At 39.9% G+C, this 57,671-nt stretch carries 50 protein-coding genes, 1 pseudogene and 1 other annotated feature (2 of these 52 cut by a window edge); of the genes and pseudogenes, 20 read left to right on the top strand and 31 right to left on the bottom strand.

Annotation, left to right across the window (positions count from 1 at the left end):
• The 7 genes and pseudogenes from PSE60_RS06025 to PSE60_RS06060 form a co-directional block, all read right to left on the bottom strand.
• On the bottom strand, positions 1-347 hold the 5' end (the start) of the coding sequence (locus PSE60_RS06025; protein WP_272664826.1) for a ShlB/FhaC/HecB family hemolysin secretion/activation protein. The gene continues 1,330 nt to the left of window position 1, outside the view; the window shows 347 of its 1,677 coding nt (coding positions 1-347); its start codon is at positions 345-347; the stop codon falls past the left edge of the window.
• Positions 348-878: 531 nt separating this feature from the next.
• Positions 879-3,032, bottom strand: a complete 2,154-nt coding sequence (locus PSE60_RS06030) for a two-partner secretion domain-containing protein (RefSeq protein ID WP_272664827.1) — start codon at positions 3,030-3,032, stop codon at positions 879-881.
• Between the two features lie 489 nt (positions 3,033-3,521).
• Positions 3,522-4,328 carry a tryptophan synthase subunit alpha gene (trpA, locus tag PSE60_RS06035; protein WP_272664828.1) on the bottom strand — a complete coding sequence of 269 codons (807 nt, stop codon included), beginning with the start codon at positions 4,326-4,328 and terminating at the stop codon, positions 3,522-3,524.
• Entirely contained in the window at positions 4,328-5,518 is a 1,191-nt protein-coding gene (gene trpB, locus PSE60_RS06040; protein WP_272664829.1) for a tryptophan synthase subunit beta, read from the bottom strand. The genes trpA and trpB overlap by 1 nt, the downstream gene beginning before the upstream one ends.
• Before the next feature lie 63 nt (positions 5,519-5,581).
• Positions 5,582-6,958, bottom strand: coding sequence for a bifunctional indole-3-glycerol-phosphate synthase TrpC/phosphoribosylanthranilate isomerase TrpF (gene trpCF / locus PSE60_RS06045; RefSeq protein ID WP_272664830.1), 1,377 nt, complete (start codon positions 6,956-6,958; stop codon positions 5,582-5,584).
• 1 nt (position 6,959) lies between these two features.
• A pseudogene (gene trpD, locus PSE60_RS20610) lies at positions 6,960-8,594 on the bottom strand (bifunctional anthranilate synthase glutamate amidotransferase component TrpG/anthranilate phosphoribosyltransferase TrpD).
• Entirely contained in the window at positions 8,594-10,168 is a 1,575-nt protein-coding gene (locus PSE60_RS06060; protein ID WP_210839744.1) for an anthranilate synthase component 1, read from the bottom strand. Before PSE60_RS06060 ends, trpD begins: the two are co-directional and overlap by 1 nt.
• 25 nt (positions 10,169-10,193) lie before the next feature.
• Positions 10,194-10,295 (bottom strand) — a sequence feature (Trp leader region).
• A gap of 139 nt (positions 10,296-10,434) precedes the next feature.
• Between PSE60_RS06060 and rnm the strand changes: the two genes are divergently transcribed.
• The 4 genes from rnm (at position 10,435) to aphA (ending at position 14,304) form a co-directional block, all read left to right on the top strand.
• The gene (gene rnm, locus PSE60_RS06065; RefSeq protein ID WP_272664833.1) at positions 10,435-11,331 is read left to right on the top strand and encodes an RNase RNM; all 897 of its coding nucleotides are present in this window, start codon (positions 10,435-10,437) and stop codon (positions 11,329-11,331) included.
• A gap of 150 nt (positions 11,332-11,481) precedes the next feature.
• On the top strand, positions 11,482-12,102 hold the full coding sequence (locus tag PSE60_RS06070) for an L-threonylcarbamoyladenylate synthase (RefSeq protein WP_004911068.1): 621 nt from the start codon (positions 11,482-11,484) through the stop codon (positions 12,100-12,102).
• A 202-nt stretch (positions 12,103-12,304) separates the two neighbouring features.
• Positions 12,305-13,222 carry a 23S rRNA pseudouridine(2605) synthase RluB gene (gene rluB / locus PSE60_RS06075; protein ID WP_210839740.1) on the top strand — a complete coding sequence of 306 codons (918 nt, stop codon included), beginning with the start codon at positions 12,305-12,307 and terminating at the stop codon, positions 13,220-13,222.
• Between the two features lie 368 nt (positions 13,223-13,590).
• Positions 13,591-14,304, top strand: coding sequence for an acid phosphatase AphA (gene aphA, locus PSE60_RS06080; RefSeq protein WP_272664834.1), 714 nt, complete (start codon positions 13,591-13,593; stop codon positions 14,302-14,304).
• Positions 14,305-14,372: 68 nt separating this feature from the next.
• Here aphA and PSE60_RS06085 read toward each other — a convergent pair whose 3' ends face one another.
• From PSE60_RS06085 to PSE60_RS06095, 3 genes are all read right to left on the bottom strand, one after another.
• A complete protein-coding gene (locus PSE60_RS06085) occupies positions 14,373-16,520 on the bottom strand; it encodes a two-partner secretion domain-containing protein (RefSeq protein ID WP_272664835.1) in 2,148 nt (715 codons plus the stop codon).
• A gap of 543 nt (positions 16,521-17,063) precedes the next feature.
• Entirely contained in the window at positions 17,064-17,654 is a 591-nt protein-coding gene (gene cobO, locus PSE60_RS06090; protein WP_210838672.1) for a cob(I)yrinic acid a,c-diamide adenosyltransferase, read from the bottom strand.
• A gap of 5 nt (positions 17,655-17,659) precedes the next feature.
• Entirely contained in the window at positions 17,660-18,424 is a 765-nt protein-coding gene (locus PSE60_RS06095) for a YciK family oxidoreductase (protein ID WP_272664836.1), read from the bottom strand.
• Between the two features lie 177 nt (positions 18,425-18,601).
• On the opposite strand from PSE60_RS06095, the gene sohB reads away from it, so the two are divergent.
• Positions 18,602-19,648, top strand: a complete 1,047-nt coding sequence (gene sohB, locus PSE60_RS06100; RefSeq protein ID WP_272664837.1) for a protease SohB — start codon at positions 18,602-18,604, stop codon at positions 19,646-19,648.
• 96 nt (positions 19,649-19,744) lie between these two features.
• Here the strand turns inward: sohB and PSE60_RS06105 are convergent, their stop codons facing one another.
• On the bottom strand, positions 19,745-20,002 hold the full coding sequence (locus PSE60_RS06105) for a DUF2498 family protein (protein WP_094960535.1): 258 nt from the start codon (positions 20,000-20,002) through the stop codon (positions 19,745-19,747).
• A 290-nt stretch (positions 20,003-20,292) separates the two neighbouring features.
• Here PSE60_RS06105 and topA point away from each other — a divergent pair, with 290 nt between their 5' ends.
• The 4 genes from topA to sodC all read left to right on the top strand — a co-directional run bounded on the left by topA (position 20,293) and on the right by sodC (position 24,488).
• Positions 20,293-22,899 (top strand): type I DNA topoisomerase, encoded by a 2,607-nt coding sequence (gene topA / locus PSE60_RS06110; RefSeq protein WP_004911045.1) that lies wholly within the window; start codon positions 20,293-20,295, stop codon positions 22,897-22,899.
• A 176-nt stretch (positions 22,900-23,075) separates the two neighbouring features.
• Positions 23,076-23,255: a hypothetical protein gene (locus PSE60_RS06115; protein WP_198641116.1), complete on the top strand. Its 180-nt coding sequence runs from the start codon at positions 23,076-23,078 to the stop codon at positions 23,253-23,255.
• Between the two features lie 5 nt (positions 23,256-23,260).
• Positions 23,261-23,743: a type II toxin-antitoxin system death-on-curing family toxin gene (locus PSE60_RS06120; protein ID WP_371031558.1), complete on the top strand. Its 483-nt coding sequence runs from the start codon at positions 23,261-23,263 to the stop codon at positions 23,741-23,743.
• A 220-nt stretch (positions 23,744-23,963) separates the two neighbouring features.
• Positions 23,964-24,488: a superoxide dismutase [Cu-Zn] SodC gene (gene sodC, locus PSE60_RS06125; RefSeq protein WP_272664838.1), complete on the top strand. Its 525-nt coding sequence runs from the start codon at positions 23,964-23,966 to the stop codon at positions 24,486-24,488.
• Between the two features lie 376 nt (positions 24,489-24,864).
• Here the strand turns inward: sodC and PSE60_RS06130 are convergent, their stop codons facing one another.
• Positions 24,865-26,898 (bottom strand): M13 family metallopeptidase, encoded by a 2,034-nt coding sequence (locus PSE60_RS06130; RefSeq protein WP_272664839.1) that lies wholly within the window; start codon positions 26,896-26,898, stop codon positions 24,865-24,867.
• Between the two features lie 310 nt (positions 26,899-27,208).
• Between PSE60_RS06130 and cysB the strand changes: the two genes are divergently transcribed.
• The 3 genes from cysB (at position 27,209) to PSE60_RS06145 (ending at position 31,866) form a co-directional block, all read left to right on the top strand.
• Positions 27,209-28,183: an HTH-type transcriptional regulator CysB gene (cysB, locus tag PSE60_RS06135; protein WP_004911040.1), complete on the top strand. Its 975-nt coding sequence runs from the start codon at positions 27,209-27,211 to the stop codon at positions 28,181-28,183.
• Between the two features lie 269 nt (positions 28,184-28,452).
• Positions 28,453-31,125, top strand: a complete 2,673-nt coding sequence (gene acnA / locus PSE60_RS06140; protein WP_272664840.1) for an aconitate hydratase AcnA — start codon at positions 28,453-28,455, stop codon at positions 31,123-31,125.
• 297 nt (positions 31,126-31,422) lie between these two features.
• Positions 31,423-31,866: a hypothetical protein gene (locus PSE60_RS06145; RefSeq protein ID WP_272664841.1), complete on the top strand. Its 444-nt coding sequence runs from the start codon at positions 31,423-31,425 to the stop codon at positions 31,864-31,866.
• Positions 31,867-31,976: 110 nt separating this feature from the next.
• On the opposite strand, the gene hemB is transcribed toward PSE60_RS06145, so the two are convergent.
• A complete protein-coding gene (gene hemB / locus PSE60_RS06150) occupies positions 31,977-32,954 on the bottom strand; it encodes a porphobilinogen synthase (RefSeq protein WP_110731948.1) in 978 nt (325 codons plus the stop codon).
• A gap of 190 nt (positions 32,955-33,144) precedes the next feature.
• Positions 33,145-33,741, bottom strand: coding sequence for a GTP cyclohydrolase II (ribA, locus tag PSE60_RS06155; protein ID WP_272664842.1), 597 nt, complete (start codon positions 33,739-33,741; stop codon positions 33,145-33,147).
• A 213-nt stretch (positions 33,742-33,954) separates the two neighbouring features.
• On the opposite strand from ribA, the gene PSE60_RS06160 reads away from it, so the two are divergent.
• The 5 genes from PSE60_RS06160 to yciH all read left to right on the top strand — a co-directional run bounded on the left by PSE60_RS06160 (position 33,955) and on the right by yciH (position 37,412).
• Entirely contained in the window at positions 33,955-34,677 is a 723-nt protein-coding gene (locus PSE60_RS06160) for a phosphatase PAP2 family protein (RefSeq protein ID WP_272664843.1), read from the top strand.
• A 145-nt stretch (positions 34,678-34,822) separates the two neighbouring features.
• A complete protein-coding gene (locus PSE60_RS06165) occupies positions 34,823-35,140 on the top strand; it encodes a LapA family protein (RefSeq protein ID WP_004911022.1) in 318 nt (105 codons plus the stop codon).
• Positions 35,141-35,146: 6 nt separating this feature from the next.
• Positions 35,147-36,319 (top strand): lipopolysaccharide assembly protein LapB, encoded by a 1,173-nt coding sequence (gene lapB / locus PSE60_RS06170; RefSeq protein WP_272664844.1) that lies wholly within the window; start codon positions 35,147-35,149, stop codon positions 36,317-36,319.
• A gap of 44 nt (positions 36,320-36,363) precedes the next feature.
• Positions 36,364-37,089 carry an orotidine-5'-phosphate decarboxylase gene (pyrF, locus tag PSE60_RS06175; RefSeq protein ID WP_272664845.1) on the top strand — a complete coding sequence of 242 codons (726 nt, stop codon included), beginning with the start codon at positions 36,364-36,366 and terminating at the stop codon, positions 37,087-37,089.
• Positions 37,086-37,412 (top strand): stress response translation initiation inhibitor YciH, encoded by a 327-nt coding sequence (gene yciH, locus PSE60_RS06180; RefSeq protein ID WP_109912264.1) that lies wholly within the window; start codon positions 37,086-37,088, stop codon positions 37,410-37,412. Before pyrF ends, yciH begins: the two co-directional genes overlap by 4 nt.
• Positions 37,413-37,484: 72 nt before the next feature.
• Here yciH and nadS read toward each other — a convergent pair whose 3' ends face one another.
• From nadS to PSE60_RS06240, 12 genes are all read right to left on the bottom strand, one after another.
• Entirely contained in the window at positions 37,485-37,769 is a 285-nt protein-coding gene (gene nadS / locus PSE60_RS06185; RefSeq protein WP_004911011.1) for a NadS family protein, read from the bottom strand.
• A gap of 1 nt (position 37,770) precedes the next feature.
• Entirely contained in the window at positions 37,771-38,103 is a 333-nt protein-coding gene (locus tag PSE60_RS06190; protein ID WP_272664846.1) for a type II toxin-antitoxin system RelE/ParE family toxin, read from the bottom strand.
• A gap of 151 nt (positions 38,104-38,254) precedes the next feature.
• On the bottom strand, positions 38,255-38,473 hold the full coding sequence (gene osmB / locus PSE60_RS06195; RefSeq protein WP_004911006.1) for an osmotically-inducible lipoprotein OsmB: 219 nt from the start codon (positions 38,471-38,473) through the stop codon (positions 38,255-38,257).
• Between the two features lie 201 nt (positions 38,474-38,674).
• Complete coding sequence (locus tag PSE60_RS06200) at positions 38,675-40,618, bottom strand: exoribonuclease II (RefSeq protein ID WP_272664847.1); 1,944 nt, start codon at positions 40,616-40,618, stop codon at positions 38,675-38,677.
• A gap of 138 nt (positions 40,619-40,756) precedes the next feature.
• On the bottom strand, positions 40,757-41,398 hold the full coding sequence (gene nth / locus PSE60_RS06205; protein ID WP_272664848.1) for an endonuclease III: 642 nt from the start codon (positions 41,396-41,398) through the stop codon (positions 40,757-40,759).
• Positions 41,399-41,417: 19 nt separating this feature from the next.
• A complete protein-coding gene (locus PSE60_RS06210) occupies positions 41,418-42,134 on the bottom strand; it encodes an electron transport complex subunit E (RefSeq protein WP_004910994.1) in 717 nt (238 codons plus the stop codon).
• A complete protein-coding gene (gene rsxG / locus PSE60_RS06215) occupies positions 42,134-42,763 on the bottom strand; it encodes an electron transport complex subunit RsxG (RefSeq protein ID WP_272664849.1) in 630 nt (209 codons plus the stop codon). Before rsxG ends, PSE60_RS06210 begins: the two co-directional genes overlap by 1 nt.
• Before the next feature lie 10 nt (positions 42,764-42,773).
• Positions 42,774-43,859 carry an electron transport complex subunit RsxD gene (gene rsxD, locus PSE60_RS06220; RefSeq protein WP_272664850.1) on the bottom strand — a complete coding sequence of 362 codons (1,086 nt, stop codon included), beginning with the start codon at positions 43,857-43,859 and terminating at the stop codon, positions 42,774-42,776.
• 11 nt (positions 43,860-43,870) lie between these two features.
• A complete protein-coding gene (gene rsxC / locus PSE60_RS06225; RefSeq protein WP_272664851.1) occupies positions 43,871-46,102 on the bottom strand; it encodes an electron transport complex subunit RsxC in 2,232 nt (743 codons plus the stop codon).
• Entirely contained in the window at positions 46,095-46,709 is a 615-nt protein-coding gene (gene rsxB, locus PSE60_RS06230; RefSeq protein WP_004910986.1) for an electron transport complex subunit RsxB, read from the bottom strand. The genes rsxC and rsxB overlap by 8 nt, the downstream gene beginning before the upstream one ends.
• Positions 46,709-47,290, bottom strand: coding sequence for an electron transport complex subunit RsxA (gene rsxA, locus PSE60_RS06235; RefSeq protein ID WP_004910983.1), 582 nt, complete (start codon positions 47,288-47,290; stop codon positions 46,709-46,711). Before rsxA ends, rsxB begins: the two co-directional genes overlap by 1 nt.
• Before the next feature lie 84 nt (positions 47,291-47,374).
• Positions 47,375-47,815: a DUF2569 domain-containing protein gene (locus tag PSE60_RS06240; RefSeq protein ID WP_272664852.1), complete on the bottom strand. Its 441-nt coding sequence runs from the start codon at positions 47,813-47,815 to the stop codon at positions 47,375-47,377.
• A gap of 128 nt (positions 47,816-47,943) precedes the next feature.
• On the opposite strand from PSE60_RS06240, the gene PSE60_RS06245 reads away from it, so the two are divergent.
• On the top strand, positions 47,944-48,987 hold the full coding sequence (locus PSE60_RS06245; protein WP_272664853.1) for an oxidoreductase: 1,044 nt from the start codon (positions 47,944-47,946) through the stop codon (positions 48,985-48,987).
• Between the two features lie 60 nt (positions 48,988-49,047).
• Entirely contained in the window at positions 49,048-50,022 is a 975-nt protein-coding gene (locus tag PSE60_RS06250) for a bile acid:sodium symporter family protein (RefSeq protein ID WP_272664854.1), read from the top strand.
• A 259-nt stretch (positions 50,023-50,281) separates the two neighbouring features.
• On the opposite strand, the gene add is transcribed toward PSE60_RS06250, so the two are convergent.
• The 3 genes from add to manA form a co-directional block, all read right to left on the bottom strand.
• Positions 50,282-51,283 carry an adenosine deaminase gene (gene add, locus PSE60_RS06255; protein ID WP_272664855.1) on the bottom strand — a complete coding sequence of 334 codons (1,002 nt, stop codon included), beginning with the start codon at positions 51,281-51,283 and terminating at the stop codon, positions 50,282-50,284.
• A gap of 194 nt (positions 51,284-51,477) precedes the next feature.
• Positions 51,478-53,124: a YdgA family protein gene (locus PSE60_RS06260; RefSeq protein WP_247605337.1), complete on the bottom strand. Its 1,647-nt coding sequence runs from the start codon at positions 53,122-53,124 to the stop codon at positions 51,478-51,480.
• A 106-nt stretch (positions 53,125-53,230) separates the two neighbouring features.
• A complete protein-coding gene (manA, locus tag PSE60_RS06265; RefSeq protein WP_272664856.1) occupies positions 53,231-54,406 on the bottom strand; it encodes a mannose-6-phosphate isomerase in 1,176 nt (391 codons plus the stop codon).
• A 179-nt stretch (positions 54,407-54,585) separates the two neighbouring features.
• Between manA and fumC the strand changes: the two genes are divergently transcribed.
• A complete protein-coding gene (fumC, locus tag PSE60_RS06270; protein ID WP_210837318.1) occupies positions 54,586-55,983 on the top strand; it encodes a class II fumarate hydratase in 1,398 nt (465 codons plus the stop codon).
• Positions 55,984-56,043: 60 nt separating this feature from the next.
• Here fumC and tus read toward each other — a convergent pair whose 3' ends face one another.
• A complete protein-coding gene (gene tus, locus PSE60_RS06275; protein ID WP_272664857.1) occupies positions 56,044-56,961 on the bottom strand; it encodes a DNA replication terminus site-binding protein in 918 nt (305 codons plus the stop codon).
• A gap of 134 nt (positions 56,962-57,095) precedes the next feature.
• On the bottom strand, positions 57,096-57,671 hold the 3' portion of the coding sequence (locus PSE60_RS06280) for a lytic polysaccharide monooxygenase (protein ID WP_272664858.1). Its footprint extends 3 nt past the window's final position; only the last 576 of its 579 coding nucleotides appear in the window; the start codon falls outside the window, past its right edge; it ends in the stop codon at positions 57,096-57,098.

Genomic DNA, 57,671 nt, shown 5'->3' on the forward strand with positions numbered 1-57,671 from the left:
TCTTGTAAGCCTTTTGCTAAGGTTTCAACTCCATTGATACCGATACAAACTCCGACAACTTGGCTTGCATAAGCTTCTAAAGGTCTCATTGAGGGGAGTTTAGGTTCTGAAAGTAAGACTACTTGTTTCATTTCAAAACAATCTTTCTCATCATCAAAAATTAAAATATTATTTGAGGGTTCTCTGGTTTTACCTAAGGCATCTTTAGCTTCAAGTTGAGTCTGTTGTTGGCGAGAGCGATCTTGGCTAGCTTGATTATTGATTTGTTGGTCAATAATTTGTGCGGTATTAGCTGATACAGCTAAAGGTAATAGCGTTGACAATAAAAAAATAAATCGAAAATTCATGTGCACCACATTAATTTTTAAAAATATTAAAGTTATTTTTATGTTAGGAAATATAATAAAGAAAATTGCTAATGAACAATATTTTATCAGAACTATCTTATTAACTTGCCATCAGGGCTTTATTTTGAAAAGGTTTTCATTTATATCCCTATAATAAAAATATTATTAAGTTGTTTTTTCTTTTCGTATTTTTAATTATGCTTTAAATGCATTGAAAATAAAAATTAATTAAATTGATTGAGTTAGTGTAAATACTTTTGGAGATTGTTACTGGAAATGCAAATAATACGATTTATTCTATGGGTGTTTTATTTATCCCCAATAAAATCAATGGGTAATGAATACTCTATATTAGATTAAATAGGTTTTTTTACTTAGGCTTGGAACGATTCTATTTACTGTTAATATGAGTAATAATTAGAGGGGCTTAAGGGACATTTATGGTGCTAAAATAATTTTATTTATTATATTGTTAATACTCTGGCTTGGAGTAAATAATAAGGAGGCAAATAGCCTCCTTGTTTTACCTAATTAGTAATAATTAGGTGTATTTAAAATAATCATTGAACCTAGAATTTGTCCATAAGGGCTATTATAAATTACAGGACTGGTAATTTTAGTCGTTCCCATTGAACTTAAACGACCATTATTATTATCTACACGAGTAAAGGCATCGATAGTTAAATCTTTACCAGCGTCAACAGTACCAGAGTAAGTATTATTTAACTTATTTACATCTAATGTGACATTATTTGCACCTTGGATTTTACCATAACGGTTATCTAGGTCATTTCTTAATTTTATATCAATGTTACCTTTGGTTGGCGCTTTTTGTGCTTGGTTAGCAGCAATAACACCCGAGTAGTTATTCAAGCTGTCGGCTTTGATGGTCACTGAACCATCTTTTGCATAGATCCCACCTGTTTGGCCAGCAACACCAAATTTACTCGCGTAACTATTAAACCCGCTGGCGTAGCTATTATCAGCACTTGTTGCATTAATAACCACATTTGAATCTGCAGTGATTAAGCCTCTCCCATTACCTAAATGGGTGGTTTTAATGTCTAAATTATTTGCTTTGATAAATCCATACTGATTATTAAGAGAATAAATATCAAATTTTGATTTGCCCGCACCAGAAACGAGTGAACCTTGGTTGTAAATGATGTTAGCTTTGATATTCAATGCCTTTCCACTATCGATTGCAGCATAACCGTTATTTATTAGGTTACTTGATAGGGTGATATTGGTCTGTCCATTAGTGGATTTAATCAGTGAGTTATTGTTTTGTAACGTAACAGAATCGATATCGATTTTTCTTTTAGCTAGAATCTGCGAGCTATTATCATTCGCGGCAGTATTACGGGCATTTATTGTGATATCACGGCCTGATAACGTAGAGTTATTATTTGCAAGTGTTGTCGTATCAATTGATAAATCACCGCCTGCTCGAATTCCTCGTTCGTCTACATTAATGACGTTATTACGTAGGGTATAGTTATTATCAATCTTACCTGTCGCACGAATTGCAATATTTCCACGATTAGTTTTAATTGAACCGTTAGTGTTAACAATATTTGCAGTCGCGATGTTCATGTCTTGCTGAGCATGAATAATACCACTTCGGTTATCAACACTCGTAGCTGAAGCCAGTTTGAGATTGCCACCATTAGACTTAATCTGTCCATTCACATTACTCAGAACTGAGTTTTGTGCATTAATATCAACATCACCATTCGCTACAATAGTCGCTGTATTATATAACCCATTGGATTTTATATTGATATTACCATTTGCATTCATTTTTCCAACTTGGTTATACACTAAGCCAGTTGAGTCAATGTTAATTCCACCAGTTCCCGCAATTAAGTTTCCGTTATTAGAAACACCAGTTCCACTTTCCGTGGAAACTAGCGTAATTTTATCGGCATACATCCCCCCCATAGCCGCGACATCAACACCAATTCGCGTGGCAGACCCAACGCCTTGTACCTTAGTAATGTAATTACCTTTTGCATCAACAAAGTTATTGCCTGCTACAACATTAATTTCTTTGGCGTGAATGTCTCCACGGATCACTGCAGAGCGAGCGATAATATCAGTAGGGGAATCTGACTGTAAGCGGCTATTAATAATAATCTGACCTTTTTCAACGTTATAGCCAAGAACTTCACCACCAGCAACAATTGGCTTACCTGTTGTTAAAGTCACCCGATCGGTATTAATAAAACCACAGTTATTACATGTGATGCCTGATGCGTTAGCAACAATAACTTGCGCTTTATCACCAGCGACTTCAATCATACCGCCTAAAGTACTTGCTTTATTTGAATTAACTTCATTTAAAATAACTTTTGCAGGGCCATTACCATTATTTAAATTTAAGTTGCCATTAATTTGTCCCCCTAAAGTGGTATTCGTGTTGGTTGTACTGTTATTTAAAATAACCCCTTTTTGGTCAACATCAAATTGGCTATAAATGTTGTGTGAAACACCTTTGTCACTTGCGCCTTTAATATGAACGATAGTAGGACCATTACTTTGATTTATTACGCCAGCACCATTGGTATTAACAACTGCACCGTGAGCAATAGATATCGATCCTAAAATAACAGACACACTTAAAAAGAGTGGCTTAACTCTCATCATAGGATGAGTGATAGAATGATTGGTAGAAAGTTTCATAAATATCCCTAAAATAGACTATAGATAAAATTAAAAATAGCTAATTAAAATTCCATTAAAGCATAAGGATTATGCGTTATATTAATTTTCATTAAAATTTAATTGTATTTAAGTTGAGTCAAAGAAATATAGGGAGAGTAATACTCCCATATTATACTATAAATAGTGTTTTATATATTTAGCGCGTAAAATGCTAATGCAATCAAATGGTAACACTTACTCTGCTACGGATATGATAAGAGAAAATACTAGTGTAATAACACGTATCTGTTAATTTTAATATTGGTGGTTTATATTAATAAATATTATGATTAGTTATTTTGAACTATTTGAGGGATTTTAAACTGAAAAATACTGAATATATTTAAATAATATTTCTAAAAATAACCTTAAAAGGATTAAAAATCGCCCAGACAAAATTTAATTATATGATTTAAGTAATCAAGCCAATAAACTTAAGTATGACTTGATTACTATTTATTGTTTAGCCTATTTCTGTGTTGCTGCTTTCATTTTTGCAACAAACTCAGTTAATGATGTAAGCATAACATCAGGGCGATTTAAGTTGTTTTCGATGATTTTAACCACGGCTGAACCAGAAATTGCACCTGCTGCACCATTTTTAATCGCTTCTTTGACTTGCTCAGGTTCAGATATCCCAAAACCTTGTAGGGCAGGAGCCGCGTTATACTGATTTAATTGACTCAATAAATGAGCTAATGGCGTTTCAGCGCGTTTTTCTGTGCCTGTTACGCCTGCACGTGATAACAAATAAGTATAACCTTGGCTATATTTCCCAATTTGTTGTAGTAATTCATCATTGGCATTGGGCGGGCAAATAAAAATGGGAGCAATGTTGTGTGCCAATGCAGCTTCACGAAATGGCTTTGATTCGGACATCGGAACATCTGCAACTAATACGGAATCAACACCTGCTTTTTCGCAGCGAATATAAAAATTTTCAATACCATTGGTAAAGACTAAATTTGCATACACTAATAAACCAATCGGAATAGTAGGGTGTTTTTCTCTAATACGACTTAGTAACTCGAAACAAATTGTCGGGGTGATTTCACTTTTAAATGCGCGTAAATTCGCATTTTGGATAGTCGGGCCATCGGCCAATGGGTCAGAAAATGGAATACCAATTTCTAATGCATCAGCGCCACCAGCAATTAAGGCATCAACAATGTTCAATGATAATTCAGCATCAGGGTCACCTAATGTGACAAATGGAACAAATGCCCCTTGGTTATCGTGAGTTAAACGTTTAAAAAGTTGGGTATAACGTTCCATTAAATTTCTCCTCTGCTGGCTAAAATATCATGCACTGTAAAAATATCTTTATCACCACGGCCAGACAAATTGACGATTAATAATTGTTCTTTATTGGGTTCTTGCTCTGCCATTTTTAATGCATAAGCGAGGGCATGAGAAGATTCTAATGCTGGAATAATCCCTTCTTTACGTGATAACAATTTAAAAGCATTCAAGGCTTCGTCATCGGTAATTGAAACATATTCTGCGCGACCAATACTATTTAAGTGAGCATGTTGAGGCCCGACAGAAGGAAAATCTAATCCTGCAGAGATGGAATATGACTCTTCAATTTGGCCTTCACTGGTTTGCATCATCGGTGATTTCATACCGAAATAAATTCCAACACGACCATGCTTTAATGGCGCACCATGTTGGCCTGATTCAATACCTAACCCAGCAGGTTCAACACCAATTAGTTTCACATTTTCTTCTGGAATAAAAGAGGCAAATAAACCGATTGCATTTGAACCACCACCAATACAGGCAACGACAGCATCGGGTAAACGACCTTCTTTTTCAAGAACTTGTTGTTTGGCTTCATCACCAATCATACGTTGGAATTCACGTACAATTGTTGGATAAGGATGTGGACCCGCCGCAGTTCCTAATAAATAGTGGGCTTTATCATAACTGCCAGACCAGTCCCTTAATGCTTCATTACACGCGTCTTTCAAGGTTGCCGAACCGCTATGAACAGGAATAACTTCAGCACCCATTAATTTCATACGAAATACATTGGGAGACTGTCGTTCAACATCTTTAGCGCCCATATAGATACGGCATTTCATATTCAATAATGCGCAAGCCAGTGCGGTAGCAACTCCATGTTGCCCAGCACCTGTTTCTGCAATAATTTCGTTTTTTCCCATTCGCTTAGCCAGTAGCGCTTGGCCTAATACTTGGTTGGTTTTATGTGCGCCGCCGTGCAGTAAATCTTCACGTTTCAAATAGAGTTTTGTTTTTGTACCGGCAGTTAAGTTTTTACATAATGTTAGTGCAGTAGGGCGACCTGCATAGTTTTTTAGTAAGTCGTGAAATTCACGAATAAATTCAGCATCATTTTGTGCGTCGATAAACGCGTCTTCTAATTGATTTAATGCAGGGATCAGAATTTCTGGGACATATTGCCCACCAAACTCGCCAAAATACGGATCTAATTTACTCATTATTTATTGTCCATTTTAACAGTTACATTAATTGGTGTTGGAGTTTTATCTTTTCGTTGTGTATTAGTGAGCCGTTGATTCGGCTAACAACGCTGACAACACCAAATTTATTTTTTGTTCACTTTTTATACCAGGTTCAATTTCAACCCCTGAATTAAAGTCTAATCCGTTGCACAGTAACTTTGCAGCGTCTAGGCAGTTATCAGGTGTAAGTCCCCCCGCAATCATTATTTTTTGTGTGGCAGATGAAGGGATTTCTGACCAATTGAAGGTTTTACCTGTGCCACCTTGTCCGTTATCCAGTAGTAACACATCAATGTCTTGTGTGTCATAGTCATTTAAAGTTGTTCTTGACATATCAAGCGCTTTCCAAACTTCACAGTAGTTTGGTAAAAATGTTTTTAACATATTGATATAAGAAGGATCTTCTTCACCATGTAGTTGCACCGCAGATAACGCAAGCTGTTTGGCAATATGGGCAACAAAATCGGCGGACTGATTGCGAAAAACACCGACATATTTTAACGGCGCAGCATGGATGATAGTTTGCGCCTGTGACAACGTCACTTTTCTCGGGGAGGTTTCAGCAAAAATTAATCCACCGTAGTGTGCTCCTGCTTTAAATGCAGCTTTTGCATCTTGTTCGCGGGTTAAACCACAGACTTTATGTTCCCCAACTAACAGGCTGCGAATGGCTTTATCTAAGTCAGCTTGCTCCATTAGTGCACTACCAATTAAAAAACCATTTGCAAACTGTCTCAGTGACTGAATATGTTGATGTTGATGAATGCCTGACTCGCTGATCACTATCGTTTCTTCTGCTAAGCGAGGCGCGAGCTCACGAGTCCGATTTAAATCAATAGAAAGGTCGCGTAAATCTCGGTTATTGATGCCAACCACTTTGGCTTTTAACCGAATTGCTCGCTCTAATTCTTCTTCATTGCTGACTTCCGTTAATATCCCCATACTCAGTTGATGAGCAACTTCAGCCAACGCGATATATTCATCATCATTTAAGACAGATAACATCAATAAAATGGCATCCGCTTGGTAGTAACGTGCAAGGTAGATTTGGTATGGGTCAATGATAAAATCTTTGCATAATACAGGTTGCTTTACGGTGTTACTGACTATCGTTAAGTAATCCATATTACCTTGAAAATATTTTTCATCAGTGAGAACGGAAATAGCACTCGCATATGGTGCATATGTCTTGGCTATCATTGCAGGGTCGAAGTCAGCACGGATCAAGCCCTTTGAAGGAGACGCTTTTTTGCACTCCAAAATAAAAACAGGGCGTTTGGCGCTTAGTGCGTTATAGAAACTACGCTGGCTAGGCTGAACCTCAGCAATAAAGCTTTCTAACGGTTGCTGGGCTTTGCGTTCAATTAAATAGTCAACTTTATCATCAACAATTTTTTGTAAGACTGTCGCTTTCATTTTATTGGTTCCTTGCCGCGAGTGCTGTAACGCGGTCAAATGCTTTACCGCTACGAATAATTGCAAGTGCGTGTTCGCTGTTTTGTTTTAAATCTTCATGGCCATTAATACGCATCAGCATGGCAACATTGGCCGCTACAGCCGCTTCGTGAGCCGCTTGGCCATGGCCTTGAAGTAAATGGCTAAGCAATACGCGGTTTTCATCAGGTGTACCGCCTTCTAAGTCGCGTAATTGATATGGCGCCAGTCCAAAATCATCAGCAGTTAATTGATAATGTTGTACTTTGCCATCTTTTAATTCAGCAACTTGAGTGACCGCATGTAATGAAACTTCATCCATCCCCCCACTGTGTACCACAGCTGCACGGGTAAAACCAAGCATCTGCAGTGTTTCAGATACCGGTTTTACCAATGATTCTTGGTAAACACCGATAAGGGCAATCGGTGGGCGAGCCGGATTAATTAATGGCCCCAATACATTAAATAACGTTCGAGTTTTTAGTTGTGTACGTACAGGGGCGGCATGGCGAAACCCACTGTGGTACTGCGGTGCAAATAAAAAACAAACACCAAGCTCATCTAATGCGTCACGAGCACTTTGCGCACTGAGGTCTAAGGCGATACCAAAGGCGGCAAGTAAATCCGAAGAACCTGAACGGCTCGAAACACTGCGATTACCGTGTTTAGCCACTTTAATCCCACATTCAGCAGCAACGAATGCGCTTGCTGTGGAAATATTGATACTATTTGCACCATCTCCCCCGGTGCCAACGATGTCGCTGAATGGGTAGTCAGGGCGGGGAAATGGCTGTGCATTCTCCAAACAAGCCAACGCGGCTCCAGCAATTTCTTGTGGTTGTTCACCTCGCATTTTCATACTGATTAACACAGCAGCTAATTGAGGTTCTGTTAATTCGCCTTGAATAATGGCATTAAACAAGTACTGGCTTTCTTGTTGAGTCAGTGGTTGCGCTTTAAATAACTTATCATAAATATTTTGCATAATTGGCTCTTTAGTATTCCGTTAGTGCGAATGAGTAGGTTCGGTTGCATTGGGAGTAGAAAGAGCCCATGCCACAGTGTTTTCTAGCAACTGTTTACCTTGCGTTGTTAAAATGGATTCGGGATGAAATTGGAATCCACAAACTCTATCGCTATCATTACGTACAGCCATGACCATGCCATTTGATTGGGCACAAATGGTTAAGCTTTCCGGAATTTGGCTACCAACAAGAGAGTGGTAACGCGCCACTGATATTGGGTTTTCAAGATGATTAAACATAGCTAAACCATCATGTGTGGCAATCGAAGATTTACCATGCAAAATTTCACCTGCTGCTGAAACCGTTCCGCCATAAGCTTCAACGATGGCTTGGTGACCTAAGCAAATACCAATAACAGGGATTTTGCCTTTTACTCGCATTAATACTTCTGGCATTGAACCTGCTTCGCTTGGTTTACCGGGGCCGGGTGATAAGACTAATATCGGTGAAATCATTTGATTTAATACAGATAAAATATGTTCTACATTGACTGTATTGCGATAAATAACCACGTTATGGCCACCTGCACGCAGTTGGTCTACTAGGTTATAAGTAAAGGAGTCAACGTTATCGAGTAGTAAAATGTTCGCCATTAGAATAACTCCTTAACTTGATGTGCTTGGGCAATTGCACGGATCACTGCACGTGCCTTATTACGGGTTTCATCGGCTTCAGCTTGAGGTACGGAATCTAGAACGACACCACCTCCCGCTTGTACAGTGGCAATGCCATTTTCTACGTATGCAGAACGGATAACGATGCAGGTATCAAAATCACCATTTCCTTGGAAATACCCTACAGCTCCCCCGTATGAACCTCGGCGCTCTTGCTCATATTGGGCAATCAGTTGCATGGCTTTTACCTTTGGTGCACCCGTTAAAGTCCCCATATTCATGCAAGCTTGGTATGCATGAAAAACATCTAAATCTTGGCGCAATGTTCCCACAACATGAGAAACTAAGTGCATCACGAAAGAGTAGCGGTCAACCTTAGTTAGGTTGGCAACATAACGGCTACCCGCTTCACAAATACGGGCTAAATCGTTGCGCGCTAAGTCAACTAGCATGATGTGTTCAGCGAGTTCTTTTTCATCTGAGCGCATGGAAAGTTCAATTCGGCTGTCTAAGTCGAGATCTAATTCACCCTGTGCGTTACGGCCACGAGGGCGGGTCCCCGCGATTGGATAAATTTCCACTTTACGATTTGCTGTTGCATATTTGAGTGCGCTTTCAGGCGACGCACCAAAGAGAGTGAATGCTTCATCTTGCATGTAGAACATATAAGGGCTTGGGTTTTGTGCTTTGAGCTTTTGATATGCAATTAAAGGATGTGAGCACGGCATCGTAAATTTACGAGAAGGCACAACCTGAAAAATATCACCACGGTATATGGCTTCTTTTAATGAGGTGACAATTTCCCCATATTGCTGGTCATTTTTGTTTATCGAAACCGCAAAATCAGGTGCTGTTGCTAAAGGAAGTGCGGGTAAGAATGGGCGGCACGAAGCGATAATTTGTGCGTGACGTTGTGTCACCGTTTCAGCATCTTGCGCATTTTGCGTAAATAGGCAACTTTTGAGCCGAGCAGCCTGATTTTGGTGGTCGATCACTAAATAATGTTCAGCCACAAAAAAACAATAGTCAGGGCAGTGATTAACGGTATTCACATTGGGTAAATCTTCAAAACTGGCGACTAAATCATAAGCAAACAAACCACCCACAAACAGGTTTTCAGGTTTTGTTGAATAGGCTTGCGCGAGAGCCGGCAGAGCACGTAAAACGTCTAAACAAGATGCGGCCTTCAGACGACTGTCTTCGTCTAAATCTTTTGCCGGCGAGCTGAACGTTACCGTTAAGCTATTTTCTTGCATGCTATGATGTGTGATTAAATGGGTTAACTGTGCTAACAGCTTTGGTAATAATGCTTGGCCATTTGGCGTCAACGCTTCTATTTCAACTTGTTGACCAAAAGCACGAATACGTAGCGCGCTGTTGACAACCAGCAAGCTTTGTAAGTTGGCCTTATTATTAATTTCAGCAGATTCCAACAACATTGTTGATGGAACTTGATGGCACAGATGATTAAATAATAATGTAGGATCAGGCTGATAATTAATTGGGCTATCCAGATACTTAAAATGTGCTAATGTGGTGTTTTGTTCGTTCATTATGTTGCCTTACGCTAATTTTTGACATAAAAAACCCGCCGATGAAGGGCGGGTTTGGCACTGAGACATACAATAACTATGCGTGTGCGGCTTCCGCCCAATTTGGGAAGTCACGCCACCAACGATTTGATAAGTTAAATAAATTCATTGTATGCCTCACTGGATAAACTGATGATTTTTAGCCTTAGCTATCTTGTGTACTAGTTAACTGGATCGCGTTGTTTATGTCAAGAACTTTGTTACTTTATTAGGAAATATAGTTGTACATGGAAATTAGAGAAGATATCAATTTGTCGACTGCCTCGCCGCCATTAGTGACTCGCTACGACTTACATAGCCATACAAATGCTTCGGATGGTGATCTTACTCCAGCAGAGTTAATCGAACGTGCGATTGAAAAAGGGGTTAATATTTTAGCGATCACCGATCACGATACCTGTGAAGGTGTATTTGAGGCTCGTCGCTATCTTACTGAAAATGAAAGGCCAATTGAGTTAGTCAATGGTGTTGAAATTTCGACACTGTGGGAAAACATTGAAATACATATTGTGGGGTTAAATTTTTCGCCTTCACACCCCGCTATGGCTCAATTGTTGAAAGCACAATCTGAACGTCGCTTCGAGCGTGGTATTGAGATGGGCAGGCGATTACAAAAATCGGGGATTGATGACGCATGGGAAAATGCGCAACATATTTCTGGTGGTGGGCAGGTAACGCGGGCTCATTTTGCACAGTATATTGTGAAAATAGGTAAAGAAAAAACCATTAATAACGTATTTAAGCGTTATTTATCAAAAGGAAAAATAGGATACGTTCCTGCGAAGTGGTGCTCAATTAAGGATTCTATCGACGCAATCCATGCGGCCGGTGGTATTGCGGTATTAGCTCATCCTGCGAAATATCAATTATCCAATAAATGGTTAAAACGGTTGGTTGCGTATTTTAAACAGTGTGAAGGTGATGCCATGGAAGTTTCTCATTGCCAGCAGCCGCCACATGAAAAGCAGTATTTAGCAGAATTAGCCAATAATGCAAATTTACATACATCGGTGGGTTCAGATTTTCATCGGCCATGTTCTTGGATAGAGCTTGGCCGAAATTTATGGTTACCTAATGATGATAATGCAGTCTGGACGCTTTGGAATGCGGTAAAAAGCAGCTAATTAATTGATGTATTAATAATGCGGTGTAAAATAATTATTATAAGTGATGATTTATTTCTGAGTAGGTCATCTCATGGAATTAAGAGATAGTAGCATTTATAGGTATTTTTGCCGGGTGATGCTGTCGATACCCAAAAATTAGAGGTATGTATGAGCCAGTTTTTTTATGTCCATCCGGATAATCCTCAAGCAAGACTTATTAGCCAGAGTGTTGAAATTCTAAATAAAGGCGGTGTCATTGTTTACCCTACGGATTCAGGGTACGCCATTGGATGTCGTTTAGAAGAAAAAGATGCTTTGCAACGTATTTGTCGTATCCGTCAGCTTGATGCTAACCATAATTTCACTTTAATGTGTCGAGATCTCTCTGAGCTATCGAATTACGCGCATGTTGATAACACCGTTTTCCGTTTAATAAAAAACAATACGCCAGGTAATTACACCTTTATTTTACGGGCAACGAAAGAAGTTCCACGGCGTTTAATGAATGAAAAACGTAAAACCATTGGCTTACGTGTGCCATCAAACCCGATTGCTCGAGATTTACTCGAAGCTGTTGGTGAACCTTTGATGTCAACGAGTTTGATTATGCCTGGTGATGATTTCACTCAATCAGATCCTGAAGAAATTCGCGACTTACTTGATAAACAAGTCGATTTAGTCATACACGGTGGTTATATCGGGCAAAAACCAACAACTGTGATTGACTTTACTGATGATACACCTGTTGTGGCACGTGTCGGAACAGGGGACCCAACGCCTTTTGAATAAATGCAAATACCTAAAAGCCTAAGATTTAGCGCAAAATTAAATAAAATCGTATTGAAAGTGCGATATTCAGATAAGTTATAGGGGTTCAGGACAAACCTGTGTATAATGCGCGGGTTTTCAAATTCATTACTTTTTGGTACGGCAACAAGATGACGCGCCAAAAAGATATTTGACGCCTGTGAAGGCGACAGCAGAGGGTTACATGAGCGTAAAACCGCAAAAAACTGAAAAATTACAGAAAATCCTTGCTCGTTCAGGGCATGGTTCTCGTCGAGAAATCGAAACATTCCTGCAAGCGGGTCGTATTAGTGTTGATGGCAAAATTGCGACACTCGGAGACCGTGTTGAAGTCACACCTGCAACAAAAATTCGTTTAGATGGTCGTTTATTAGCTACCAAAGAACCTGAAAAGGAAATTTGCCGTGTAATGGCTTATTACAAGCCAGAAGGTGAATTATGTACACGCCATGATCCAGAAGGGCGCCCAACTGTTTTTAACCGTTTACCACGTTTAACGGGAGCGCGATGGATTGCTGTTGGCCGCTTAGATGTTAACACCAGCGGTTTATTGTTATTTACGACTGATGGTGAGCTAGCTAATCGTTTAATGCACCCAAGCCGTGAAGTTGAGCGTGAATATGCTGTACGTGTGTTTGGTGAAATCAATGAAGCAAAAATTCGTCAATTAACACAAGGCGTACAGTTGGAAGATGGTCCAGCTTCTTTTAAAACGGTTTCTTACCGTGGCGGAGAAGGGATGAATCAATGGTTTAACGTCACTTTAACTGAAGGGCGTAACCGCGAGGTCCGTCGCCTTTGGGAATCGGTTGGTGTTCAAGTAAGCCGTTTAATCCGTGTGCGTTATGGTGATATTGATTTACCAAAAGGTTTACCACGTGGAGGATGGACGGAATTGGGTTTAGAACAAACCAATTATCTCCGTGAGCTGGTCGAATTACCAGTAGAAACTGAAAGCAAAGTTGCCGTTGAGCGTGACCAACGTCGTATTAAAGCAAACCAAATTCGCCGTGCGGTAAAACGCCATACGCAAGTTGCATCACGTCCTGCATCAAAACGTCAATCTTCAAGACCAACGGCGAAACGTCGTACTCGCATCTAGATTAATTGCAATTCTCGAATAGTAAAAAAGCTGAGGCTCCACCCTCAGCTTTTTTTGATGTATGGAAGTGATTCTCATATATCAACGTAATGATTTTATTGAATATAACCTTGTTAATAATAAGAAAATTAATGTTCTAGTTCACATTATTATGAAAGCTATCAGTAAGAGATGATATTTATGAGATATCCATCTCATTTTAATGTAATTAAAAGTCTTAGTATGACCCTTCTTGTGGGATGTATCTCACAAAATATTGGGTTGCTACTGATAATAAAGACAAATTTACAGATAAACCTATTACTTACCCAGTTTATCCAGATAAATAAAGAATGGTTTAAGTGGATAAACCTGAATAAGGACAAAACATGAAAAAAATAACACTGACTTTGAGTGCGATTGCATTGGTATTAAGTTTTACAGCAACGTCTCAAGCAAAAATTCCAATGCCAGAAACCGTAAGCCCTGGGGTTACCGTTGTTGAACTTGCTCAACAACAGCCTATTCATTGGGTTTCCATCGAACAAATTAAACAAAGCCTAGAAGGCAAAGCGCCAATGGCTGTTGGGTTTGATATCGATGATACGGTGTTATTTTCGAGTCCAGGTTTTTACCGTGGCAAACTAGAGTTCTCACCTAACGATTTTAGCTACCTAAAAAATCAACAATTTTGGGAAAAAATGAATAATGAGTGGGACAAATTCAGTATGCCAAAACAAGTGGGTATTGATTTAGTCAAAATGCACTTAGATCGCGGTGATACTGTCTATTTCATTACAGGCCGTACGAAAACGAAAACAGAAACAGTGACTAAATACGTTCAAGAAGGCTTAGCAATACCTGCAGATAAAATGCAACCTGTTATTTTTGCAGGCGATGAACCAGGGCAAAATAATAAAGTGAGCTGGATGCATGATCACAAATTAACCATCTATTATGGTGATGCTGATGCAGATATCGCGGCAGCCCATGAGTTAGGTATTCGTGGTGTCCGTATTTTACGTGCAGCTAATTCATCTTATCAACCATTACCAAAGGCAGGGCGTTTTGGTGAAGAGGTGGTGATTAATTCAGAATATTAATTCTGTAATGAGCCATAATAAAAAGGCAGTCATTTAAAAATGACCGCCTTTTTTGAACGTAAACTAGTTTAGTTAGTTACAACAGCATCAATAATCACACGATTACCTGAGATGCTTCCTGTTGTTCCATTAGTGACGATAGGGCTGGTGATCTTAGTGGTATTAGTCGAACGTAAAGCCCCATATTGATTATTAACTCGATTTTTGGAATCAATAGTTAGGTTTTTCCCAGCAGTCACTTTTCCTGCGTAGTTTTCTAATGTGCCGACATCAAGTCTTTGGTTATTAACAGTGGTAATTTGTCCATAATTATTATTGAGTGTCGCTTTGAGCTTAATATCAATATCGTTACGTGCAGCGACATTATTATCTACATTAGCAGTAATTGAACCATACAAGTTACTCAGAGTATCTCCTTTAACTTTAATCGTACCATTATTGGTTTGTAGGCCGCCATTTTGGTCCGTTAGCCCAAATTTGGTATTAACGAGTTTAAAATCACTACTGTAATTGTTGTTCAAATGACTGGTTTCAATCTCAAGACTATTTTCTGCATTAATTAAGCCTGATTGGTTATCAATATTATGGGCTTTGATTGTAAGGTTTTTCCCTTTGATATAACCAGAACGGTTGTTCATTGAATTCGTATTAATGACGGATTTACCGTTATTTGAAATAATCGCACCGGAGTTAATGAGTTGGTTTGTGTTGATATTCATCACGCGGCCACTATGAATGGTGGATGATCCCGCATTGGTGAGTGATACTGATGCATCCAAATCCATACGGCCATTAGCGGCATTTATTTCAGAATTAGATTGCGTCAAGTACATCGTACTGATATCTGTATGGCGTTGTGCAATGATTTTGCTATTGGATGTATTTTCAATACTAGATTGCGCGCTGATCTTGCTATCTCGTCCCGCAGTGATATTGGAATTTTCATTCACAACACGAACGGCATTGATAGTTAAATCACGTCCGGCATTGAACCCTTTTCCTGGGTCATTTGGGTTAGCGAGATTGTCTCGGTTATAAATTGTATTCATAGAATGAACATCTATGTCACCTTTAGTAGATTGAACTATACCATTATCATTTATAAAGGAATCAGAGAGTGTACTGACATTCTGTTGGGCAACAATTGAACCTCGGTTGTTACTCAGTGTTCCTAACGTGGTTAAGTTAATATCATTGTTATAAGAGGTGATAATCCCATTATCATTATTAATCGCCCCAGTACCTGCAACTGCGATATTGACCTGTTTATTACCTGCAATACGACCATTATTCGTAATACCCGCAGCATTAATCTTAATGTCACCAGCTGCATTCATATTGCCATTGGTATTGTTCACTGTTCCTGCTGTATCAATGGAAATAGCGCCATTATGTGTGCCAATATCCCCTAAATTACTTACGCCAACACCTGTTTCAGTGGCAATTAATGAAATTTTATTGGCATACATACCGCCAATTGAAGAAACATCAATCCCGACAATAGGTTTTGTGCCGATTGCAGTAGCAGTGCCCGTCACATTCCCTGCCGAATTGACATGATTGTTTCCAGCTACCACATTGAGACGCTGAGCTTCAACAACGCCATTGATGGCAATAGAACGGGCAATTAAATCTGTTGGCGAATTTGAATCTAATCTTCCATTGACGGCAATTTTACCTTGCTGCACATTATAGTTAGCAATAGAACCATCATTGGCTAACTCTACTTTACCCGTCGTTAACGTTGTGCGGCTGGTATTGATAAAACCACAGTTGTTACATGTAATACCCGAAGCGTTAGCAACAATGACTTGTGCTTTACCGCCTGCGACTTCAACCATGCCATTTAAGGTTGTTGCCGTATTTGAGTTTATTTCATTTAAAATAATTTTTGCTCGCCCACCAGCAACGTTGGTATTTCCACCAATTTTACCACCAATAACCGTATTAGTATTACCTGCGCTGTTATTTAATATCACACCTTTTTGGTCAACATCGAATTGACTATAGGTATTATGGGAAACACCGGCTTGGCTTGGTTTATTAATATAAACGACAGTAGGGCCATTACTTTGATTCAATACGCCTGCACCGTTGGTTGGCGTAATTGCAGCTTGGGCAACGGTGGTTGTACCAACGATTATTGAAACACATAAAAAGAGTGGGTTAAATTTTAATGTGGTAAAATTTAAATGAGTATTTAAAACATTTTTCATATATATCCCTTTAAATAAAATAGAAGAATCTAAAATAACTAACAATCCATTATTGCTATTTAATTATGCTTAAATAGCAAATTAAATAAAATTAATAATGTTAACATGGATAAATACATTGTTATTAGTTGATAAATAACCAAAACTGCTTAAAAGCGGGTTAATATCAGTTGTTTTAAAATAATTTATTATTTATCAAATGGTTGCATTTTTATGTTTTTGTCTAACAAGGAGGATTTTACTGACGTAGCTATACGTATCCAGTTTAATGGAAAAGATGAATAACAACGAATAGCATTAATTATTTTTATGTTTTATTTTAATTGTTATAAATTAATTGTGATATTTGATGTGCTGAAGTTATTAAAAGTAATTTATATTATCTGAAATATTTTTTATTTTTAAACTCACACTAAATTGGTGTGATAAACGAATAAGAATAAATGACTTTTTTATAGATTGACTGATGGAGTAGTTAGATAAAAATAGATTAAAAGTGCAATAATTGAAAAAATCGTATTATTGCACTTTCTTAGTGGTTAATTACCAATCAATCCCTTTTTGAGCTTTAATTCCAACATCAAATGCATGTTTCACTGGGCGCATTTCTGTTACCGTATCAGCTAATTCGATCAAATCTCGGTGGCAACCTCTACCCGTGATCACGACAGACTGATTGGCAGGACGGCTTTGTAATGCTTGAACCACCTCTGCTAATTCGAGGTAATGATAACTCACCATATAAGTGAGCTCATCTAAAATGACTAAATCGTACTGTGGGTCACTTAATAATTGTTTGGCGTACTGCCAAGTTTCCATACAAGCAAGGGTATCGGTCTCTTTATTTTGAGTTTCCCACGTGAAGCCTGTTGACATAACATAGAAGGGAACGCCTTGTGGTTCAAGTAGTTCGCGTTCGCCATTATCCCAACCCCCTTTAATAAATTGAACAACAGCAGCTTTCTTACCATGACCTACTGTACGGCATACAGTTCCAAATGCAGCTGTGGTTTTGCCTTTCCCATTTCCAGTAAAGACAATAACGATCCCTCGTTCAATTTGTGCAGCTTCAATACGCGCATCTACCTTTTCTTTTAGACGCTGTTGACGTTCTTCGTGTCGACTTTGAGACATCGTTTTTACTCCGCAGCACCAGGTTTACGTCCAGGTTGTGCATCATAACTACTCCCCGTTTTACGCAGGCTATCATCACCCATCAAATAGATATATATAGGCATGATATCAGCAGGGGTTTTTAATTTAAGTGGATTTTCATCAGGAAATGCACTTGCTCGCATTGAGGTTCGAGTGCCGCCTGGGTTAATACAATTTACCCGAAGATTGCTCTGCTTATATTCTTCGGCTAGCACTTGCATTAAACCTTCAGTCGCAAATTTGGAGACAGAATAGGCACCCCAACCGGCGCGACCTTGTTTACCTACGCTTGAACTGGTAAAAATTAACGAGGCATTAGGTGCTTTGAGTAATAGAGGAAGTAAAGCTTGAGTTAGCATAAACGTGGCATTGACATTGACTTGCATGACATCATGCCATAGGTCGCTGGGTTGCTCAGAGATAGGGGCAACGACACCAAGTATTCCTGCATTGTGTAATACGCCATCTAAATAAGGAGTTATGGAGGCGATTTGTGTGGCAAGCGTATAACAGTCATCAATAGTTGCAGTTAATAAGTCTAATATAAAGCAAGGTGAATTATTTCCACCTAAAGCGGCAATTTCATCACTAACTGATTGTAATTTATGCTGTGTTCTACCAACAAGGATAAGGGATGCACCATAGCGCGCGTAAGTGAGAGCGGCTTCACGGCCAATGCCATCACCGGCACCGGTTACAAGAATCGTTTTACCTTTCAATAGGTCTTGTCTAGGTTGATATTGGAGCATATTCTTTCCTACTATTGTGATTAGCATGTACGGTTATCATCGCACTGATTATGATAATTGGCTAATCTAACATAGTTATTAACGAAGTTTGTGTGCTAACTCTGTTTTTTTCTGGTTGTTTGCACGTAATCGTGAGATTATTTTTGTATTGAAGATAAACATCAAAAGGATCAGATTGTGGAGTATTTCTCATTGTATGGGCTATTTTTAGCAAAAGTCGTTACTATTTTGGTGGCGGTGGTTTTGCTAGCTGTCTTTGTGTTTGGCGTAGGTATGCGCCGGCAAGGGGCTAAAGGTGCTTTAAAAATCACAGATTTAGGTGAAAGTTATCGTGAGCGCCAACGCCAAATGCAACAAATTAAAATGAATGAACCAGAACATAAAGCGTGGTTGAAAGCATTTAAAAAGCAGCAAAAAGCGAAATCAAAAAGTGAGAAAACAGGGGCGAAATTAGGCCAAACAGGGGTTAAAAAACCTTGTTTATATGTCGTAGACTTTAAAGGTAGCATGGATGCCCGTGAAGTTGCCTCTTTACGTGAAGAGATCAGTGCAATTCTTGCTGTTGCCGACCAACAAGATGAAGTTTTGCTAAGACTTGAAAGCCCTGGAGGAATGGTTCATGGTTACGGTTTAGCAGCTTCACAATTATTAAGAATCAAAGAAAAAAATATCCCACTTACCATTGCGGTTGATAAAGTTGCAGCGAGTGGCGGATACATGATGGCATGCATTGCAGATAAAATTATTGCTGCACCATTTGCCATTATTGGTTCGATTGGTGTGGTTGCTCAAATTCCAAATATTCATCGGTTATTAAAAAAGCATGATGTTGATGTTGAACTTCATACCGCAGGTGAATACAAGCGTACATTGACCATGTTAGGTGAAAACACAGAACAAGGTCGTAAGAAATTTGTTGAAGATTTAAATTCAACCCATGAATTGTTTAAACAATTTGTTCATCAAAATCGCCCATCTTTAGATATTGACGCAGTTGCGACAGGGGAGTATTGGTATGGCTCACAGGCACTTGATAAAGGGCTAGTGGATAATATTGGTGTAAGTGACGATTTTATTATTAATGCGATTGATACTAAGGAAATAGTTAGTATTCGTTATGTGTTAAGTAAAAAAATGATGGATAAGTTTATGGGAAGCGCGGCAAAGAGCGTGGATAACTTATTATTGCGCTGGTGGCAACGCGGACAAAAGCCACTTTTGTAATTTTGAATTTCGCCTAGCGAATAAGCGTTTTTAAATCTACTATTAATTTACCGGCGTTAAAGCCGGTAAATTTTATACAAAAAGCATACGTGTTAATTAGTTATTATCACTTAATTGGTATTGTTCTGACAGTACATGAGCGAGGTGTTTGTACATATTAAAAGCAGCTGTACTTTTTAAAGTAGGGATATTGTTCTCATCTAAGAAGAACTCCCCTTTAAATACCAATGTACCCCGATGCTGCTCAACGGTGTCAACAAACATACCATGAATATAATCATCATGTTTCTTTATGATATCATTAGCTTTTTCAAGTAACTCTTTTTTTGTGATGAACGGTAAATTATCTTGCATAGCTTGGCTTCCTTGAAAAAATAATTGGTTGCTTCTAGCATTTTATCAGGTAGAGTGTGTGGTTTTCAATTGTGACTAAACATCTTTATGTGGTTAAAATCAGTCAACTAGAAGACACTTTGTGCTTTTTAGAATAACGTGATTGAGTTTATAAGTTTTGTTTCAACACAAATAATTGTTTAAAAATATATTGATATATTGTGATTGTGTCGCAATATAAAAAAGAGATTCTCATTTTGCGCATTTTAATGTAGAAATGCGCCATTGTTGATATTTAGGTAAAGGTAAATATGGGTAAAGCTCTTGTTATAGTGGAGTCCCCGGCAAAGGCCAAAACGATTAATAAGTATCTTGGCAGTGGCTACGTTGTAAAAAGCAGCGTTGGCCACATTCGTGATCTGCCGAAAAGCGGCTCTGGTTCACAAACCGGCTCACAAAAGAGTACAGGCTCATCTACCGACAAAACAAAGAAAGTAAAAAAAGATCCGCGTGATGCGTTAGTTAAGCGCATGGGGATCGACCCTTACCATGGTTGGAAAGCGAATTATCAAATTCTACCGGGTAAAGAAAAAGTGGTTTCTGAACTTAAATCACTGGCGGAGGATGCCGAACACATCTACCTCGCAACGGACTTGGACCGTGAAGGGGAAGCTATTGCGTGGCATTTACGCGAAGTGATTGGTGGAGACGATTCTCGTTTTAGTCGTGTTGTATTTAATGAGATCACCAAAAATGCGATCACTCAGGCATTTGATAGCCCTGGGGAATTAAACATAGATAGAGTTAACGCACAACAAGCGCGTCGTTTTATGGACCGAGTTGTGGGTTATATGGTTTCTCCGCTGCTGTGGAAAAAAGTCGCTCGTGGCTTATCGGCTGGTCGTGTTCAGTCAGTTGCAGTGAAACTCATTGTTGAACGTGAGCGAGAAATTAAAGCTTTCGTCCCTGAAGAATATTGGGAACTGCATGCCGATTTAGCCGATAAAGATATCGCTAACTTGCGTATGGAAGTCACTTCACAGGGTGGTAAGGCATTTAAGCCAGTCAATAAAGCGCAAACAGAGGCAGCAGTTAAGCTGCTTGAAAAAGCCCGTTTTGCAGTTGTTGATCGTGAAGATAGGCCGACATCAAGTAAGCCGAGCGCACCGTATATCACGTCAACGTTGCAACAAGCTGCCAGTACCCGCTTAGGTTTTGGCGTGAAAAAAACCATGATGATGGCTCAGCGTCTTTATGAAGCAGGGTATATCACCTATATGCGTACTGACTCAACAAACTTGAGCCAAGATGCATTGGATATGGTTCGTGGCTACATTAATGATAATTTTGGCGCTAAATACCTGCCAAAAGATGCGAATGTTTATAGCAGTAAAGATAATTCGCAAGAGGCGCACGAAGCCATTCGTCCTTCTAGTGTCGATGTTTTACCTGAATCACTAAAAGACATGGAGAACGATGCGAAAAGGTTGTATCAATTAATTTGGAATCAGTTTGTGGCCTGTCAAATGACGCCAGCTAAATATGATTCAACAACCTTGACAGTCAAAGCAGGGGATTTTGAACTAAAAGCCAAAGGGCGTACGTTACGTTTTGATGGTTGGACGAAAGTCATGCCTGCACTGCGTAAAAATGATGAAGATAAAACATTGCCACCAATACAAGTTGGTGCTGAGTTATCTTTAATTGAGCTATTACCTAGCCAGCACTTTACGAAGCCACCAGCTCGTTTTAGTGAAGCATCTTTAGTTAAAGAACTCGAAAAACGTGGTATTGGTCGCCCTTCGACGTATGCAGCGATTATTTCGACGATCCAAGACAGAGGTTATGTCAAAGTTGAAAATCGTCGTTTCTATGCAGAGAAAATGGGTGAAATTGTCACGGATCGTTTAGAGGAAAACTTTAACGACCTGATGAACTACGATTTTACTGCGCGTATGGAAGACCAACTGGACCATGTTGCAAACCATGATGCTGAGTGGAAAGCCGTATTAGATGAATTCTTCTCTGACTTTAGTAAGCAACTAGATGTTGCTGAAAAAGAACCAGAGGAAGGGGGAATGCGCACTAACCCAATGGTGATCACCTCAATCATTTGCCCTGATTGTGAACGCCATATGGGGATCCGTACCGCATCAACCGGGGTATTTTTAGGTTGTTCTGGTTACGCACTACCACCAAAAGAACGTTGTAAGAAAACAATAAACCTTATCCCTGAAGACGAAGTCTTGAATGTGCTTGAAGGGGATGATGCGGAAACTAATGCGTTAAGAGCAAAACGTCGTTGTCCAAAATGTGGCACCGCGATGGACAGCTATTTGATTGATAATGGCCGTAAATTACATGTATGTGGTAATAACCCTGCATGCGAAGGTTATGAAATCGAAGAAGGCGAATTTCGTATTAAGGGTTATGACGGCCCAGTCATTGAATGTGACAAGTGTGGATCAGAAATGCACCTGAAAATGGGGCGTTTTGGTAAGTACATGGGTTGTACTAACGAAGAGTGTAAAAATACGCGTAAAATCTTACGAAGTGGTGAAGTCGCACCACCGAAAGAAGACCCGGTTCCATTACCGGAACTTCCATGTGAAAAATCTGATGCGTATTTTGTGTTACGTGATGGAGCTGCTGGGGTTTTCCTTGCGGCAAATACATTCCCAAAATCACGAGAAACGCGTGCACCATTAGTTGCTGAATTACAGCGCTTTAAAGACCGTTTACCTGAAAAACTGGCTTATTTGGCTGAAGCACCAGCTGAAGATGGCGAAGGTAATCCAACTGTCGTCCGTTTTAGTCGTAAAACAAAGCAGCAATATGTTTCTTCAGAAAAAAATGGTAAAGCGACGGGTTGGAGTGCGTTCTACGTTGATGGTAAATGGGAAGTGAAAGAGAAATAATAGTTCTCTTTTATTTTCAAGCAAAAAAGCCAATCATTTAATTTGATTGGCTTTTTTATTAACTAGTAAAATACGCTGTAATGAAATAAGTTGACTTAGTATGAGTTACCTTACATTATGTTCTGATAGTATTATCTTTGTTTTTATAGTGAATTGATTTAATAGAGGTTATAAAAATGGGTCACGCATTACAAAAGCCTAATCGCTTATTGATACCTGCTCGTGACAAAAGTAAAATTGCTGCGCCTAAACCAGCAATTAGCGAGCAATGTTCACATGAAGTCCAAGTCAAAAATGCTTTTGATTTTGGTTTCATTCGCTATGAAAAAGCAATGGAAAAACTTGCTAAGGTATAGTGAGAGTGATACGCATCCAAGGGGAGTTTGTTGAAGGTATTAATTATTTATCTGTTGATGATTTGGTAAATATTAATAGGGTATTGATAGAACGACAAACTCCTAATGAGCCTATAGAAATCCTCAATTTTAATAATCTCAATTCCTCCCAGTCTAGACCCAGCCAAGTTAGGTACTATCAACAGACTGATGATATGTTTGTTTTATCTTCTGTGTTAATTGAAAGTCTTATCCAAAACCATTCTTTTGCAAATGCGAATAAACGGACAGCAATGATGGCAGGTTATATTTTTTTATTATTAAATGGGTATGAATTAACCGCACCAGAAGATGATATTGTAAACATGGCTTCGGGTTTAGCGATAAAAGATTATTCACTTGAAGATCTTGAAAATTGGCTATGTTATTGGTCGAGAGAGTTTGATTCAAGGCAACTGTGTCAACCCAACGGACTTGTCAATTTCATATCAATGCCTATCGGTGAATAACCCGCTGTTATATTGTCATTTCCTTTATTTCTTATCGCTCACTGTGATATAGCTGCCAATTTTTAACTAAACTCAAATGTAGCACCAAAGTGATAACTAATTTGTGTTAACTTAAGATAGAGTCTTTGTCGTTATCAATAGATAGTAATAGTTCTTACCTTGTTAAGGTCTTTAGGTAAGTCGATGGAATGATAGATAAAAGTTATCCACCGGAGGCAAAATGAAGTTAAAAATGTGTTTACTGGCTGCATTATTGACAGCGGGGACAGCATACGCTGCTCAATCTACTGTTGTACTAAAAGAAGCAACCCCAACAGGTGATGGTAAAGCAATAGGTGAGGTTGTTATCTCAGAAACAGAATATGGATTACTATTTACGCCTAAATTAACGGGCCTACAAGCAGGCATTCATGGGTTTCATGTTCATGAGAACCCAAGCTGCGAACCCGCAGAGAAAGATGGCAAATCGGTACCTGCATTAAAAGCCGGTGGCCATTTAGACCCCGCTAAAACAGGTGTCCACAAAGGCCCTTATGATAACACAGGGCATTTAGGTGATTTACCCGGCCTAGTTGCTGATAGCCAAGGTAACGCTGATTATGCGGTACTAGCACCACGATTAAAATCACTAAAAGATGTTCAAGACCGTGCATTGATGGTGCATGTGGGTGGTGATAACTATTCTGATAATCCAGAAGCGTTAGGCGGTGGTGGGGCTAGAATGGCCTGCGGCGTCATCAAATAATACGCGTCATATTTCAAGCTGTGGCGTTGTTAGCTGCGCTTGCTAACCCTAGTCACATACTGATGTATGCTCCTAGGGCTTAGCGCCGCTTGCTGCCTAGCCACAACTTGAACTATTTAGCGTATTGTACTGATTATAAAGTAATTTAAACGACAGTATTGCATTAATTAGAAAGTGATTTAAACAACAGAATTGTTATTTGAGCTTACTGATTTTAGTTACATACTGATGTATGCTCCTAGGGCTTAGCGCCGCTTGCTGCCTAGCTATAACGTGAACTATTTAGCGTATTGGATTGATTTGAAAACAATTTAATTTTGCTAGTCATAAAAAGAAGGCTCAAGTTAAATCTCGAGCCTTCTTTTTTCATTATAAACTACCAAATACGAATACGTTGCTCCGGCGCCAAATACAGTGTGTTATTTTTATCAACACCAAATGTTTGGTACCAGTCATCAATATTGCGTACCACGCCATTAGCACGGAATTGGTTAGGGCTATGAGGGTCTGTCATAATCTTATTCCGCTCAGATTCTTTATTTGACAGTTCTTGCCAAGTACGAGCCCAAGCAATGAAGAAACGTTGTAACCCAGTTGTTCCGTCAATAATTGGGGGCTCACCATTTGGATAATTTTCTTTGGCAAATTGTTTATAAGCACTCAAGGCGATATTTAACCCACCGAGATCACCAATGTTTTCACCTAATGTAAGCTCACCATTCACATTTAAACCATCAACAGCAAATGCGTTATACTGCTCGACAAGCTTGGCTGTTTTCTCTTTAAAGTGAGTTTTCGCACTCTCACTCCACCAGTTACGTAATTGCCCCGTACCATCGTATAAACTACCTTGGTCATCAAAGCCATGTCCCATTTCGTGGCCAATTACAGCACCAATTGCACCATAGTTATAGGCTGGGTCAACATTAGGATCAAAGAAAGGTGCTTGTAAAATTGCTGCTGGGAACACAATTTCGTTTTGAACAGGATTGAAATAAGCATTGACTGTTTGTGGCGTCATGCCCCATTCCCATTGACGGACAGGTTGGCCAATTTTGCCAATCATATCATCATATGACCAGGCTAAAACTTGCTTATAATTATCTAACAATGAGTCAGGTTTGAGGTTAATCGTACTAAAGTCATTCCATTGATCTGGATACCCCACTTTAACAGTGAATTGTTCTAATTTTTTAAGGGCTTCTTGGCGAGTCGGCTCATCCATCCAGTCATTGACTTTTAGGCGTGAATTAAATGTACCTCTCACATAACTGACCAAGTCTTTAATTTTTTCTTTAGCTTGAGGGTCGAAGTATTGTTCGACATAAATTTGCCCTAATGGCTCACCTTGGAGTGAATTAACTGTCTGCAATGCACGTTCTTGGCGAGTGCGTTGCTTTTCAATTCCATTGAGTTTTTTCGAATAAAAATCAAATTGAGCATCTGCGATAGTTTGGTTTAAATAACGTGCGTGTTCACTAATATATTGGAAGGTTAGGTAATCTTTTAGTGTCGAAACAGGGGTATCAGCAAAAATTTTTGCGGTTTGTTCCACTGCGCTATCTGTTTCAACGATGATTTTCTCAAGTTGTTTATCTGTTAGTTTACGACTGGTAATAAAACTAGTCCAATCAAAACCTTGAGTATAATTTTTCATTTCAGCTAGGGACATTGCATGGTAATTTTTGATAGTGTCACGGCGTGCTTCTGGGCTCCAATGCACCGTTGCAATCGCTTTTTCCAAATCAAAAATTTTCTGTGCTTTTGGTTGTACATCTTTTTCACCCGCCAGTTCTAGCATGGTAGCGATATAAGCGATATAACTTTTTCGAATATCTTCCATTTGAGGGGTGTCATCGAGGTAATAAGTACGGTTCGGTAGCCCTAAACCACCTTGACCGATATAAAGCACATAGGTATCAGGTTCTTTGGCATCTAAATCTACCCAATAAGAAATCAGCGATTTATAGTCAGGCTGTGTCATTAACTGGCTAATATCATGATGATTTTTAGCTTTTGCAATGGCATCTAAATCGGATTTTATTGGGCTAATACCAGCTTGCTCGATAGCTTCTTCATTCAGGTAGCTGAGATATAAATTTCGAATATTTCGTTGGTTATGCGTGAGCTTGTTTTCAGGGCTCTGTTGTAGTTGGTCAATAATCGATTGAATGTGTTTTTCTGTGTTTAAGTATAATTCCACAAAAGAGTTAATGCGTGGCATACCGGTGGGGATTTTCGCTTTATTTATCCAATCTTCATTAACATAACGGTAAAAATCATTTCCGGGTTCAATCGTGTCAGACAAAACAATTTTTTGTTGTCCATAAGCCACTTCTTTCGCCAAGAGCGCAGGGGCAAAAGAAATCGTCGACATACCAATAATTAAAGCCAAAACATTTAAACGCATGTAACCACCTCTCTTCGTTGAGAATTTTGATATCCAATCTGATACGTTAAATTTTACAGTGAGGATCCTGCAAAATTCATTTTACTTATTGAACCACATAATGAAATAAAGTTAATCCGTCTTTGCACTATCTTACGGCCTTTCATCAGTGTAGTGGTATTTAGATGAAATTTTATCATCATACTGTTTATTCTTCTGTGAATGATGTTATATTGGTTATATCAAATAAGTTCATTATAACTTTTGGTTATATTTAATATTTTTTAGCTATACCAAAAGCACATTATTCATGTATGAGGTAGACTGAAATATGAAATTGCAGCAATTACGTTATATTGTTGAAGTGGTTAACCATGACTTGAATGTCTCCTCAACCGCAGAGGGGCTTTTTACTTCACAGCCCGGTATCAGTAAACAAGTGCGGATGCTTGAAGATGAGCTTGGGATCCAAATTTTTGCACGTAGTGGTAAACACTTAACGCATGTTACCCCTGCAGGGGAAGAAGTTGTGCGGATCTCCCGAGAAGTGCTATCAAAAATTGAAGCGATCCGTTCGGTTGCTGGGGAGCACACTTATCCGGATCGAGGGAGCTTAAGTATTGCGACGACACACACACAAGCTCGTTATGCTTTACCTCCGACCATAAAAGGCTTTATTGAACGTTACCCTCATGTTTCATTGCACATGCAGCAAGGGTCACCAACACAAATAGCTGAAGAAGTTTGCAAAGGTAATAGTGACTTTGCGATAGCAACAGAAGCACTACACCTGTATAACGATTTGATTATGTTGCCATGCTACCATTGGAACCGCTGTGTCGTTGTGCAGAAAGACCATCCGCTCGCGACGAAAAAAAATGTCACTATTGAAGATATCGCGGAATATCAAATTGTAACTTATACCCATGGGTTTACTGGTCGTTCAGAATTAGATGTGGCATTTCAGAAGATTGGCCTTGAGCCCAAAATTATTTTTACCGCAACCGATGCAGACGTGATCAAAACCTACGTCAGATTAGGGTTAGGGATCGGTATCATCGCGAGTATGGCAGTTGACCCAGTGAGTGATAGCGATTTAGTTGTAATTGATATGCGTGATAAGTTCAGCTATAGCACAACTAAGATTGGTTTTAAGCGCACCAGTTTCTTACGTAGCTATATGTACGATTTTATGTGGCGCTTCGCACCGCATCTAACTCGTGATGTAGTCGATAAAGCGGTAGCTATTCGTAATAATGAAGAAATTGAAGAATTTTTTAAAGATATGAAATTGCCTATCATTTAATTTCTTTATATTTCTGTACTACCCAATAAAAACCCTAGTGACTGTATTTCTAGGGTTTTTATTATCAATACTTCGCCGGTGTACCAAGCTATTTTCTGACTTATTTCCCTTCTTATCTTAAATTTCCTATTATTAATAAAGAAACATTCAATATTTGGCACAAAATCTATAAATCAAATTTCTAGAGCAACTATGATTACAATTGGTTAACAAAAAATAATGGCGGTAAATACACATATTGCCATAGCCATAAAAACCAAGGAGGAGTTATGTCGTTGAGTCTAAAAACAACGAGTGCCTCGACACTCAATGTTGGAAACAAGCAGTATAATTACTTCAGTTTAGCGCTAGCTGAAAAAAAGCTCGGTGAGGGGACTAAATTACCTAAGTCATTAAAAGTTTTACTCGAAAATTTATTACGTCATATTGATGGCACCTCAGTTGTCGAACAAGATTTACAAGCAATAATTGACTGGCAAAAAAATGCGCATGCAGATAGAGAAATTGCTTATCGCCCAGCGCGTGTTCTCATGCAAGATTTCACGGGTGTTCCTGCTGTTGTTGACCTTGCCGCGATGCGTGAAGCAGTTAAATCCCTTGGCGGCAATGTTGAGCAAGTAAACCCGTTGTCACCTGTTGATTTAGTGATTGACCACTCAGTGATGGTGGATGAGTTTGCAACCGAATCAGCATTTGGCGATAACGTTGAAATTGAAATGGCGCGTAACCATGAACGTTATTTATTTCTACGTTGGGGGCAAAAAGCATTTAACCGTTTTCAAGTGGTACCGCCTGGTACGGGTATCTGCCATCAAGTCAATTTAGAATACCTTGGTAAGGCGGTATGGTATGAAGAAATTGACGGTAAATTATATGCTTATCCAGATACTTTAGTGGGCACTGACTCCCATACAACAATGATCAATGGGTTAGGCGTATTAGGTTGGGGGGTTGGTGGTATTGAAGCGGAAGCTGCGATGTTAGGCCAACCGGTATCAATGCTAATCCCTGATGTTGTTGGTTTTAAATTAACGGGTAAATTATCTGAAGGGATCACGGCAACTGACCTTGTGTTGACGGTAACACAAATGCTACGTCAACATGGTGTAGTGGGTAAGTTTGTTGAATTCTATGGTGACGGCTTGGCCGATTTACCATTAGCAGACCGAGCAACAATTGCGAATATGTCCCCTGAATATGGCGCAACGTGTGGCTTTTTCCCTGTTGATGAAGTAACACTGTCTTATATGCGCTTAACTGGGCGCAGTGATGATGAAATTGCACTGGTGGAAGCTTATAGTAAAGAGCAGGGTTTATGGCGTTATGCGGGCGATGAACCGATTTTTACCAGTACACTTGAGTTAGACATGTCGACAGTCGAATCCAGTTTAGCGGGGCCTAAACGTCCACAAGACAGAGTTGAACTTAGCCAAGTACCAAAAGCATTTCGTGGCGCAGTCGAGTTAGAAGTCAATAAAAAGATCCAATCGAGCTATCCTTCTGTTAAATATCAAAATAAAACCTTTGAGTTAACCGATGGCGCGGTCGTTATTGCGGCAATTACCTCTTGTACAAACACCTCGAACCCAAGTGTATTAATGGCGGCAGGGCTATTAGCGAAAAAAGCCGTCGAAAAAGGGTTAGTTCGCCAACCGTGGGTTAAATCATCATTAGCACCGGGTTCTAAAGTGGTGACAGATTATCTTGCCGTTGCGGGTTTAACACCGTATTTAGATAAGCTTGGATTTAACCTTGTTGGGTATGGATGTACAACCTGTATTGGTAACTCAGGGCCATTACCAGAACCAATAGAAGAAGCGATTAAACAAACGGATCTTACCGTTGGTGCCGTGCTGTCAGGTAACCGTAACTTTGAAGGGCGAATTCACCCACTGGTGAAAACCAACTGGTTAGCTTCTCCGCCGCTTGTTGTTGCCTATGCACTGGCGGGCAATATGAATATCAACTTGAAAACCGATCCTATCGGGGTTGATAAATCAGGTAATGATGTTTATTTGAAAGATATTTGGCCATCAAGTGCTGAAATTGCGCAAGCTGTACAGCAAGTTAAAACAGATATGTTCCGTAAGGAATATAACGCGGTCTTTGAAGGTGATGATGCTTGGAGAGCATTAAAAGTTGAAAGCTCTTCAACTTATCACTGGCAAGCAGACTCGACCTATATCCGCCATCCACCTTTCTTTGAAGGAATGCAATCTCAGCCAGTACCTGTTAAAGATATTCATGGCGCAAATATTTTAGCGATCCTCGGTGACTCCGTTACCACTGACCATATTTCTCCAGCGGGAAATATCAAAAAAGAGAGCCCAGCAGGGCGATATCTGCAAGAACATGGTGTTGCAGTCGCAGATTTCAACTCTTATGGTTCACGTCGTGGTAACCATGAAGTGATGATGCGAGGGACATTTGCAAATATTCGTATTCGTAATGAAATGGTGCCAGGTGTGGAGGGCGGTTATACCTTACATATACCGACAGGTAAACAAATGGCGATTTATGATGCAGCGATGCTGTATCAACAAGAAAATCGCCCATTGGCCATCATCGCGGGTAAAGAATATGGTTCAGGTTCTAGCCGAGATTGGGCTGCGAAAGGCACGAATTTATTAGGTGTGAGGGTCGTCATTACTGAGTCATATGAGCGTATTCACCGTTCCAATTTGATTGGTATGGGGGTTATACCTTTAGAGTTTAAAGATGGGGTATCCCGTAAAACACTCGGTTTAAAAGGCGATGAACGCATTGATGTCACCGGGTTACAGTCAATTACTCCTGGGCAGGATATTACAGTGAAAATCACGTATGGTAATGGTGATATAAAGGAAATCATAACCCGCTGTCGTATTGATACTGCAACGGAGATGGATTATTACCGCCATGGTGGTATTTTACATTATGTTATAAGACAGATGCTGCATTAATCATTCAATTGTGTTACTGAAACGCCTGTAAGATTGTTATCCTACGGGCGTTTTTATTTTTTAATATTTAATCTTATTTATCAATTTTGTTTTTTCTCAATATTTTTGATGGCAATCTACGTTATGGTGTTAAATAGACGGTAGATTAAAGGAGAAAATAGTCGCTACTAGGCTAAATGAAAATAGGGTGAAGTTCGCCATAAATAAGTTTCTTTGTGCAAATTAATTGAATGTAATAGCTTTAGCACAGGTCACCATATAACTGAGCTTATCGAAAACACTATAAAGGAAATGAGTATGGCAGATATCAATGAAACCGATTTCTATAAAGGGGCATTGTGGGCAGCAGATATCTTATTAACCACATCCCATTTTGATGGTGCGAACGAAGAGGTTCGTGACATTTTGGAGCACATACCTAACTTATATTCTATTGTGATGAGAACACCTGAAACGGAAGTCCATGATTTGCGTTTATATGCAGACAAAGAATTTCCACTCGGCTTAAATGCAGATTACACCACCATTACCATTGCACCATTACAAGACTATTTTGATATTTTGCCTATGCCCGATCAAAACCCTGAGAGTATTACGGTTGAAGTTGATTACTGGGGAGTGGTTGCAACAACATCTGAGGGTAAACAAGATTTATTAATTGCCGGTTTAGCAACGGCAGAGCAAGCACAGCATTATGTGCAAACATTAACTCAACAACTTGAATTGCAAAGAGCAAAATAGCGAAGTGGCGATAAATTAGGCGATTTGAGTACCATTATTCAACAAAAATGGCAAAAAACCGCAATACTGTATTTATGTACAGTGATGCGGTTTTTTTTAACTGAATGAGATTATAACGCGTTGGCTTCGGCTAACTGTAAAGCAAAATAAGTGAAAATAAGGTCAGCGCCTGCGCGTTTAATTGACCCTAGTGTTTCAAGAGCTACACGCGTTTCATCAATTGCACCCGCTTGAGCAGCAAATTTAATTTGTGCATATTCGCCACTGACTTGATAAGCACCGATAGGTAATTGGGTATGCTCGCGTAAATCACGAATAATATCCAAATAAGCCCCAGCAGGTTTAATCATTAGTGCGTCAGCACCTTCACGTTCATCAATTAGTGATTCATGTAGTGCTTCACGGCGGTTCATTGGGTTCATCTGATAGGTTTTTCTATCCCCTTTAAGGCATGAACCCGCTGCATCTCGGAATGGGCCATACAGTGCGGATGCAAATTTTGTGGAGTAAGACATAATAGCGGTGTCTGTAAAACCAGCTTCATCAAGTGCATGACGAATTGCGGCAACTTGGCCATCCATTGCGGCAGAAGGGGCAATGAAATCAGCGCCTGCACGTGCCGCGGCAACTGCTTGTAAACCTAGGTTATGGATAGTTGCATCGTTGTCAACGACATGACCGTGCATAACGCCACAGTGACCATGCGAGGTGTATTCACAGAAACAGGTGTCAGACATCACTATCATTTCAGGAACGGTTTCTTTGCAGATACGTGACATGCGTGCCACTAAACCATTTTCTTGCCATGCATCACTACCATTATCATCAAGATGATGGGAAACCCCAAAGGTCATCACTGATTTTATTCCTGCATTTGCGATACGCTCAATTTCATAGGCAAGGCGTTTTTCAGGAATACGCATAACACCCGGCATGCTATTGATTGGCATATAGTCGTCGAGTTCTTCTTCAACAAAAATTGGCAAGCAAAGGTCATTAACGGAAAGATGGGTTTCTTGGAATAAAGTGCGGAGTTTTTCGGTCTTACGCAATCTTCTCATGCGTTGAATGGAATGCAGGTTGTTCACAGTATCTCCTGGTAGTATGCGGAATAAACCTCAAAAACTCAGTTTATTCGTCAGGGTAATCAGATGGCTAACAGTATAAACCTTATAGAAAGAAAGTGAATATAGCCGCGGATAAATGGCACACTTTGAATGATGATAATCAGACTGGGAAAAAGAAAGGGAAGAGCAGAACGCTCTTCCTTTGGTGAGATCACTGATGCTTAAATAGCATGTGTCCCATTTTTTCTGCTTTAACGTCAAGGTAATGTTCGTTACTTGGGTTACGGCCGACAATCAGTGGAACACGCTCTACCACGTTAATTCCAGCTTCACGCATGATGTCTATTTTTTTCGGGTTATTTGTCAATAAGCGGACTTCATTAATCCCCAATAATTTATACATATCAGAGCATAAGGTAAAATCACGTTCATCGGCTTTGAATCCGAGTTTGATGTTGGCTTCAACCGTATCAAGGCCTTGATCTTGCAATGCATAAGCACGGATTTTATTCAGCAAGCCTATGTTTCGGCCTTCTTGGCGATGATAAAGTAATACCCCTCGGCCTTCTTTACTAATCTGAGAGAGCGCGGCTTCTAATTGAAAACCACAATCGCAACGTAGACTAAATAACGCATCTCCTGTTAAACATTCGGAGTGGATCCGGCTGAGTACCGGTTCATTTCCTGAGATATCGCCAAAAATTAACGCTACATGATCACGACCGGTTGCGATTTCTTCAAAACCCACCATTAAAAACTCACCGAAAGGTGTTGGGAGTTTTGCTTCGGCAACGCGTTTTAGCTGCATATTTTCTTTCATTAGTTAAAGTAACTCTTGCTTAATTAATAACTTTTATCGATATAAAGTAGCTTAACTATAATACATCGACGCTATATGACGTTTAGCATATAGAGGTTGGTATTCTTTGCACACGACCAACGCTGTATTACTATAACAGAGTTAATAATAGGTGAATGGAATATTTGTATATTTAATAGAACTTTATTTGGAACACATTGAATGAAAAAAACTGTTTTGGTCGTTTGTGCTTTTGCATTGTTATTAATCATACCACCCATAGTGATGATAGTTACAGGGTGGCATTGGTCACCAGAAATCCAGTTTAACTCAATGAAATGGCTTCTTTGGCTGACAGACACTGCGGGAGCGCCTTATAGTATTTTAACGTCTTTGTTATTTCTTGGAGCCGTTATATTCGTTTTCCGTTCAGAAAAGAAACAGCGACTGAAAATTTTGTTTGTTCTGGTCAGCGTGGTATTACTGCAACAAGGTTTGAAGAGCGCATTAAAAAGCACATTTAAAGAACCACGTCCTTATGTGGAATGGCTGGCAACTCAATATCAAATTCCGTCATCAGAGTTTTATGAGTTAAAACGTAGTGAACGTGCGAAATTAATTAAAAATACGGTTAAACAAGATGAAAATATAGCTAAATGGCAGCGTAAACATTGGCAAGCAGAAACGGGGTATTCTTTTCCTTCGGGTCATATGTTATTTGCGGCAGGCTGGGCATTGTTTTTAATTGTGCTTTTTTGGCAACAGCGTTTATATGCTTTATCGATAGGGCTTGCTATTTGGGCAGAAGGTATTGCGTTTAGTCGGATGTTGTTGGGAATGCATTGGCCTATAGATATAATAACCTCAGTGATCATCAGTGCTTGTTTTACCCTATTTGGTTATTATATTTTACGGGTATGGGGACTATTTAGTAAAGCCGATTAATCTTTCATCAAGTGAACCATTATTAAGGGAGATCTAACTTAAATCTCTCATTGTATAAAATAAATTGCTTTGTCTGAATGCGCTGGAAATGCTACCTTAACAGGTAGATATTATTGGATGAATAGAACTGATAACGGGAATAAATGTGAAATATTTTCTGATTTTATTACTAGCGGTCGCTTTTTTTATTGTTTCGATTACGCTAGGTTCAAGCAATGATCAGGTTATTACATTTAACTACCTGATTGCAAAAGGGGATTTTTCATTATCGACCCTTCTTGCATCACTTTTTGGTGTCGGTTTTGTGCTAGGTTGGCTAGTCTGTGCCGTGTTTTATTTACGAGTCATTGTTAGCCTGAAAAATGCACGTCGTAAAATTAGACGTTTAGAATCACAATTAGGTGCTGGAGAAAGTAATATTTCCGACTCAACCTCATTAGTGACGACTCAGAACAAGGAATAATCCTGTATGTTCGAGTTGCTGTTTCTGCTGCTACCGGTTGCTGCTGCTTACGGTTGGTACATGGGGCGCAGAAGTGCTCAACAAGATAAGCAACAACATGCGAATCGCTTGTCACGTGATTATGTAACAGGCGTTAACTTCCTATTATCTAATCAACAAGATAAAGCTGTCGACCTATTCCTCGACATGCTGAAAAATGAAGACAGCTCCGCTTTTGAGGCTCATCTCACGCTGGGAAATTTATTTCGCTCTCGCGGGGAAGTTGAACGTGCTATTCGCATTCACCAATCGCTGGTGGAAAGTGCCGCATTATCATTTGAACAACGCTTATTAGCGACCCAACAACTTGGCCGAGATTACATGGCTGCGGGGGTTTATGACCGCGCAGAAAACATGTTTCAACAATTGACGGATGAAGTCGATTTCAAACAAAGTGCCTTACAATCCCTCTTAAATATTTATCAACTCACCAGTGACTGGACAAAAGCCATTGAAATAGCAGGGAAACTGGTTAAATTAGGGCATCCCGAGTTACGTGAGCAAATTGCGCATTTTTATTGTGAATTAGCGACCCAACAACTCGCTAGCGATGATCTTGAAGATGCACTGACATTATTAAATAAAGCAGAGCAAGCCGACAACCACTGCGCTCGAGTTTCAATTATGAAAGGTCGGTTGTTTATCGAACAAGGTAATTACGACAAAGCGATTCATGTCTTAAAACAAGTCTATCAACAAGATAGAGAACTCGTCGCTGAAACATTACCTTTACTGTTTGATTGCTATCAACATACTGGCCAAGCAGATGAGTGGGAAGATTACCTTCGTCAGTGTGTTGCAGGTAATTCAGGGGCTATCGCAGAACTTTATTTAGCCGATATTATTGTTGAAAAACAAAATCATGAAGCGGCTGCGAATTACATTAACGACCAAATTCAACGTCATCCTACCATGCGTTTATTTTATCGTTTAATGGATTACCATCTTGAAGAAGCGGAAGATGGAAGGGCAAAAGAAAGTTTGATTTTGCTGCGTAAAATGGTAGGGGAACAAATTCGTACAAAACCCGATTACCGCTGTCATAAATGTGGGTTTACATCGCGTGCATTATATTGGCATTGTCCATCTTGTCGCTCTTGGGACACCATTAAACCTATTCGCGGGTTAGATGGTCAGTGACAGCGTCACTTTTTAAATAATAACGACTCTTTAAAGGCTAAGAAATGATTCCCTCAACTGAGAACCACACACATTCACCAATTATTGTGGCACTTGATTATGAAGATGCTAATGAAGCTTTGGCTTTTGTGGATCGCATTGACCCACGTGATTGTCGCTTAAAAGTTGGCAAAGAAATGTTTACTTTTAATGGTCCTCAATTTGTTAAGTCACTCCATGAACGTGGTTTTGATATTTTCTTAGATTTGAAATTTCATGATATTCCAAATACTGTCGCTCGTGCGATTGCGGCTGCAGCTGAAATGGGGGTATGGATGGTTAATGTTCATGCTGGTGGTGGGGCTCGCATGATGGATGCAGCTCGCCAATCTCTTGAGCCTTATGGCAAAGAAGCACCATTACTCACTGCGGTAACAGTATTAACGAGTATGGATGAATCAGACCTCTCAGGTGTTGGAATTAACACTTCACCTGCAGCTCATGCAGAGCGTTTGGCCTTATTGACTAAGCAATGTGGGTTGGACGGTGTTGTTTGCTCTGCGCATGAAGCTCTACGTTTAAAACAGTTATGTGGTGCTGATTTCAAATTAGTTACCCCAGGTATTCGCCCTACAGGTAGTGATGTCGGGGACCAACGTCGCATTATGACACCACAAGATGCAGTGAAAGCAGGTGTCGATTATATGGTGATTGGGCGTCCGATTACACGTAGTGAAAACCCAACTGTCACATTACAACAAATCAATCAATCTATTGAAGGTTTGCTATGAGTGATACAAATAGTCGTCTTGTTTACAGCACAGAGACAGGACGTATTGCTGACGAAAAACCCAAAGTTGAAAGGCCTAAAGGCGATGGTATTGTGCGAATTCGCCGTGAGACATCAGGACGTAAAGGGAAAGGGGTTTGTGTTGTTACAGGTCTTGACCTTGAAGATAGCGAATTAGCAAAACTAGCGGCTGACCTTAAAAAGAAATGTGGCTGTGGCGGGGCTGTCAAAGACGGTAATGTTGAAATTCAAGGCGACAAACGTGATGTTATCAAACAGTACCTTGAGGCGAAAGGTTTTCAAGTCAAGTTAGCTGGTGGCTGATTGTCTCGACAATTTTGCTGTTTTTCATGAGTGGCGACTGAGAGAGCCACTCATTTTATAATGAAGAAGTGGTTAAATTGCTGCTAACTCGGCAAATAAAGCAGGATTACGCTTAATGGCGATGAGTATTTTAGCCGCTAATCCTGTTGGGTTACGTCGTTTAAGCTCCCAACTTTTAATGGTGTCGATACTCGTCCCTAGCGCATGAGCTAATTCGCTTTGTGAAACATTAAGTTGTTCTCGAATTGCTTTGACGTCAGTAATTTCGTAACGAGTGACATTAGCGGCTTTTTGGTGACCGTGTTTAATGTCAACAGCTTCTTCTAAAGAGGCTTTTAATTCGTTGAATATACTCATTTTATACCTCATTTTTTAGTAATTTCGTTAGTTTCTTTAATTCTGCTTTTTCTAAGTCATTTAGCGTATCTTTGACATTCTTTGGGTAAGCCATTATAAAATAAATGATTTCTGCTGTAGCTAGGAAATAAATAACCCGTACACTTACACTTTTTCCTTTATTACCCGTTGCCATCCTAATTTTGCGAAGACCACCTGTTCCTTGGATGATATCGCCTTTATCTGGCAATGCGATAAGTTCATTTTGTAATATCCTAAGCTCTTCTTGTGTTGCTATCGATTGGATTTGTTTGGTAAAAAAGCTGGTTTCAATAAATTCAATTGCGTGACTCACAGGGTTCCCTCCCTTTGCATTAATTATAAGTGTACTTTGTACACTTTTTTCCGTCAATAGTTTAATAGATTATCGGATATGGAAAATAAAATAGCGTTCATGATGAACGCTATTTTAGATTAAGGAGAGAAAATAAAGGATGTAATGAGATTTATTTACCGACTTGGTGACCAATAATTCCGCCAATAGCAGCACCGCCAACGGTTCCTACAGAGCTTCCGCCTGTCAATACGGCACCGCCAACAGCACCGACACCAGCACCAATTGCTGTGTTTTTATCGCGTTTAGACATATTTGAACAGGCACTGACACTGATAGCGACTGTGGCTATCACCATGAATGATAAAATACGTTTGCTTACTGTGTTCATTTTAGTGATCCTTAGTACAGATTTAACAGTTAACAAAATATCATGATAGGTAATTATACGAATAAGAATAATCAGGAAAAGATCTGGAAAAGTGCTCGCTGTTTAACGTTTAATGCGAATATGATGTTAAAAAACAATTTATAGAAAAATAAAAGACCATAGATATCAAACTATGGTCTTTTAAGAATAGCAGAAAAGTTGTTATTCGGCTGGTCTAGCAACGATATTACGCGTTTCCATACGAACTTCATTAATGGTGACATTAATAATATCGTTAAGTTGGTAAGCTATTTCACCTTTAACAAGCACATTGCCTGTTTCTTGGCTACATTGAATCTCATCACGAACGCTATGAATAAAGGGGGCAGGGACAAATGCAACGGCACCATTGTCGACTAAGCGAACTCGCACTCCACCACGGGTAATATCGATAATTTCAGCTGGAAATTTAGTATCTGTACCCTCAAAAGGCTTTAAGTAACGCGAATAGAGCCAATCACCAACATCACGTTCAGCCATACGATTTGCACGACGACGTTCAGCTAATTTGATTGATAATTCTTCGGAGGGTTTATCCGTAGAAGGTTTGCCGGCAATAATAGACTTTATTAAGCGATGATTGACGATATCGGTATATTTACGAATTGGTGAAGTCCAAGTCGCATAAGCATCAAACCCTAAACCAAAATGTGGACCGGGCTCAGCTTTGACTTCCGCAAAAGTTTGGTAACGACGAATTCGGCTATCAAGGAATTGAGTCGGCTGTGCATCTAATTGACGGCGTAGTTGACGGAAACCTTCTAGTGATAACAACGATTCAGCCGTTGTTTCAATGCCGTTATCTTTTAGTGTTTGCACGACTTGGTCAATTTGCAGAGGTTCAAACCCCATATGCACATTAAACACCCCAAACCCTAATTTTTCTTTTAGTACCGCAGCAGCGCAGAGGTTAGAGGTGATCATAGCTTCTTCAACAATGCGATTAGAGCTACGGCGACGTTCAGTTACGATGTCAACCACATTGCCTTTGTCATCTAATACAAAGCGGTAATCGGGGCGGTCTTTGAAGACGAGGGCATTGTTTTCACGCCATTGTAAACGTCTATCTGACATTTCTTTAAGCAGTAAAATTTGCTGTTTATCAGTATCATTTGCTGGCTGCCAACTGCCTGTATTTTCAAGCCAATCAGAGACTTCGTCATAAACTAATTTAGATTTTGATTCAACCCAAGCACTGAAAAACTCAATGTTATCGTCAATACGACCATCTTCTTTGATTAGCGCAATGCAAACTAAAGCAGGGCGGCGTTCATTTGGGCGTAAAGAGCACAGGTCGTCAGATAATTTGCGCGGTAACATTGGAATATTGAAACCAGGCAAATAGTTGGTATAGCCACGGGCTAATGCCAGTTTATCCAGTTCGCTGCCTTCGGGTATATAACTTGTTGGGTCAGCGATAGCGATATACAGCTTTAAGTCGCCATTATCGGTTCTTTCAACATAGAGCGCGTCATCAATGTCTTCAGTACTAGCATTGTCTATCGTCGTGAAATGCAAGTGAGTTAAATCAACGCGTTCTATTCCTTGATCGTCACGTTCACTATCAACCATTTTAGGTTCATCACGGTCTAATTGGTGACGGCGTAACGTTACCCACCAAGGGGCAAAATGGTCATCACCATCGGTGATAAATTCAGTTATTTCAGCATAGAAGGTTTTATCGCCCTTTAATGGGTGGCGACGCATTTGTGCAACAACCCAATCATCTTGTTTGAATTCGTGATTGATGCCATTAACAGGACGGCAAGAAATCATATCTTTCAGTAATGGGTGATCGGGAATGACAAATAAGCGGTTATCATTGTCTTTTTTTTGTATTTTCCCAACAAACCTATCTAAAAAAGGTTCTACCAGTTCTTCTGGCTCTGCAAATTCACGGTCTTTATCTGTACGAACTGCAGCAATAACCCGATCGCCATGCATGACTTTTTTCATTTGAGGCGGTGGAATGAAATAGCTTTTTTGGCCATCAACTTCGAGGAAGCCAAAACCTTTTTCTGTGCTTTTTACCAGCCCTTCGACACGTGGAGTCTGGGCATGTAGTTTTTGTTTAAGTTGTGCGAGCAGTGGGTTGTCTTGGAACATACTTACCGTTTTATTGATATTGGGTTTGGCTCTATTGTTACGTAAGACAAAGTCTTAGAGCAAGGAAAAAATGCGTTACTGACTAGATTCATCATTAAAAATACCGTTTATTGGTAATGTATAAAAATAGCATTTTGATCAATCTTTTGGGTATATTTTATCTTTAAATTCGCATAAATCTTCGATAATACATGAGCCACAGCGGGGTTTGCGGGCAATACAAGTATAACGTCCATGCAAAATAAACCAATGGTGGCAATCTACTTTAAACTCTGCGGGGACAACTTTAAGAAGTTTTTCTTCTACTTCAATAACATTTTTACCCGGAGCAAAGTTAGTACGATTGCAGACACGAAAAATATGCGTGTCAACAGCGATAGTCGGCCAGCCAAAGGCGGTATTAAGAACCACATTTGCAGTTTTACGGCCAACACCGGGTAAGGCTTCTAAAGCCTCTCGGTTTTCAGGAACCTGACTGTTGTGTTTTTCGATTAAAATTTTGCAGGTTTTATAGACACTTTCAGCTTTGGTATTAAATAAGCCAATGGTTTTAATGTACTCTTTTATCCCATCCACACCCAGTGCCATAATAGCTTCAGGTGTATTAGCAACAGGATAGAGCTTTGCTGTCGCTTTATTGACACTCACATCAGTCGCTTGAGCTGACAATAAAACGGCGATTAATAGCTCAAAAGGGGAATTAAATTCTAACTCTGTTGTAGGGTGCGGGTTGTTATCCCGTAGACGAGTTAGAATTTCAATGCGTTTTGATTTATTCATTGCTCACAAAATATCGTTGTTAAGAAATATGGCTACCGCAACCTTGCTGTTTTTCATATTCACGCTCGGGTTGAATACTGGATTGTCGTGCGGCTCTTTTTTTCATTTTTTCATCAATTAAGTACTTCGCTGCTAATAGTAACGCTAGTCCAATGAAGGCACCAGGCGGTAGCATAGCGAGTAAAAATGGCGAATCAAGATGTAATACTTCAATACGAAGGGAGGTGGCCCAAGAACCAAGTAGCAAGTCAGCTCCATCAAACAAGGTACCATTCCCTAAAATTTCACGAATTGACCCTAGAACAAGCAAGGTCGCCGTTGCGCCTAAGCCCATGGCAAACCCATCTAGAGCAGATAACCCAACAGGATTACGAGATGCATAGGCTTCTGCTCGTCCAATAACAATACAGTTGGTGACGATTAATGGAATAAAGATCCCAAGAGATTCATATAAACCAAAAGCATATGCGTTGATTAGCATTTGTACGGCACTAACAACAGAGGCAATAATCATCACATAGATAGGGATACGAATTTCAGATGGTACCCAACGACGTAAAGCAGAAACAGCAACATTAGTACAAACTAAGACTAATGTTGTCGCTAAGCCTAGCCCTAATGCATTTGTTGCTGTTGATGAAACAGCAAGAAGCGGACAAAGCCCTAATAGTTGAACCAATGCAGAGTTGTTTTTCCACAAACCTTGCATTAATAAGTCTTTAGATGTATCGCTCATTATTCGTCCCCACAGCGTGGATAATTCGATAATTGTTGTGGAATTTGTTGCATAAATACAGCAGTACGTTTAGTCGCATTGACGACTGCTCTGGGCGTAATTGTTGCTCCAGTAAACTGATCAAATTCACCACCGTCTTTTTTAACTGCCCATTTAGGGTCATTGTCAGAGGCTATTTTCTTACCGCTAAAATAAGTAATCCAATCAGATATTCGTGTCTCAATCTTGTCACCAAGCCCGGGTGTTTCATGATGTTCTGTAACACGAGCTCCCAGTACAGTGCCGTTAAAATCGGCTCCAACTAATAAATGTATCGCGCCAGAGTAGCCGTCTAATGCCGTTGTTTCTAATGCCGCAGCAACGGGTTCGCCATTTTTACGGGCTAGATACAAACGCCTAGGTTGTTTGTTACCAAGTATGGCTTCATTAGTGACTAAATAACACTCTTTTGCGAGGTCGTTGTCATATAAATCACTTGGTATAACTTGGTCGAGTAATTTTTTCTGAACAATAGCGGCTTGTTCAGCAATAGTCTCTTTAGTTAACGTGTACACTGCAGCACTAAGCGCGGTCGTGCCTGCCGCAAAGATTGCTAACGTTACACCATGGCGTTTCATCGTGTTTAACATACGGTTATCCTTACTTATGCCCATGGCCGTACGCACGAGGTTGCGTATAGTAATCAATTAATGGAACGGTAATATTGGCGAGTAACACGGCAAATGCGACAGCGTCAGGGTAACCACCGTAAACACGGATCACCCAAACAAGGAAACCAATGATCACACCAAAAATAATTCGTCCCTTAGGTGTTGTCGATGCGGTAACAGGGTCAGTGGCAATAAAAAATGCCCCTAGCATAGTGGCGCCAGACAATAGATGAACCCATGGTGATGCATGCTGGCTATCATCAATTAAGTGGCTAACAATAGCTAAGATTGCCAACGTACCTAAGAACGACACTGGGATGTGCCAGCTAATAATACGGCGCTGTAATAAGAACAAACCGCCAACTAAATAGCCAATATTTACCCATTGCCAACCAATACCGGCTAAGGAACCTTGCAAAATAGGTTGTTGTAATACTTCAGAAATAGAATGAGTCAGTAGGCCCGTTTTAAAGCTATCAAGCGGGGTTGCTTGGCTCATACCATCAATTCCCGTTCGTAGCTGCTCGAGAGTAATACCTGTTGGTGTATGGCCACTGAGAATAATTGATAGGCTATCAAGGGCTGAAACCGACATATTCTGTAATTCATGCGGGGGTAGCCAGTTTGTCATATGAACAGGGAATGATATCAGCAAAACAACATAACCCACCATCGCGGGGTTAAAAGGGTTTTGTCCCAATCCACCATAACATTGTTTAGCCATCGTAATAGCAAAAAATGTCCCTAATACGATTAACCACCAAGGTGAGAGCGGTGGTAGGCTGATGGCTAATAATAAAGCAGTTACAATGGCTGAATTATCTTTTAGTACAGGAACTACAGGTTGTTGGCGTAAACGAATAGAAACCGCTTCTGTGATAACGGCTGTTAGCATCGCTAAAATAATTTGATATAAGGTGCCAACGCCAAAGAAATAAATTTGAGCCGCAATACCGGGTATTGCAGCTAAAAGTACCCAAAGCATGACTAAACTGGTGCTTTGTTTATTATGAGTAAATGGCGCGCTAGCAATTTTTAAACGGCGATTTTTCGCATCAATTGGCCTGAATTTCATCTCGTTATCACTTACTCTGTAGTCGTTTGTTCATGTTGTTTTTGTGCTTGCTTAGCTTTTACTCGCGCGATCGCAGCAGCAACGGCAATTTTTCGAGGGTCGGTTTCCTCGTCAATGGGTCGTTCGGCAGCAGGAGTGAGCTCTTCTTGTGCGAGTTGTTCTGCTTGCGCGGCTTTTTTGGCTTTCGCTCTTGCAATAGCCGCAGCGACAGCCGCTTTACGTGGGTCAACTTCGGTATCCGCTACCGCATCAGCGACTGGCGGAGTGGCAGGTTGCTCTTGAGCTGTTTTTTTAGCTTTCGCTCTTGCAATAGCCGCAGCGACAGCCGCTTTACGTGGGTCAACTTCGGTATCCACTACCACATCAGCGACTGGCGGAGTGGCAGGTTGCTCTTGAGCCGCTTTTTTAGCTTTCGCACGTGCAATAGCCGCAGCGACAGCCGCTTTACGTGGGTCAATTTCGGTATCCGCTACCGCATCAGCGACTGGCGGCGTGGCAGGTTGCTCTTGAGCAGCTTTTTTAGCTTTTGCACGCGCAATCGCTGCAGCGACGGCATCTTTACGGGGATCATCCGTTGCTGCTATATCAACAGTTTCTGTTTGTGCATTGGCCAGCTTTTCAGCTTGTTTAGCTCGAGCTTGGGCTTTACGGGCTTCGCGAGCAGCGATTACTGCACTATTGTCTGGGAGTTCACCGGAAACAATCTTAATGGGTTCCGCTGTTACCGTTTGTTTGGCTTTAACTCGTGCTAAAGCGGCATTAACGGCATCTTTATCTGTACTATCGACTTGCACAGCCGCTTTTTTATGGCGTTCTTCTCGTGCTTGTTTATCACGTTCCATACGCAACTGTTTTGCTTCAAAACGTAATTTTGCTTCAGCGGCACGGCGCTCTTCTTGAGCAATTTCACGAATTTCTGCTTTTTCTTGACGGTAATATTGTACTAACGGAATATTACTCGGGCACACATAAGCACATGCACCACACTCTATGCAGTCAAATAAATTATGTTTTTGCGCTTTTTCGTGTTCATCTCCTTTACTGAACCAGTAAAGTTGCTGAGGTAGTAGCGCAGCAGGGCAGGCTTCAACACACAACCCACAACGAATACACGCTTCTTCTAGTGCTTTAGGCCCCATTTCTTCCATGGTAGGAACCAGTAAACAGTTACAAATTTTCACGACAGGAACATTTAAGTCGGGCAGGGTAAAGCCCATCAAAGGCCCTCCCATAATCACCATTTGTTCGGGTTCAGGGTTAAAACCTGATTGCTGTAATAGATGTTTAACTGGAGTCCCTAAACGAGCCCAAAAATTACCCGGTTTGCTGATTGCTTCGCCTGTGACCGTGACTACTCGTTCGATTAATGGCTGGCCATCGATAACCGCACGTTTGATAGCAACCACAGTACCGACGTTTTGCATTAACACGCCAATTTGAGAAGAACGTGCACCGGATGGTACTTCTTTTCCCGTTAAAATTTTTGTCAGCTGTTTAGCACCACCTGATGGGTACTTGGTTGGTATAACCCGAATGAATATTTGTTTCTCTTGCGAGGTGATTGCATCTTTAAGTGCACGGATAGCCTCGGGTTTATTGTCTTCAATACCAATTAGTACCTGGTCTGGGTTTAATAAATGCTGTAAAACACGGCAGCCTTCAATAACTTCCTGTGCATGTTCTTGCATTAACCTATCATCTGCCGTGATATAAGGCTCACATTCAGCTGCATTAATGATTAATGTTTTAATCGCATCTTTACCACCAGCCAATTTTGATGCGGTTGGAAAACCGGCACCTCCGAGACCCGCAATACCCGCTTGTTCAATTTTCTGTAGTAATTCAGCGCGGGTTAATTGAACGTAGTTAGGCTCTGGGTACAAAGTACACCATGTATCTTGGCCATCGGATGCAATGCGTACACATAACTCTTTTAAGCCAGAAGGGTGCGCCGTCACCATGGGCTCAATCGCAGTGATAACACCTGAAGTTGATGCATGAACAGGCACTGTACGTCCAAGGCCTTTAGTTAAAGGCTGGCCTTTTAAAACGAAGTCACCGACTTGAACAATCAGCTCGCCTTCAGGGCCTAAATGCTGTTGTAATGGGATAACCAGTTCATCAGGTATTGATGCAATACGCATCGGTGTCTGGCTTGATTGTAGCTTCATTTCAGGCGGATGGATCCCGCCTTTGAAATCCCAAATATTATCTTTTTTCAACCAATTAAAGAGCTTAAGCATGAGTTTCACCCCTTGCTTTAGTTACAAATGGTTCATTGGGTTCAACATTGATATTTTTGACTGGGATGGTGTTTAAATCCCATTTCCAATTGGCTGTGGTGGTTTTCACGGGAACAAGCTCAATACAATCGGTAGGGCAAGGGGCTACACACAGGTCACATCCTGTGCACAAATCTTCAATGACGGTATGCATGGCGCGGGTTGCACCCACAATAGCATCAACAGGGCAGGCTTGAATGCATTTAGTACACCCGATGCAGTTTTCTTCGTCGATAATCGCAACTTTACGAACCGGATTTTGCGCGGCTTCATCACCATCGATTGGTTGAGGGTCAACATTAAGCAATTCAGCGATTTTTAGCATGACTTGCTCACCACCAGGGGCGCATTTGTTGATCATTTCCCCATTATTTGCAACCGCTTCGGCGTAAGGGCGGCAGCCAGGGTAACTGCATTGGCCGCACTGGCTTTGAGGTAATATCGCTTCAACTTGTTCGACAATAGGGTCCGCCTCAACTTTGAAGCGTAATGAGGCATACCCTAAAATCAGCCCAAAAATAAGGCCAAAAACGGCTAATATACCGATAGCAATCCATACAGACATCATTAGAATTTCACCAAACCACTAAAGCCCATAAACGCGAGAGACATCAAGCCAGCGGTAATTAACCCAATTGACGAGCCCTTAAAAGGGGCCGGAACATTGGCAACAGCTAAGCGTTCGCGAATAGCGGCAAATAATACCATGACTAATGAGAAACCCACTGCAGCGCCAAAACCATACACGGCAGACTGCATAAAAGTATGAGACATATTAATATTTAATAAGGCAACACCAAGAACCGCGCAGTTGGTGGTAATTAAAGGCAGAAAAATACCGAGTAAACGGTAAAGCGTTGGGCTTGTTTTCCTCACCACCATTTCAGTAAATTGTACAACTACAGCAATCGCTAAAATAAAACTTAGCGTTCGCAAATAGATGAGATCGAGAGGAATGAGGATGAGTGTGTCAATCAACCAAGAACTGATTGACGCTAATGTCATAACAAACGTCGTTGCTAAGCCCATTCCAATGGCCGGTTCGAGTTTTTTTGAGACGCCCATAAAAGGGCATAAGCCTAGGAATTTAACGAGAACGAAGTTGTTAACCAGTACTGTTCCAACAAAGAGTAATAGATAATCAGTCATGCTATTGCCTGAAATGAAAAAAGAACAAAAACTGGCCGAAGCCAGTTAAACTATCATTATGATATCAAGCAATTTATGTGATGCTTATCGATCTTGTGTGAAAGTCATTTTTACACGTTGGGATCGTTTTAAATAAGGGACAAAGAAACCTGCCCCAATTAAAGGCCAAGCCAAGACTTGCAAAGCAGTTTCATCATCAATCGGTGAAAATGCGAAGGTTTTTATACCTAACAATAATAAAATCATTAACCAAATAATAAAGCGGCGAGGGAAATGTTTTGAACGTGAAAACATGAGTTGCAGCACATGGATACTGAAAATAGTCATCCCAATAGCAATTGCGAATGACAGATACCATGCGGCAGGAATAAAGCTTGTCCAATGGTCAACAGTCGTGACAATCTCATAAAATTTAATGCAGTACATGACAGTCATACTGCAAACAGCTAAAAAGGTTAATAACAAATAGATGGCTGGAACTAATAACCAGCCAGTGATGCGGTTAGCGTCATAAACTGAAGTCATAATCAATAAAACTCATTTTGGCGAAGTCGCTGGACAATTTACAATCCTATCATAGATTTATTTGCCATTTCATTCCTTCTGATGGTACTTTTTATCTTCACCTGTGTTTATCGTTGTATGAGGTCTAAATGTCTAAACCAATTAAAGTTGCGATCGTCGGATATGGCTATGCGAGCAAAACATTTCATGCTCCCTTCCTTGGCATTTTAGAAGGGTATGATTTAACAACGATTTCTAGCAGTGACCCGAGTAAGGTTAAGGCTGATTGGCCAAATGTTCATGTTGCCGCCTCTCCGGAAGCTATTTTTGCTGATAAAGATATCGAACTCGTCGTTATTCCTACACCTAATGATACTCACTTTCCTCTCGCGCAAGCGGCATTAGCAGCGGGAAAACACGTGGTTGTTGATAAACCATTTACATTAGATGTCTCACAAGCTGAACAATTGAAACAACAAGCGGAGCAAGCTGGAAAATTACTGTCGGTTTATCATAACCGCCGTTGGGATTCCGGCTTTTTAACCGTTAAAAAAATCTTAGAAGAAGGTAAGCTCGGGGATATTAAATACTATGAATCACATTTTGATCGTTATCGTCCTCTAGTTAGGCAACGCTGGCGTGAAGCGAATATTCCTGGAGCCGGTATTTGGTACGATTTAGGGCCGCATTTGTTGGATCAAGTCCTGCAATATTTTGGTAGGCCGTTAGGGATCAACGTTGATCTTGCCATGATCCGTCCTAATGCACAGGCAGTGGATTACTTTCATGCCGTTTTGCAATATGCTGATAAAAAAGTGGTATTACATGCTACAACATTAGCCGCTGCACCAACACCGATATATGTTATTCATGGTATGAATGGTAGCTATGTTAAATATGGTTTAGACACCCAAGAAGACAGCTTAAAGAGCGGCCAACGTCCAGAAGGGGCTGATTGGGGAATTGATACCAATATGGGTAATGTGACGCTGTCACAAGGTGATGAGCTTATAACTCAATCTTGGCCAAACCAACGCGGAAATTATGGTGGTTATTATCAAGGGATATATGATGCGATTCGCCATGGTAAACCAAATCCTGTCACCCCGAGTGAAGCGATAGATATTATGAAACTTATTGAAGCAGGTATACGTTCGGCAAAAGAAAAACGGACTATCGAAGAAATATTTTAACGTCATCAACGCTCACTATAAGGCCAGTTAACATAACTGGCTTTTATTATGGATAATCGAATGAATTTGCTAGCTAAACTGAGAATAGACCCATTTTTACTTATCATGATTGGTGTTGTCATTCTAGCCAGTCTTTTTCCTTGTGAAGGTGACATAAAAACGGGGTTTCAATATTTAACTACTGCTGCAATTGCATTGCTGTTCTTCATGCATGGAGCCAAGTTATCTCGTGAATCAATCATGGCGGGGATAGGGCACTGGCGTCTACATTTCCTGGTATTTGCGAGTACATTTATTGTATTTCCTATTGTAGGATTAGGACTCGCGGTGATTGTACCTAAATGGATGTCACCGACGGTATATATGGGCTTTTTATACCTATGTGCTTTACCTGCAACCGTACAATCAGCAATTGCGTTCACATCAGTGGCCGGTGGGAATATTGCCGCAGCTATTTGTAGTGCATCGGCGTCGAGTATTCTTGGGGTTTTTCTTTCGCCAATCTTAGTTGGCTTATTGATGGATGCTGATGGTAGCCAAGCCATGGATACACTCAATGCGATAGGCTCCATCTTAATGCAATTAATGCTACCCTTTGTCGTGGGGCATTTATCTCGACCATTGATTGCCAATTGGATTAACCGTAATCGTAAGTTAGTGAATATGACTGACCGGTCTTCAATATTGTTAGTGGTTTACGTGGCATTTAGTGAAGCCGTTGTTGAGGGGATTTGGCAGAAAATAGATGCATTTTCACTCTTGATGATAGTGGTTGTTACATGCGTTATTTTATTTATTGTCATTGTATTTAATACGTTAGCTGCACGGCTGTTAGGTTTTAGCAAAGAAGATGAAATTACCATCGTTTTCTGTGGCTCGAAAAAGAGTTTAGCGAATGGAGTACCCATGGCGAACGTGTTGTTTCCTGCTGCGACAGTGGGGGTTATTTTATTGCCATTGATGATCTTTCACCAAATACAACTGATGGTCAGCGCTGTACTTGCTCAGCGTTATGCTAAGCGATTATCAACCTAAGATTGAGAGAGGGGGGATTTACCCCCTATGTTTGTCATATTGATTTATAGGTCACCTTTAGTTTAGTTACAACATACAATATGATTAATAATGTATACATTAACAATTGTGTATCTAAGTTAAGTTGGCCAACTAGAGGAAGGGGGAGGTTGATTAACGGTGCCAGTCTATTAGTTTACAGCGTAGAACTAGCTATATGGAGTAACTTGAGTGTTAAATTTAAGAGGGCATTAAAACTAATGCCCTTAATATATCTAAATTAGCGGGTAGCGACTTTATCTAAGAGCATTTTTTTCTCACTATCCGATAAAAATGCCATACTCAGACCATTTCGTTGTGCTTGTTCTATTTCTGCTGCTGTTAAACCAGCTTGTGGGGCAGCCACTTCATATTCATGGCGTAACTCAATCCCTTGAACTGCAGGGTCATCTGTATTAATTGAAGCCAGAACACCTTGTTGTAAAAAGTTTTTTAATGGGTGTTGAGCTAAAGATGGAACTGTACTTGTTTGAATATTTGACGTTAAACAGCTTTCCATGCCAATTTGATGTTTTACTAAATACTCAATTAGAGTAGGATCTTCTATTGCTTTAACGCCATGACCAATTCGTTGTGCGCCTAATACCTTAATAGCATGCCAAATACTGTCTGCTCCCGCTGCTTCACCTGCATGAACAGTAATATTTAACCCAGTATCTCTAGCTTTAATAAAATGTGACTCAAAGAGCTCTCCAGGAAATCCGAGCTCATCTCCTGCTAAATCTAATGCACATAAATGACTTCGATGCGCTAATAATCCTTGCAGCTCAGTTGTACAGGCTTGTTGGCCAAAAGTGCGGCTTAAAATACCAATTAGATTAATTTTAATATCAAATTGTTGGCACCCTGCACGTACACCATCAACAATCGCTTCAACTACACCCTCAACAGGCAATTGGTGTTTCATCGCCATGTAATAAGGGGAAAAACGCAGTTCTGCGTAATCAATACCTGCATTAAAGGCATCTTCAACATTTTCAAGCGCCACGCGGCGACAGGCATCTAAATCAGCTAAAACAGCGACACCCCAATCAAGTTTTGCTAAGAAACCCACTAAATCAGCTTCTTGTCCTATAATTTGGACATGAGGGCGCAGTGCTTCAAGCTCTGAAGCAGGTAATTGAATATGGTGTTGCTCTGCTAAGGAGAGAATTGTTTCTGGACGGATATTGCCATCAAGATGGCGGTGTAAATCGGTTAAAGGTAAATGTGTTTTAATCACGGAATGATCCTTTATCTATTTTCTGTCCTCATTTTGGCTTTTATTTCGTTAAAGGCAAATGTTAATCACGAAAAATGTGAAACAAAATCAATAATTACATTTTAAATGTGATATGCATCACATTTACTTTGATGTGCAAATAAAAAAGCCAGCTGATATTAACTGGCTTTTATGATTAAATTATATCAATTAGATTAGTTAGCTGGCGCTGCATCTTGTGGTGCTAATTCAGGCTCAACTTCCATTTCTGGTGCTGGTTCTGCATCTGGAGCAGGGACTGCTTCATATTCTAATGCATCTTCTGGATTAGACATTACTTTCATCTTAGTGAGGAACTCAGCTAAGGTATATTTGTCATTATTGAATGTCAGGTCATTACCTGCAAATTTGATAGTCATAGTTAAATCATTTTCGCTATCAATCATCCAAGGTGATTTTTTCTGTTTAGCTTTTTCAGCACGTTCTTCATCTGTCATAAACATTTCTTCAAACGGAGAAGAGAACATATCTGAAGTCAGCATTTGCTGAACACCTTCAAACTCAGAAGTGACCATGCCTTTCATTTCTTTTTTCGTGTTAGCATCAACTGGAACACCCTGATCTAAAATCATTGCTTGAGTCATTGATTCGATCATCATTGGTTTATTCAGTTTTAAATTGAAATCAAAAGAAGTAATGAGTTGCTTGATAGCTTCATCAACTTTGTTAGACATTGCTAACGCAGTGATTTCGTCTTGGTTCCATTTATTGAATGTGATGTTTAGGTCAACTGAGCTTTGGCCAGCTTCATTTTTCCAGTAGAAGGGACTAATCGTGAACACGGGTTTGCTCTTCATTAGCTCAGGCAATGTTGTCGACATCATTTCCATAGCTAAACGCTCTGTTGCTTCAGTTGGGTCGCCATTAGCTAAACCTTGTGCTAAAGCTTCATTATATTGTTCAACAAATTTGCCTAATGCTTTCGCATCTAATTTTTCAATAGCAACCGTCAGTTCGCCTGAACCTAAGTTTTGCTCTAATGCTTTCAAGTCAGAGATGCTATAAGAAATATTGCCTTTCACATCTTCGCCAGTAATAGAGGTGTCGCTTGAAATTTTGAAATCTTTAAAAGAGAATTTGGTTTCAGGAATGTTGAAATCTGTATCCGCAATAACAAATGACTGGGTTCCAGTGTAGAAGCCATATTGTGATTTTGTCACATTAGAGACTAATTTTAAGCCTTTTAGTGTCATAGATTCAGAGTTATCTTTCTTACCGATAACTAAATTATCAGTGACTAAAGTTGCATCAACAGCAGCAAGGTCAGAAGTCGTTGATACATCAAACTTAGAACCACTGAAAGATAATGAAACGTCATCTTTCTTATACTCGAGAGGGATCAGCTCTAAATTGGTATCAATACTTTTGCTATAACCAATGACAGCAGAACCATGAATAAATGGCTTACCTTGTGTCGCTTCAAACAATTCTTTTGTTGTTGCGTTGTTAGCTAATTCAATTTGTGTCGCTGCTAATTTTGGTAATAAATTAAACTTAGCAACTTGTGATAATGGGAATGGACCATGATCAATATTCGTTTTAAATACGATAGAGTCGTCTGGTGATGCAGAATCAGCAGAGGTGATTACGATATCCGCTTTAGATGAAAAAACGCCTTTTTCATAATTTTCTACTTTAAAATTCAAACCTGACTCAGGCACATTTACAGCAAAAAAATCGTTGGTTTTGAGGATTACTCTATCAAGTTCATCTTTTACTTTAGAACCTGTATACCATGAAGCTCCGGTCCACACTGCACCCAGAGCAACAATAACACCAACCGCGACTAATGACTTTTTCATTATAAACATCCATCCTTTCAGTACGTTATTGCCGTACTTATAAATTTATATAAGTTTTAAATAATCGTCTTCATTGAATGAAGACGGTTAAATACAGAATATGACTCTATTTGTTAAATACTCGGGCTAGTTTACCACTGCCATTAATGGTTATGCTTTTCTCATAAGCCGGTAAAAAAACAGATTCACCTGAATTAATGCATATTTCATCATTACCTGAATGCAAAACTAACTGGCCTTCAATACAGAACAAAATTGAGGCACTATTGTTAGATAGCGCAACTTCCGAGTGGTCTATAGAATATATATTAAATGCAAAATCTTCTACTGGAATATTATATTTCCAGATATTTCCAGATTTTTCGGGAATACTTAATAAATCCTTTGCAAACGTAGGCTTAAAGTCAATATTAGCAATTAGCTCTGGAATATCTATGTGCTTGTTTGTTAATCCAGCACGCAGCACATTATCAGAATTTGCCATTACCTCTAACCCAACACCTTCAAGATAAGCATGTGGTGTTCTTGCATATAAGAACATCGCTTCACCAGGCTCTAATTCAACGATGTTAAGAAGAAGCGGGGTAAATAGCCCATTATCTTCAGGATACAGGCTAACCATTTGTTTTATGGAGTTCCATGGTTCACCTTGTCGGCTATTTAACGCTGCTTTCAATACACCAAGCGCTAAATCTTTTTGTTCACCTGTCAGATTAAGAATTTGTGCAAATAAACGTGATAATTTTTCTTCAGTTGGGTCTTGAACAAATAACTGAATATCAGGATGTGCAGCTGAAACAAAATCCAGCAGTTGTGCAATTTCATCGAGTGGGCGAAACGCATTCATGGCTTTAAAAGGTGTTAACGCAAAAATTAATTCAGGTTTATGGTTATCATCTTTATAGTTGCGTATTGGGGAATCTAATGGGATTCCGGCTGAATTTTCTTTGGCAAATCCAACTTCAGCGTAAGTTTTATTTGGGTGTACCTGAACAGACAACGGTTGAGCTGCGCATAACACCTTAAATAAATAAGGTAAACGGTGATAAGTTTGTGCAACATGCTGACCTAAATAGGATTCAGGGGCACTTTCAATTAAGGTGTTAAGTGGAATACTTTGTTTTTTTTGTATATCGAGAACTTCAGAGCTTGCTTTTGGATGAGCGCCCATCCAAAGTTCAGCCATAGGTAAGTTATCAGGGTTTGAAATCCCATATAGCTTAGTCAGGGCCGTTTTGCTGCCCCAGTCATAATTTTGGACTTTGTTTATCATTTTAAGCATAGCAAAATTCTCTTTTTCATAAAAATCAACTCATTTCCTTTTCACTACAGTACAATAAGCTCGACTAAGTCTCATAAATGAAATTCAATTTGTGGCATTATACTGCTCGGTTATTTGCTTACCTGCAAGCAGATGATTCTAAAATCAATTATTCTGTGTATGTACCTAAGGAGATAGTAATGGCAGCCACTCGCATTGAAAAAGACTCAATGGGACCAATTGAAGTACCTGCTGACCAATTGTGGGGCGCGCAAACGCAGCGTTCTTTAGAACATTTCCGTATATCTGTAGAAAAAATGCCCGTCGCGTTGATTCACGCACTCGCTATAACAAAAAAAGCCGCTGCTAGTGTCAATATGGATCTTGGATTATTAGCCAAAGAGCGCGGTGATGCAATCATTGCTGCTGCTGACGAAGTCTTAGCTGGCAAACATCCAACGGAATTTCCACTAGCCATTTGGCAAACAGGTTCTGGTACGCAAAGTAACATGAACATGAACGAGGTTTTAGCTAACCGTGGTAGCGAAATTCTCGGTGGCCAACGTGGCAACGATCGTCTTATTCACCCTAATGATGATGTGAATAAAAGTCAAAGTTCAAATGATGTTTTCCCAACAGCAATGCACGTTGCTGCGGTTGTCGCAATCCGCGAACATCTTCTCCCAGAACTGAAAGTTTTGCATCAAACATTAGATGCAAAAGCGAAAGAATTTAAAGATATCGTAAAAATCGGTCGTACTCACTTACAAGACGCAACCCCGCTGACATTAGGTCAAGAAATTTCAGGTTGGGCCGCAATGTTGGCGCATAATGAAAAACACATTGAAAATTCTGTTCCGCATGTGTGTGAATTAGCGTTAGGTGGTACAGCAGTAGGAACTGGTTTAAATACGCATCCAGAATATGCAGTGCGTGTTGCGAAAAAAATCGCAGAATTAACTGGCCAGCCATTTGTTACAGCTCCTAATAAATTTGAAGCATTGGCAACTTGCGATAGTCTTGTGCACGCACACGGTGCTTTAAAAGGTTTGGCTGCCTCTTTAATGAAAATCGCGAACGATGTTAGGTGGTTAGCATCTGGCCCACGTTGCGGCATTGGTGAAATTTCGATTCCAGAAAATGAGCCAGGCAGCTCAATCATGCCCGGTAAAGTTAATCCTACGCAGTGTGAAGCATTAACCATGTTATGCGCACAAGTGATGGGAAATGACGTTGCTGTTAATATTGGTGGTGCATCCGGTAATTTTGAGCTGAATGTATTCCGCCCAATGCTAATTGATAACTTCTTACAATCCGTTCGTTTGTTAGCGGATGGTATGCGTAGCTTTAATGAGCACTGTGCGATTGGCATTGAACCAAACCGTGAGCGCATTGAGAAATTACTTCATGAATCGTTAATGTTAGTAACGGCTTTAAATACTCACATTGGGTACGATAAAGCGGCAGAAATTGCTAAAAAAGCTCACAAAGAAGGGCTGACATTGAAAGAATCTGCATTGAAACTCAACTATTTAACTGAAGAACAGTTCAATGATTGGGTTCGTCCAGAAGATATGGTTGGCAGCATGAAATCTTAAGCTAGCCAATTAAACTAGCGAATATATAACACCCATACTGTTTTACAGATGGGTGTTTTTTTAGCGCTCAATATACAAATTTAAACGTGGTATTAATAATTCAACTGCTTTTGCTTTAGGGCGATTACGAATAGCAATGTTATTTGCATGGTAATCGGGGAGTTCACCGACTTTAATTTCTGTCACCGTTTTTTCAAGTGCAAAAACAAATAAAGGTGTTGCACAGGCAAACTGCGTTTGTTTCTGTTGTTCTTTATCCCACACTCGCGCTATTGGCTGAACTTTGACAGGACGTTGAATTTTCAAAACCACATTATGGGGTAGGGAATCAATTAAGCGAATTTCATTTTCCAATTGTAAAAGCCAATGTTCTTTAGGTAAATGAAGAGGGGAGCGACCACTTTCTAAACTTGCTTGTAAGCGGTCTAGTACTGTTTCTTTGGTCACTTTATTGATTACTTTTTTATTTGCCCAACCAAAATTAATCGTATCGATATCAACCAATGAGGTGAGGGTGCGGTAGGTATTTAATGTTAGCAGTCCATGTAAACTGCTACGTATAAACTCGAATCGATGTGGTTCGTTAACTTGAGTGACTATTGCTTTTATATGCATCTTTAACTCATTGATTTTCGAAATTAATGAATTAAATTCACGATACGTCTGTAAATTGGTTTGTATACATATTCCCCCAGGTAAGCGGATAGCGGCTTTATTGCTAATTTCTTCCGATTTATTCTGTAAAAATAACAAGTTAATTAATTTTATTGTTTCTCTTACCGCTTCATGGCTTACCACTGTTTGCACTGCGATTTGTTCTATCTCATTATTTTCTTCGCCTTTGATGACCGAAGGTAATTGAAATACATGGGCTGTAAATGGTACTTGCTTTGATTGCTCTAATAGCAAAAGACTAAATTGGTTTATTTGTGATTCCAATTCATTAAACGTATCAATTAGGTCTTGTTTATTTGTCATTTAGTTACAACATTCGATTTATGATAAACAATAATTACATTAACTATCGTGTTTATCAACAAGAAAATACAGCCTAAAAGGGCAAGTGGGTATTTTAACACTTGTCCTTCTCTTATATATGACTTACGTTTACGCTAATTTATTTCTGCATCAATGACTTGGTAAAACGCATTTGGTGTATCATCTATCGTCCAAATTGCTAAAATTACATGGTAACCTTTTTGGTTTTTCGGTAATACACAATTGTGTTCCACGATCTCCCCTGGAATTTCTACACGTTCAAATTTACAAAATGGGGTTAGTGTAAATTGATTACGCGATAGCAAGGCATTTGGTTGCCAGTCTTGCTTAGTGATGAAGTATTCCCATTTTGTTGTTTTATGTTTCGCAGTAATGCGCCATTTAAACCTAACATTTGGTGAATTTATAATAGCTCGTTGCCACCGATCAGTAGTTTGTATGTCTAAGGGAGAAAAAGCGGCAATAGCTGCACTGGCAATTTTACCATCAGCAGGGCCGTATTGAGGGAAACCTTTTTTGCCTTCAATGGATTGCGGTTCATATTGCACTGGGCCACATTGCTTATTTACCCCTAACTTACAATAGTATGAACGACTTTCAGGGGACTCAACATAGCCATGCGACCAGACCACAAAACTGCAACAAAAAAGCAATGGTGCAAATAAAAATGCTTTTATAGAGAATGATTT

The organism is Providencia sp. PROV174 (assembly GCF_028480685.1).
In the GTDB taxonomy this organism is placed as follows: Bacteria; Pseudomonadota; Gammaproteobacteria; order Enterobacterales; family Enterobacteriaceae; genus Providencia; species Providencia rettgeri.

Coding starts and splice junctions, on each gene's coding strand:
- PSE60_RS06260 (WP_247605337.1), bottom strand. CDS start 53,124: ATGAAAAAGTCATTAGTCGCGGTTGGTGTTATTGTTGCTCTGGGTGCA.
- rsxG (WP_272664849.1), bottom strand. CDS start 42,763: ATGTTAAACACGATGAAACGCCATGGTGTAACGTTAGCAATCTTTGCG.
- tus (WP_272664857.1), bottom strand. CDS start 56,961: ATGACAAATAAACAAGACCTAATTGATACGTTTAATGAATTGGAATCA.
- yciH (WP_109912264.1), top strand. CDS start 37,086: ATGAGTGATACAAATAGTCGTCTTGTTTACAGCACAGAGACAGGACGT.
- PSE60_RS06130 (WP_272664839.1), bottom strand. CDS start 26,898: ATGCGTTTAAATGTTTTGGCTTTAATTATTGGTATGTCGACGATTTCT.
- PSE60_RS06060 (WP_210839744.1), bottom strand. CDS start 10,168: ATGAACGAACAAAACACCACATTAGCACATTTTAAGTATCTGGATAGC.
- PSE60_RS06105 (WP_094960535.1), bottom strand. CDS start 20,002: ATGCAAGATAATTTACCGTTCATCACAAAAAAAGAGTTACTTGAAAAA.
- rsxD (WP_272664850.1), bottom strand. CDS start 43,859: ATGAAATTCAGGCCAATTGATGCGAAAAATCGCCGTTTAAAAATTGCT.
- trpA (WP_272664828.1), bottom strand. CDS start 4,328: ATGGAACGTTATACCCAACTTTTTAAACGTTTAACTCACGATAACCAA.
- lapB (WP_272664844.1), top strand. CDS start 35,147: ATGTTCGAGTTGCTGTTTCTGCTGCTACCGGTTGCTGCTGCTTACGGT.
- rluB (WP_210839740.1), top strand. CDS start 12,305: ATGAGCGTAAAACCGCAAAAAACTGAAAAATTACAGAAAATCCTTGCT.
- cysB (WP_004911040.1), top strand. CDS start 27,209: ATGAAATTGCAGCAATTACGTTATATTGTTGAAGTGGTTAACCATGAC.
- cobO (WP_210838672.1), bottom strand. CDS start 17,654: ATGTCTCAAAGTCGACACGAAGAACGTCAACAGCGTCTAAAAGAAAAG.
- PSE60_RS06245 (WP_272664853.1), top strand. CDS start 47,944: ATGTCTAAACCAATTAAAGTTGCGATCGTCGGATATGGCTATGCGAGC.
- fumC (WP_210837318.1), top strand. CDS start 54,586: ATGGCAGCCACTCGCATTGAAAAAGACTCAATGGGACCAATTGAAGTA.
- osmB (WP_004911006.1), bottom strand. CDS start 38,473: ATGAACACAGTAAGCAAACGTATTTTATCATTCATGGTGATAGCCACA.
- PSE60_RS06200 (WP_272664847.1), bottom strand. CDS start 40,618: ATGTTCCAAGACAACCCACTGCTCGCACAACTTAAACAAAAACTACAT.
- PSE60_RS06070 (WP_004911068.1), top strand. CDS start 11,482: ATGAGCCAGTTTTTTTATGTCCATCCGGATAATCCTCAAGCAAGACTT.
- PSE60_RS06145 (WP_272664841.1), top strand. CDS start 31,423: ATGGCAGATATCAATGAAACCGATTTCTATAAAGGGGCATTGTGGGCA.
- aphA (WP_272664834.1), top strand. CDS start 13,591: ATGAAAAAAATAACACTGACTTTGAGTGCGATTGCATTGGTATTAAGT.
- PSE60_RS06095 (WP_272664836.1), bottom strand. CDS start 18,424: ATGCTCCAATATCAACCTAGACAAGACCTATTGAAAGGTAAAACGATT.
- rsxC (WP_272664851.1), bottom strand. CDS start 46,102: ATGCTTAAGCTCTTTAATTGGTTGAAAAAAGATAATATTTGGGATTTC.
- pyrF (WP_272664845.1), top strand. CDS start 36,364: ATGATTCCCTCAACTGAGAACCACACACATTCACCAATTATTGTGGCA.
- rsxA (WP_004910983.1), bottom strand. CDS start 47,290: ATGACTGATTATCTATTACTCTTTGTTGGAACAGTACTGGTTAACAAC.
- PSE60_RS06115 (WP_198641116.1), top strand. CDS start 23,076: ATGGGTCACGCATTACAAAAGCCTAATCGCTTATTGATACCTGCTCGT.
- manA (WP_272664856.1), bottom strand. CDS start 54,406: ATGCTTAAAATGATAAACAAAGTCCAAAATTATGACTGGGGCAGCAAA.
- nadS (WP_004911011.1), bottom strand. CDS start 37,769: ATGAGTATATTCAACGAATTAAAAGCCTCTTTAGAAGAAGCTGTTGAC.
- acnA (WP_272664840.1), top strand. CDS start 28,453: ATGTCGTTGAGTCTAAAAACAACGAGTGCCTCGACACTCAATGTTGGA.
- PSE60_RS06240 (WP_272664852.1), bottom strand. CDS start 47,815: ATGACTTCAGTTTATGACGCTAACCGCATCACTGGCTGGTTATTAGTT.
- trpCF (WP_272664830.1), bottom strand. CDS start 6,958: ATGAAAGCGACAGTCTTACAAAAAATTGTTGATGATAAAGTTGACTAT.
- PSE60_RS06085 (WP_272664835.1), bottom strand. CDS start 16,520: ATGAAAAATGTTTTAAATACTCATTTAAATTTTACCACATTAAAATTT.
- rnm (WP_272664833.1), top strand. CDS start 10,435: ATGGAAATTAGAGAAGATATCAATTTGTCGACTGCCTCGCCGCCATTA.
- trpB (WP_272664829.1), bottom strand. CDS start 5,518: ATGAGTAAATTAGATCCGTATTTTGGCGAGTTTGGTGGGCAATATGTC.
- PSE60_RS06160 (WP_272664843.1), top strand. CDS start 33,955: ATGAAAAAAACTGTTTTGGTCGTTTGTGCTTTTGCATTGTTATTAATC.
- ribA (WP_272664842.1), bottom strand. CDS start 33,741: ATGCAGCTAAAACGCGTTGCCGAAGCAAAACTCCCAACACCTTTCGGT.
- nth (WP_272664848.1), bottom strand. CDS start 41,398: ATGAATAAATCAAAACGCATTGAAATTCTAACTCGTCTACGGGATAAC.
- rsxB (WP_004910986.1), bottom strand. CDS start 46,709: ATGATGTCTGTATGGATTGCTATCGGTATATTAGCCGTTTTTGGCCTT.
- PSE60_RS06250 (WP_272664854.1), top strand. CDS start 49,048: ATGAATTTGCTAGCTAAACTGAGAATAGACCCATTTTTACTTATCATG.
- PSE60_RS06030 (WP_272664827.1), bottom strand. CDS start 3,032: ATGAAACTTTCTACCAATCATTCTATCACTCATCCTATGATGAGAGTT.
- sodC (WP_272664838.1), top strand. CDS start 23,964: ATGAAGTTAAAAATGTGTTTACTGGCTGCATTATTGACAGCGGGGACA.
- topA (WP_004911045.1), top strand. CDS start 20,293: ATGGGTAAAGCTCTTGTTATAGTGGAGTCCCCGGCAAAGGCCAAAACG.
- PSE60_RS06210 (WP_004910994.1), bottom strand. CDS start 42,134: ATGAGCGATACATCTAAAGACTTATTAATGCAAGGTTTGTGGAAAAAC.